Source organism: Chlorogloeopsis sp. ULAP02, from assembly GCF_038404745.2.
Taxonomy (GTDB): Bacteria; Cyanobacteriota; Cyanobacteriia; order Cyanobacteriales; family Nostocaceae; genus Chlorogloeopsis.
The window spans coordinates 57,672-115,342 of the sequence record NZ_JAYKTT020000061.1 but is presented as its reverse complement, the minus strand read 5'-3'; the positions used below and the strand labels follow the sequence as shown (position 1 = coordinate 115,342).

At 40.8% G+C, this 57,671-nt stretch carries 38 protein-coding genes and 4 pseudogenes (1 of these 42 only partly in view); 20 read left to right on the top strand and 22 right to left on the bottom strand.

Annotated elements, in window-relative coordinates:
- The first annotated feature begins 95 nt into the window (after positions 1 to 95).
- From U2718_RS21105 to tilS, 4 genes are all read left to right on the top strand, one after another.
- Positions 96 to 707 carry a chorismate lyase gene (locus tag U2718_RS21105; RefSeq protein WP_342000662.1) on the top strand — a complete coding sequence of 204 codons (612 nt, stop codon included), beginning with the start codon at positions 96 to 98 and terminating at the stop codon, positions 705 to 707.
- Positions 708 to 1,551: 844 nt separating this feature from the next.
- Positions 1,552 to 3,351 carry a DUF3352 domain-containing protein gene (locus U2718_RS21100; protein ID WP_342000664.1) on the top strand — a complete coding sequence of 600 codons (1,800 nt, stop codon included), beginning with the start codon at positions 1,552 to 1,554 and terminating at the stop codon, positions 3,349 to 3,351.
- Between the two features lie 244 nt (positions 3,352 to 3,595).
- Positions 3,596 to 4,645 carry a c-type cytochrome biogenesis protein CcsB gene (gene ccsB / locus U2718_RS21095; RefSeq protein ID WP_342000665.1) on the top strand — a complete coding sequence of 350 codons (1,050 nt, stop codon included), beginning with the start codon at positions 3,596 to 3,598 and terminating at the stop codon, positions 4,643 to 4,645.
- 159 nt (positions 4,646 to 4,804) lie between these two features.
- On the top strand, positions 4,805 to 5,866 hold the full coding sequence (gene tilS, locus U2718_RS21090; RefSeq protein ID WP_342000667.1) for a tRNA lysidine(34) synthetase TilS: 1,062 nt from the start codon (positions 4,805 to 4,807) through the stop codon (positions 5,864 to 5,866).
- Between the two features lie 64 nt (positions 5,867 to 5,930).
- On the opposite strand, the gene U2718_RS21085 is transcribed toward tilS, so the two are convergent.
- The 3 genes from U2718_RS21085 to U2718_RS21075 form a co-directional block, all read right to left on the bottom strand.
- Complete coding sequence (locus tag U2718_RS21085; RefSeq protein ID WP_342000669.1) at positions 5,931 to 8,585, bottom strand: type I secretion system permease/ATPase; 2,655 nt, start codon at positions 8,583 to 8,585, stop codon at positions 5,931 to 5,933.
- Positions 8,534 to 9,292 carry a peptidylprolyl isomerase gene (locus tag U2718_RS21080; protein WP_342000671.1) on the bottom strand — a complete coding sequence of 253 codons (759 nt, stop codon included), beginning with the start codon at positions 9,290 to 9,292 and terminating at the stop codon, positions 8,534 to 8,536. Before U2718_RS21080 ends, U2718_RS21085 begins: the two co-directional genes overlap by 52 nt.
- A 182-nt stretch (positions 9,293 to 9,474) precedes the next feature.
- Positions 9,475 to 10,269, bottom strand: coding sequence for a TIGR00297 family protein (locus tag U2718_RS21075; protein WP_342001284.1), 795 nt, complete (start codon positions 10,267 to 10,269; stop codon positions 9,475 to 9,477).
- 507 nt (positions 10,270 to 10,776) lie between these two features.
- Between U2718_RS21075 and U2718_RS21070 the strand changes: the two genes are divergently transcribed.
- Positions 10,777 to 12,651 carry a S8 family serine peptidase gene (locus tag U2718_RS21070; RefSeq protein ID WP_411813339.1) on the top strand — a complete coding sequence of 625 codons (1,875 nt, stop codon included), beginning with the start codon at positions 10,777 to 10,779 and terminating at the stop codon, positions 12,649 to 12,651.
- A gap of 304 nt (positions 12,652 to 12,955) precedes the next feature.
- Here the strand turns inward: U2718_RS21070 and U2718_RS21065 are convergent, their stop codons facing one another.
- From U2718_RS21065 to xth, 4 genes are all read right to left on the bottom strand, one after another.
- Entirely contained in the window at positions 12,956 to 14,452 is a 1,497-nt protein-coding gene (locus U2718_RS21065; protein WP_342000673.1) for an HlyD family efflux transporter periplasmic adaptor subunit, read from the bottom strand.
- Between the two features lie 337 nt (positions 14,453 to 14,789).
- Positions 14,790 to 15,665 carry an SDR family oxidoreductase gene (locus U2718_RS21060; RefSeq protein ID WP_342000675.1) on the bottom strand — a complete coding sequence of 292 codons (876 nt, stop codon included), beginning with the start codon at positions 15,663 to 15,665 and terminating at the stop codon, positions 14,790 to 14,792.
- 374 nt (positions 15,666 to 16,039) lie between these two features.
- The gene (locus U2718_RS21055; RefSeq protein WP_342000677.1) at positions 16,040 to 16,369 is read right to left on the bottom strand and encodes a hypothetical protein; all 330 of its coding nucleotides are present in this window, start codon (positions 16,367 to 16,369) and stop codon (positions 16,040 to 16,042) included.
- A 359-nt stretch (positions 16,370 to 16,728) separates the two neighbouring features.
- A complete protein-coding gene (xth, locus tag U2718_RS21050; RefSeq protein ID WP_342000679.1) occupies positions 16,729 to 17,511 on the bottom strand; it encodes an exodeoxyribonuclease III in 783 nt (260 codons plus the stop codon).
- A gap of 381 nt (positions 17,512 to 17,892) precedes the next feature.
- Here xth and U2718_RS21045 point away from each other — a divergent pair, with 381 nt between their 5' ends.
- The 4 genes from U2718_RS21045 (at position 17,893) to U2718_RS21030 (ending at position 21,208) form a co-directional block, all read left to right on the top strand.
- Complete coding sequence (locus U2718_RS21045; protein WP_342000680.1) at positions 17,893 to 18,960, top strand: glycosyltransferase family 4 protein; 1,068 nt, start codon at positions 17,893 to 17,895, stop codon at positions 18,958 to 18,960.
- A gap of 51 nt (positions 18,961 to 19,011) precedes the next feature.
- Positions 19,012 to 19,200, top strand: coding sequence for a hypothetical protein (locus U2718_RS21040; RefSeq protein ID WP_342000682.1), 189 nt, complete (start codon positions 19,012 to 19,014; stop codon positions 19,198 to 19,200).
- Between the two features lie 299 nt (positions 19,201 to 19,499).
- Positions 19,500 to 20,528 carry a zinc-dependent alcohol dehydrogenase gene (locus U2718_RS21035; protein ID WP_342000684.1) on the top strand — a complete coding sequence of 343 codons (1,029 nt, stop codon included), beginning with the start codon at positions 19,500 to 19,502 and terminating at the stop codon, positions 20,526 to 20,528.
- Positions 20,529 to 20,593: 65 nt separating this feature from the next.
- Positions 20,594 to 21,208, top strand: coding sequence for a hypothetical protein (locus U2718_RS21030; RefSeq protein ID WP_342000685.1), 615 nt, complete (start codon positions 20,594 to 20,596; stop codon positions 21,206 to 21,208).
- Positions 21,209 to 21,398: 190 nt separating this feature from the next.
- On the opposite strand, the gene U2718_RS21025 is transcribed toward U2718_RS21030, so the two are convergent.
- From U2718_RS21025 to U2718_RS21015, 3 genes and pseudogenes are all read right to left on the bottom strand, one after another.
- Complete coding sequence (locus U2718_RS21025) at positions 21,399 to 21,746, bottom strand: Dethiobiotin synthetase (protein ID WP_342000686.1); 348 nt, start codon at positions 21,744 to 21,746, stop codon at positions 21,399 to 21,401.
- 495 nt (positions 21,747 to 22,241) lie between these two features.
- A pseudogene (locus tag U2718_RS21020) lies at positions 22,242 to 22,502 on the bottom strand (DUF5132 domain-containing protein); the annotation flags it as partial.
- 85 nt (positions 22,503 to 22,587) lie between these two features.
- Positions 22,588 to 22,839: a hypothetical protein gene (locus U2718_RS21015; RefSeq protein ID WP_342000687.1), complete on the bottom strand. Its 252-nt coding sequence runs from the start codon at positions 22,837 to 22,839 to the stop codon at positions 22,588 to 22,590.
- A 554-nt stretch (positions 22,840 to 23,393) separates the two neighbouring features.
- Between U2718_RS21015 and U2718_RS21010 the strand changes: the two genes are divergently transcribed.
- The 6 genes from U2718_RS21010 to U2718_RS20985 all read left to right on the top strand — a co-directional run bounded on the left by U2718_RS21010 (position 23,394) and on the right by U2718_RS20985 (position 32,258).
- Positions 23,394 to 23,966, top strand: coding sequence for a DUF5132 domain-containing protein (locus U2718_RS21010; protein WP_342000688.1), 573 nt, complete (start codon positions 23,394 to 23,396; stop codon positions 23,964 to 23,966).
- Positions 23,967 to 24,074: 108 nt separating this feature from the next.
- Positions 24,075 to 27,116: a cation-translocating P-type ATPase gene (locus tag U2718_RS21005; RefSeq protein WP_342000690.1), complete on the top strand. Its 3,042-nt coding sequence runs from the start codon at positions 24,075 to 24,077 to the stop codon at positions 27,114 to 27,116.
- A gap of 311 nt (positions 27,117 to 27,427) precedes the next feature.
- Positions 27,428 to 28,612, top strand: a complete 1,185-nt coding sequence (gene metK, locus U2718_RS21000; protein WP_342000692.1) for a methionine adenosyltransferase — start codon at positions 27,428 to 27,430, stop codon at positions 28,610 to 28,612.
- A gap of 680 nt (positions 28,613 to 29,292) precedes the next feature.
- Positions 29,293 to 30,057 carry a Coq4 family protein gene (locus tag U2718_RS20995; RefSeq protein ID WP_342000696.1) on the top strand — a complete coding sequence of 255 codons (765 nt, stop codon included), beginning with the start codon at positions 29,293 to 29,295 and terminating at the stop codon, positions 30,055 to 30,057.
- Positions 30,058 to 30,133: 76 nt separating this feature from the next.
- Positions 30,134 to 31,327, top strand: coding sequence for a hypothetical protein (locus U2718_RS20990; protein WP_342000698.1), 1,194 nt, complete (start codon positions 30,134 to 30,136; stop codon positions 31,325 to 31,327).
- A gap of 79 nt (positions 31,328 to 31,406) precedes the next feature.
- Complete coding sequence (locus U2718_RS20985) at positions 31,407 to 32,258, top strand: Na+-dependent transporter (protein ID WP_342000700.1); 852 nt, start codon at positions 31,407 to 31,409, stop codon at positions 32,256 to 32,258.
- A gap of 127 nt (positions 32,259 to 32,385) precedes the next feature.
- Here the strand turns inward: U2718_RS20985 and U2718_RS20980 are convergent.
- From U2718_RS20980 to U2718_RS20965, 4 genes and pseudogenes are all read right to left on the bottom strand, one after another.
- Positions 32,386 to 32,823: pseudogene (locus U2718_RS20980) on the bottom strand (ABC transporter substrate-binding protein); the annotation flags it as partial.
- A gap of 113 nt (positions 32,824 to 32,936) precedes the next feature.
- A pseudogene (locus U2718_RS20975) lies at positions 32,937 to 33,440 on the bottom strand (TonB-dependent siderophore receptor); the annotation flags it as partial.
- Positions 33,437 to 34,093: pseudogene (locus tag U2718_RS20970) on the bottom strand (AMIN domain-containing protein); the annotation flags it as partial. The pseudogenes U2718_RS20970 and U2718_RS20975, both read right to left, overlap by 4 nt.
- Before the next feature lie 141 nt (positions 34,094 to 34,234).
- The gene (locus U2718_RS20965; RefSeq protein ID WP_342000708.1) at positions 34,235 to 34,402 is read right to left on the bottom strand and encodes a hypothetical protein; all 168 of its coding nucleotides are present in this window, start codon (positions 34,400 to 34,402) and stop codon (positions 34,235 to 34,237) included.
- Positions 34,403 to 34,556: 154 nt separating this feature from the next.
- Between U2718_RS20965 and U2718_RS20960 the strand changes: the two genes are divergently transcribed.
- Positions 34,557 to 34,733 carry a DUF6888 family protein gene (locus U2718_RS20960; RefSeq protein WP_411813338.1) on the top strand — a complete coding sequence of 59 codons (177 nt, stop codon included), beginning with the start codon at positions 34,557 to 34,559 and terminating at the stop codon, positions 34,731 to 34,733.
- On the top strand, positions 34,730 to 34,915 hold the full coding sequence (locus U2718_RS20955; protein WP_342000710.1) for a DUF6887 family protein: 186 nt from the start codon (positions 34,730 to 34,732) through the stop codon (positions 34,913 to 34,915). Before U2718_RS20960 ends, U2718_RS20955 begins: the two co-directional genes overlap by 4 nt.
- A 24-nt stretch (positions 34,916 to 34,939) precedes the next feature.
- Here the strand turns inward: U2718_RS20955 and U2718_RS20950 are convergent, their stop codons facing one another.
- Positions 34,940 to 35,944, bottom strand: a complete 1,005-nt coding sequence (locus U2718_RS20950) for an AraC family transcriptional regulator (RefSeq protein ID WP_342000712.1) — start codon at positions 35,942 to 35,944, stop codon at positions 34,940 to 34,942.
- A gap of 272 nt (positions 35,945 to 36,216) precedes the next feature.
- On the opposite strand from U2718_RS20950, the gene U2718_RS20945 reads away from it, so the two are divergent.
- From U2718_RS20945 to U2718_RS20935, 3 genes are all read left to right on the top strand, one after another.
- Positions 36,217 to 39,087 (top strand): NHLP bacteriocin export ABC transporter permease/ATPase subunit, encoded by a 2,871-nt coding sequence (locus U2718_RS20945; protein ID WP_342000714.1) that lies wholly within the window; start codon positions 36,217 to 36,219, stop codon positions 39,085 to 39,087.
- A 272-nt stretch (positions 39,088 to 39,359) separates the two neighbouring features.
- Positions 39,360 to 43,286, top strand: coding sequence for a PAS domain S-box protein (locus U2718_RS20940; RefSeq protein WP_342000716.1), 3,927 nt, complete (start codon positions 39,360 to 39,362; stop codon positions 43,284 to 43,286).
- 173 nt (positions 43,287 to 43,459) lie between these two features.
- The gene (locus U2718_RS20935) at positions 43,460 to 44,656 is read left to right on the top strand and encodes an EAL domain-containing response regulator (protein WP_342000718.1); all 1,197 of its coding nucleotides are present in this window, start codon (positions 43,460 to 43,462) and stop codon (positions 44,654 to 44,656) included.
- A gap of 160 nt (positions 44,657 to 44,816) precedes the next feature.
- On the opposite strand, the gene U2718_RS20930 is transcribed toward U2718_RS20935, so the two are convergent.
- From U2718_RS20930 to U2718_RS20900, 7 genes are all read right to left on the bottom strand, one after another.
- Positions 44,817 to 45,812: an NAD-dependent epimerase/dehydratase family protein gene (locus tag U2718_RS20930; protein WP_342000720.1), complete on the bottom strand. Its 996-nt coding sequence runs from the start codon at positions 45,810 to 45,812 to the stop codon at positions 44,817 to 44,819.
- Positions 45,813 to 46,330: 518 nt separating this feature from the next.
- Positions 46,331 to 47,848: a thioester reductase domain-containing protein gene (locus U2718_RS20925; protein ID WP_342000722.1), complete on the bottom strand. Its 1,518-nt coding sequence runs from the start codon at positions 47,846 to 47,848 to the stop codon at positions 46,331 to 46,333.
- 2 nt (positions 47,849 to 47,850) lie between these two features.
- On the bottom strand, positions 47,851 to 49,521 hold the full coding sequence (locus U2718_RS20920) for a PfaD family polyunsaturated fatty acid/polyketide biosynthesis protein (protein WP_342000724.1): 1,671 nt from the start codon (positions 49,519 to 49,521) through the stop codon (positions 47,851 to 47,853).
- Positions 49,522 to 49,739: 218 nt separating this feature from the next.
- Positions 49,740 to 54,413, bottom strand: coding sequence for a PfaB family protein (locus U2718_RS20915; protein ID WP_342000726.1), 4,674 nt, complete (start codon positions 54,411 to 54,413; stop codon positions 49,740 to 49,742).
- 236 nt (positions 54,414 to 54,649) lie between these two features.
- Positions 54,650 to 56,389, bottom strand: coding sequence for an SDR family NAD(P)-dependent oxidoreductase (locus tag U2718_RS20910; protein ID WP_342000728.1), 1,740 nt, complete (start codon positions 56,387 to 56,389; stop codon positions 54,650 to 54,652).
- Positions 56,390 to 56,816: 427 nt separating this feature from the next.
- Positions 56,817 to 57,269: a carboxypeptidase-like regulatory domain-containing protein gene (locus U2718_RS20905; RefSeq protein WP_342000730.1), complete on the bottom strand. Its 453-nt coding sequence runs from the start codon at positions 57,267 to 57,269 to the stop codon at positions 56,817 to 56,819.
- Positions 57,270 to 57,389: 120 nt separating this feature from the next.
- Positions 57,390 to 57,671 carry the end of a beta-ketoacyl synthase N-terminal-like domain-containing protein gene (locus U2718_RS20900; RefSeq protein ID WP_342000732.1) on the bottom strand. It continues 5,220 nt past the right edge of the window, so 282 of the gene's 5,502 nt are visible here — the last part of the coding sequence; the start codon falls outside the window, past its right edge; the stop codon is at positions 57,390 to 57,392.

The window sequence follows — 57,671 nt, the reverse complement described above, 5'->3', positions numbered from 1 at the left end:
GAATTTTTCCTTATTTGCCTTTATGCACTTATTTATTGTTGGGTGCGTGGGTTTTTTGTGCTTTGATAGAAATAAGTGAAGATTTGTAAAGGACATTGACTGCTACTTTTGCACAGACAAACAACTTAACGTTGCCTACGGGTTGGCACCGCCTATCTCCCATCTGGCAAGGAGGGGAGGAAGTTATTCAACAAGGTTTGCCACACGCTCAACTAGCTCCAGCTTGGCAATTGCTGCTTTTAGGCGATGGTTCTCCAACGAGACACTTACAATTGCTCACAAGTGAGCCAACAGAAGTGGATGTTATTGATATGTCATTAATTGGCATGGATTTGGATGGTGCTCCTGAGTTGATTAAAGCCGTACCAGGGCCACGACTACGGCGACAAGTCTGGCTGCGTACTGCCTCTGGTCAAAGATTGGCTTATGCTACTTCATGGTGGGAGGCTTCCCATGTAGATGAATATTTACAAAATCGTTCATTGCCTATTTGGGCTAGTTTAGCTCGTCTACGTACAGAGTTATACCGGGATATCCAAGGTCTTTATTACGGTTACTCAGATGGATTGGAGTCTGGTTTCGATGAAAAAGGGCCATTTTGGGGACGCCATTATTTGTTTTGGCATCACGGACAGCCTTTGACTTTAATTTATGAAGTTTTTTCGCCTTATTTAACAAAATATTTGGGATCGACACAGTCAGCTTGAATAGTTGACTTCTAATTTCAGTCAAATTAAATCAGAATTTGAGCCGAAAGATAACTAGAATTGAGCGATCGCTATTTTAAAGATTCGCCAATACTACTGTTGACTATCCGTGTTCACTTCTTGTTGCATTTATTAACACAAGTTTGAAGTAAAAATTGCTATTAAATAATCAAGCCTGTATAGCTGTTTAAGCCTGCTTAAACATATGAGTTGTTACGATTAATCATTTCGGCATAATTTAAGTAGCCGTCAAGAAATGCGTACAGAAGAGGACACGGGGAACATGGAGAGCCAGCGCGTTGCAGTGAGTCCGGAGTGGTGGTTCACTACCACATTGGCTCCCCTACACCCCACACCTATTTTTAAGACAGTAAGCTCTTATATAAATAGAGTATTATTGTATTTTTGCTTTTTAAAGATAATCAAGTTTTACCAATAGTAATATTTAATACAATTGAGCAATATTAATATTTTCTAGCTGTACATCAACTTATGGATATTGAATTAATTTAGATCATATTTAATATTGATGGCAGGATTAATAAACTTTCACAAGTTGGAGAAATGATATCGAAAATGCTGACGAGTAAGTATATTTAAAGGATTCCCGACAGAAATTAAAATTTAGTAAGATTTAGCCAAAATTTCGACAGTTAACGACGAGATTAGCTTGCATAAAACGTGTCACGCTTAGAAAACAATGGTAGCTTATTACCGAAGTATTATTAAATTCTAGAGCCAATAAATAATTTAATATAATTCACACCCCAGACAGGGGAAACTTTTTGGTTTGCTTTGGCAACAAAGCAACTAACAAATTCGCGATGATGAGGTATTTGTTTCAATGGCGCTGCCCGTCCTATCTGTTTCGTCGATGAAGAAGAAAAAGAAACCATCTCTGGTACTCACACTTTCATCAGCTGGGTTATTGATTGGTGGTGGTGTGGCAGCATACTGGCTGTTAGTTCAGGGGCAACTATTTTCCAGGAATTTACCAGTGGGTGCAAACATAATCCCCCAAGATGCTTTATTTGCGGTTTCTCTGACTACTGATCCTGCTCAATGGCAGCAATTGCGGGAGTTTGGCACACAAGAAACTCAAGCCGAACTAGATCGATATTTAATGCAGTTGCGCGATCGCTTTATCAATAGTAAAGGTTATGACTTTCAAAAAGATATCAAACCCTGGGTTGGCGAGCAAGTAACGATTGCAATCATGGCTCCACAAGCAACAAAACCTGCTCTCAAACCCATAGCTACAGATGGAAGTATTCCTAATCAGCAGTCGTTAGTGGTAGTGCTGCCAATCAAAAATCAACAAAAAGCTCAGAATATTTTGACACAACCGAAAACACTCAAAGGAGGAAAATGGAGGGAGCGCACCTACGAAGGTATTGCCATTAAAGAAACTAATTCAACATCTGGAGAAAATTTATCAGCAGCAGTAATCAATGGGCGTTTTCTGGTACTTGCGGACAATTCTAAAACTATAGAACAAGCTATTCAAGCTTATAAGAATAAAACATCCCTAGCGACAAGTGCAGGTTTTACGGATAACTTTCCCAAAATTGCTAGCTCTCAACCTTTTGCTCAATATTATGTGAATGTACCCTACTCTGCTAAAATTGCTGCCGCCTCTGGTAACCGTCATTTACCCGCCCAAGTTTTGGCACAACTGCAAAATAACCAAGGTTTAGCAGGAACAGTTAGTCTAGATTCACAAGGAATACGTGTTAAGGGTGTTTCGTGGTTAAATCCTAATAGTCAGCGCGTATTGGCAGTTGAAAACAAAGCTGGGAATATGCAAAATCTTGTGCCATCTGAAACCTTAATGATGCTTTCTGGTGGTAACTTGCAACGTTTTTGGGCAGACTACGTTTCAACATCACAAGGAAATCCGCTCTCGCCCATCGCACCCGAACAGTTACGCAAAGGCGTGAAATCTCTTGTAAATCTCGATTTAGAGCGAGATTTATTGAGTTGGATGAGTGGAGAGTTTTCTCTGTCGGTAATTCCTAATACTCCTAACAGTTCATCAGATGATTTTCGTGCTTCTTTGCTGTTTATGGTACAAGCACGCGATCGCGCTCGTGCAGAAACTTCCCTAAAGCAACTCGATGAAGTTATGAAAACTCAATACCAATTCCAGATTCAACAGACAACGGTTGCTGGTAAACCTATTGTTAACTGGATTGGGCCTTTAGGTACCTTAACTGCTACTCATGGTTGGTTAGATGGAGATATTGCTTTCTTGGCACTAGGTGCTCCTATCAGCGATCGAATCATCCCAAAACCTAACAATGCATTAGCTAGTAACTCCTTATTTCAAGCAACAGTTCCCTTAGAAAAAAATCCTAAAAATAGCCAGTTTTTCTTAGATGTGGAACGTACTGCCAAAAATTTTCCTTTACCAACTCTGTTGCCAAATCAACAAGCATGGTTAAAAGCAACACGCTCGATTGGTATAACAACTACAATCGAGGATAGTCGTACTAATCGTTATGAAATTATTTTAGGACTCAAAAAAACTGGAAAAACAGTCTCCAAGAGTTACCCAATCAATCCCGCCTCTTCTGTTACTCCTTTGTCGACTCTACCTAAGACTTCTGGTATACCCTTACCTGCAACACCATCGTCTCCCTAAAAAGAGGAGGGGGAGAGGGGGAGAGGGGGAGACAAGGGGAGTAATAAACTACTAGCCCTTCTCGTAGAGATCACTACTGTACGGGCGGGTTTAAAAGATAAATTGTCGTTTTTAACCCAAAGAGAATCAACAAAACCCGCCCCTACCAATGACTAATGACTAACCACCAACTTTTAGCCAGAAACAGATAGGATCAAAACTGTCAGAAGAAATACTTTTAGGAATCCACGGGGGAAAACATTTTATGAATCTGGTTGAACTCCAGAGCTTGCTAGACAATGCCTCCTTTGCTGTCCTCTTTATAACAATGCTAGTTTATTGGTTTGGGGCGGCTTTTGGGAACGTGCCATATTTACCGATTTTGGGAACGGCAGGGATGGCGATCGCTAATTTGTGTATCGCGACTTTATTAGGAGCACGATGGTTAGAGGCTGGATATTTTCCTCTCAGCAATTTGTATGAATCTCTATTTTTCTTAGCTTGGGGAATCACAACCATCCATCTAATTGCTGAAAACAACAGCCGCAGTCGTTTAGTAGGAGTTGTGACTGCCCCAGTTGCAATGGGCATTACTGCTTTTGCCACCCTCACACTGCCAGTAGAAATGCAAGTAGCTGAACCATTAGTGCCTGCATTGAAATCAAATTGGTTGATGATGCACGTCAGCGTCATGATGTTGAGTTATGCGGCTTTAATGGTAGGTTCGCTGTTGGCGATCGCTTTCCTCGTCGTCACGCGTGGGCAAGATATCCAACTCCAAGGTAGTTCTGTCGGTACTGGTGGTTATCGCAGTAACGGTTTCCGCTTACAAAAAGCAGGTGAACTAGTTTCTCAATCTTCCACAGTGGCAGTAGAAAACAATGGCTTGGCTCGTTATGAAACTAACACTAATGGTAAAACCGCTGTTTTGGATTTAGTTACTGCTTCTGAGCCGCAAACAGTAATATCTGGCGAACCTCTTTCACCTCAACGCCTCAGCCTTGCTGAAACCCTAGATAATATCAGCTATCGAGTCATCGGACTCGGATTTCCTCTATTGACGATTGGTATTATTGCTGGTGCTGTTTGGGCTAACGAAGCTTGGGGTTCCTACTGGAGTTGGGATCCTAAAGAAACTTGGGCATTAATTACCTGGTTAGTTTTTGCGGCATACCTCCACGCCCGTATTACTCGTGGTTGGCAAGGGCGTCGCCCTGCAATTTTAGCAGCTAGTGGTTTTGTTGTAGTCTGGGTTTGCTATTTAGGGGTAAATCTTTTGGGTAAGGGTTTGCATTCTTATGGGTGGTTCTTTTAGGAACCTTACATTTTCCCCCTTTTCTTTTGGTGGAGAGGGGGAGCACCATCTGTATAAGTACACGTTTTTAAACGCAGAGGAACGCAGAGTAAGCGCGGAGGGGCGCAGAGTTTTTCGATAGAGAATGCGCTACGAATTCATAAGTGGTTCAAATCCAAAATGGTATGGACTCCCCTACATGCAAAAATCCATCGCACTATCCGATCGCGTCACCTATTTGAACGTAATCAGCGCCTATTAGTTGCCGTATCTGGTGGACAAGATTCCCTGTGTTTAATTAAATTACTATTAGATTTACAACCCAAATGGGGATGGCATTTAGGTATGGCTCACTGCGATCATCGCTGGCGTACCGACTCGCAAGCAAATGCCCAACACGTAGAAAGTTTAGCCAAAACTTGGGATATTCCCTTTTATTTAGCAACTGTAGAGACGGAAGAACTTGCATCTTTACAAAGTGAAGCTGCTGCACGTAACTGGCGCTATCAAGCTTTAAGTGCGATCGCCCAACAACACAATTACAACTGCATTATTACAGGACACACAGCAAGCGATCGGGCAGAAACCTTACTTTATAACTTAATTCGCGGTACTGGTGCTGATGGTTTGCAAGCTTTAACTTGGCGACGTTTACTAGTTGATAACATTGTGCTAGTGCGTCCCCTCTTAGAATTGACTCGCACAGAAACGGAAAGATTTTGTCAAGAAAATCAGTTGCCAATATGGGAAGATTCCACGAATCAAGATTTAAAGTACGCCCGTAACCGCATTCGCCAAGAGTTAATACCGTATTTACGCGAGCATTTTAATCCTCAAGCTGAATCAGCTTTAGCTCAAACAGCAGAGCTACTGCAAGCAGAAGTCGAATATTTAGAAGAAGCTGCCCAAAAGTTGAGGGAAGAAGCAATGAGTGAAGAAGAGGAAGACGCAAAGAAGTTATCAGAAATTCTCTCCGTGTCCCCGTGTCCCCTCGTTCCCGCCTCCTCTTCCCCTCTTCCCCTCAAATTAAATCGTCACATCTTACGAAAAGCACCACTTGCATTGCAACGTCGTGTGATACGACAGGTATTGCAACAAATACTTCCAGATGCTCCCAACTTCGAGCAGATAGAAAAACTCACAGCTTTAATTACAGCGCCCAAGCGATCGCAAACCGATCCATTTCCCGGTGGTATGATCGCGCAAGTAGAAGGCGATTGGATCTGGATTAGGAAGTGGTAAAAGTAGAAGTATTTGGGTATCTTCTACTTGAAAATTTTCACCAAATTCGTCATTACCTAATTACCTAAATATTTACTTGCTGCCGTTGATACAATGACCAATACAAACCTTTTTGTTGCAACAATTGAGAGTGAGTACCGCGCTCAACTAGAACACCCTTCTCTAGCACCAAAATTAAATCTGCTCGTTTAAGAGGGGCAAAACGATGGGCAATCAGAAATACAGTCCGCCCTTGAGAAACTTGTTGCAGATTCTGCAAAACTTGTTGTTCTGTTTCGCTGTCCAATGCACTGGTAGCTTCATCTAAAATCAGAATCGGTGCTTGCGAAAGAAATAAGCGTGCCAAAGCAATGCGTTGCCGCTGCCCGCCAGACAAAGCTGTACCGCGTTCACCAACGTTGGTTTCGTAACCGTGGGGTAAATCACTGACAAAGTCGTGAGCAACGGCGAGCCTGGCTGCTTCTACTACTTGTTCAGCGGTAATATCGGGATTCCCAAGGGTGATATTTTCTAATATCGAACCGTTGAATAAAAAGTCTTCTTGCAAAACTACACTAATTTGTTGACGCAGCGAAACTAAATCGGCACTTTTAATATCAAAACCATCAATCAGGATACGTCCTGATTCAATTTGATAGAGGCGCTGCAAAAGTTTAGAAAGAGTACTTTTACCAGAACCACTACGTCCGACAATACCAACAAACTGCCCTGGTTGGACGGAAAAAGAGATACCCCGCAAAACAGGTTCTGTGTTGGCTCGGTAGCTGAAGAAGACTTGCTCAAAGCTGACTTGCCCTTTGAGAGGTGGCAGAACTAAGCCAGTTCCTGGTTCGGCTTCTGGAGCGACGTTGAGAATATCGCCAATCCTGTCCACAGAAAGTAGAACTTGTTGTAAATTTTGCCATAGTTGCACCAAGCGTAGCAATGGCCCTGTTACTCTACCAGAAAGCATTTGAAAAGCAACAAGCTGTCCGATGGTGAGCTTGTTTTCAATCACTAACTTAGCCCCAAGCCAAAGAATCAGTAGGCTAGAAAAATTAGTAAGAAAATCACCGATATTACTACTGATGTTTGAGGTAGTAGAGGCTCTAAAACCTGTACGAATGAAACGGGCAAACAAACCTTCCCAGCGATCCCGTGCGATTGGTTCTGCTGCATGGGCTTTAACAGAATGAATTCCCGTGACTGTCTCGACGAGAAATGATTGACTGTCGGCACTGCGGTTAAAAGTTTCGTTGAGCCAATTGCGGAGAATTGGTGTGGCTACCAATGTCAAGATGGCGAACAAAGGCAATACAGCTAAAGCCGTGAAAGTGAGAGGAATATTGTAGTAAAACATCAGTGCCAGATACACCACAGCAAAGATGCTGTCTAAGATGACAGTTAAAGCTGTACCTGTAAGAAACTGACGAATTTGTTCTAGCTCTTGAACGCGGGCAACTGTGTCTCCTACCCGCCGCGATTCAAAATAGGCTAAAGGCAGACGCATGAGGTGGCGAAATAGCTGCGCCGATAAACTTAAATCTAGACGCCGGGCAGTATGGGTAAAGATAAATAGTCGCAGGATACCAAGTATTGACTCAAACAGTGCCACCAACAGCAGCGCGATCGCCATGACATCAAGAGTCGCCAAACTCTCCTGCACCATGACTTTATCAATGACAACTTGGGTAATTAAAGGTGTTGTTAACCCCAATAGCTGTAATGTAAAAGACGCTAGCAGCACTTCTGTGAGTAATCTGCGGTACTTCCATACTGCTGGTAGGAACCAACCGAGATTAAATCTTTCCTGCTTTTGAATCAGTTCTACTTGCCATAGCTGCCCGTGCCAATACTCCTCCACCACTGACTGCGGCAAAACCTCACACATGCAATCAGGATTGAGAGGATTAGCAATTGTTAGGCGATCGCCTCTTACAGCGTAAGCAACTACCCAACTTGCTTCACTTTCTGTCGCTCCACCCCAAGGTAACAAAGCAGGAAATGATAACTGCTGCAAATTACTCCAACTCACTTGCAACCGCCGCAGTACAAAGCCTAACTTTTCTGCTGTTTCCACCAAATGTTTTGGACGCTGTCCTCTGAGTTGGCGCTGTACCCATTCCAATTTGACGGGATTGTCTAACTGCTGCGCCACCATTGTTAAACAAGCAGCAGCTGTGTTGCGACTAGCAATAAAGGGGTAAATTGGTTGGGTGGAAATAGGAGACACGGAGAGGAAGTCTGTCTCCGCGTCTTCACAAATCTCCCCGCGTCTTATTGTCTTTGCGTCATCTCCAGAGCCTTGCCAAAACTCTTCTATCTCTGGCGTAGAAACTTCTATCCATGCTGCTGCACTCCAACGCACCACGATCGCATCTTTACTGGCAGCTACAGCTTTACATTCAACAGGTAGCTTTTGCAAACTACCAAACCAATCGCCTGCTTGCAGTGTTGCCAAGGGCTTCCCAGTTTCTTCTTCTCGCAAGCGGACTTTTCCAGAAACAATTAAATACTGGTAATCAACTCCATCTTTTGGCCAAATTTTTTCTCCTAAATTAAAGCATTGACTTTCTGACTGCTTTTTCAAAAAGGTTTGTTGTTGGGCATTTAACCAGCATAATGGTGGTTGATTCCAAGGTAGAGAGGCTAGCACCCTTGTATGTGAATATTCTTCGTCTGTAATTTTTATTTCATTTGCAGTTTGACTGTCAGCTTTTGAATTTTCTCTGCTAGCCATTTCTCAAACAACTCATTCTGTAGTGTTTGCTTTAGTTGAGTATCTGTCAGGGAAGCTGGGAGAAATTGTTCTACACGAAACAAACCATAACGTTCTTCCAGCTCAATTGGCCCTATTATCTCTCCAGGGCTAGCTATATCTACCGCTGCCCTGAGTTTATCCGGCATACTACCCCGGCTTACCGGCCCCATTATTCCGTTGACAATTCGGTCATCTGTAAGTGAATATTCTTTTGCTAAATATTCAAAGCTTGCTCCTTCTTCAATTTGAGCTTGTAGTTCTTCAGCTAGTTCTCGATTGTCTACTATAATTCGTGAAATTACTACACGATCCAAGAAGATTTTCCTTTCTATAAAATATTCTTGTAGCTTATTTTCTGTAACTACAGCTTTTAATTTTTCTAACTTGAAGTTGAAAGCAATTGTTGAGTGAAATGTTTCATAATCTGTACCATTATTTTTTAACCATTCTTGAAAAGCTTTAGGCTCGCTCAGTTGATTTTTAAGGCGAAAATCAATTATTGCCTGTTCGGTTATAGCCGGGCTAATGGCAATATCTACCCTGGTTTGTAGTTCTTGATCAATTACATATTGACGCAGAATATCTCCTATAAATTGTCCCAATTTGCCAGAAATTTGCAGATATTTTACTACTTGTTCTAAGGAAATTGGTTGCTCATCTACATTCAAAAATGATGAAGATTCCATAAAGTAATTACCGAGATACACGCAGGCTACTAACTATACAATTTCCCAGCAAAGAAAATACTTGACTAGTTAATATTCTCAAGCGAGGACACTATTGCCATAGTAAGACTTACAAACCGGAGTCGCAACTCTAGCTTGCATAATTAAATTAGTAAGAATACCTACTTAGTATTAAGAGATAATTAGATGATCGCAATTACCCATAACCAGGCAAAGAAAATTGCTACGACTGCGCCAATCAATGTATTTAAAATATTCACTAATTCATTAGTTAACCAGGTATATTTTGATTGCAATGTAGCCCCAATTACACTTTCTAAATTAGTAGCAATAAACGCCGCCAATACACACCACATTACACCTAATATTTCAATTAAACCAACTGCCCAACCAACAAAAGCGATCGCAACTGATGCGATGACGCCTGCTAAGGTTCCTTCCAAGCTTACTGCTCCTTCCGTTCCCCGTGGCACTGGCTGTAAGTTAGTAATTAGAAAAGTTCTTCTACCATAAGCTTTCCCGATTTCACTAGCACAGGTATCAGATAGCTTAGTACTAAAACTCGCCACATAGCCAAGCAGCAGTAGGGACTGGAGATTGAGGACAAGAGACTGGGAAATTGAAATAACTCCTAAGTCTATCATTCCTACTCCTAAAGCGCACAGTGTCCCTATCAATGCAGAACCCCAGACATTTTCTGGGCCTCTTGCTCCAGAACGCTTTTCTGCAATACCTTCAGCTTCCTTTTGTGCCATGCCTACACGTGTGATTAAAGAACCAACAAGGAAATAAAACATTACAACTACATATCCTTGCCAGCCCAATGTTCCCCAAATGAGTACGCCCAATAACCAAGCATGAAATAATCCGGCTGGAGTAAGTAGCTTTTTAGGAGCAATCCAGGCAACAACCAACAAAATGCTATTTAATGCCACCCCTACAAGCCAGGGATTAGGAGGATTAATTAAAGAAAGCATTTGCATTTATTCCTGAGAATTTTGCCAGAATATCAACAGCATAATTTATATCTTGTACCATTCTCAACAACTCTTAAGGTAGGTAGTGTAAATAACGTCAAACTCAGGGTTTGAAAAACAGCTTAAATGTGCTTACCTTACACAATTTCTAATTTTGTGTTCAAAATTAAATTTATATACAAAATTTGTCTTAACAATTTTTGTAGAGTGGGTACTGCTTAACTTTCCTCAAACTCTTATTCTTACGTTGTGAACAGTGCCTACCTTACGCTTATTGAGAAGATTACAAGCTCTCAGTCAAGCTATATACAATTATCTGGTTTATATTTATAAACCTTGAGAAATCACAGTTAATAAAAGTATTTGTAAATAACTTAGCATTTTTTAATCTAAATATGGATTAATTATTTACCAAGGGGAATCATCCATTGCTAAAAACATTTCCGGAGCTAATGTTTTAACAGTTCATGCTGTCAAAAAATATTCGACGAGAACATACTTATGCCCATGAATATTCATCGGAATGATTTGTTTGATACTAAAGGGCTAAATATCACTTCCACTACTTCTGTAAATAATTTGAATGCTAAAGATGATGACCTTTTTCGCATCAATAGCCATAGTAGCTTCAAACTATCTGAAAATTCTCTAGAACAAGAGGTTAATATACAGGGGCGTAAAAATTCTAAATCAAAAAAAGCTAGCTTATCTGCGACGAAAGCAGATTTAGTCATCCAAAATGCTTCAGCTCCTAATGTTGCAGTTGCTGGTAGCACGATCCAACTTACATATCAGGTAAAAAATAAAGGTAAGAGCAGTGCTGGGTTTAACTACACTGATTGTTATCTTTCTAAAGATAAAACCCTTAGTTCAGATGACAATCTGCTGGGTTGGAATTGGATTGGCGGGCTTGAACCTGGGAGTGCGACTTCTCAGTCTTACAATGTCACTTTAGATGAAAATACTGCACCTGGAACATATTATCTAGTCTACAGAGCTGATGCTCTAGATAATATTTTAGAAATCAATAACAGCAACAATATTGCTGCGCGTGAAATTACTATCACTGGTAAAACTAAAGAAACTCAAGGATATAATCCTACTTCTGGCTATGGTTTGGTGAACGCAGCAGCAGCAGTAGCTAGGGCTGCTGGGCAAAATACCTTTGCCGATGTTCCTAACCGTGGTGGCAATGATTGGGGAGCGGATCTAGTCAAAGCACCTGAAGCTTGGGCAAACGGATACACTGGGCAAGGAGTCGTCGTTGCTGTTTTAGATACAGGAGTAGACTACAACCACGCAGATTTGAAGAACAATATCTGGACAAATAGCAAAGAAATTCCTGGTAATGGCAAGGATGATGATGGTAATGGTTTTATAGATGATGTCTACGGTTGGAACTTTGACGGTAATAACAACAATACTCTAGATGGAAATGGTCATGGCACTCATGTCTCCGGTAGCATCGCTGGGGAGAACAATGGTTTTGGTGTGACTGGTGTTGCCCACGGTGCCAAGATTATGCCAGTCAAAGTTTTAAATGATGACGGCTCTGGCTATTATAGTTCTATTGCTGATGGTATCTACTACGCTGTAAATAATGGCGCTAACGTCATTAATTTAAGCCTTGGTGGAGAATATCCCAACGGTACTTTGCAGAAAGCGATTGAATATGCCAGCAGTAAAAACGTAACTGTAGTTATGGCAGCAGGCAATGATGGTAAGTCAGTACCAGGGTATCCCGCTCGTTACGCAGACAACTGGGGACTTGCTGTTGGAGCAGTTGATAAGAATACAAATATGGCTGATTTCTCCAACCGAGCTGGGCAAAATCCCTTGGCTTATGTCACGGCTCCTGGAGTTAAAGTTTACTCTACACTGCCAGGCGATCGCTATGCATCTTACAGCGGCACATCAATGGCTGCGCCTCATGTTGCGGGTGTAGTTGCTTTAATGCTCAGTGCAAACCGCAATTTGACTGATGCCCAAGTACGTCAAATTCTTGCAGAAACCGCAGGCAATAGTACGCAAGCTACAACTTTGAGTGGTGAAAACAACATTACTAGTTTCAGCCACAACAATAGCCTGACTACTGCTGTTTCCAATTTCAACTTCAGTAGCTTTAGCAGCAACAATGCTACAACTTGGAGCCACAGCAATACAAATAGTGGTGATGTGAGTGCGATCGCTTCTCAAATAAGCACCTATTCTCCAAATGGAAATAACAATGGTGTATTTTTGAATTCACCTACATGGTTAGAAGTCTGGAACGACTACAACAATAGCGCGGCAAGTAGCAGTAACATCAGCCCCAGTGGGGAAGAATATACTGAGGTAGAAAATATCGTAGGAAAACGCAAAGCACTACTGGAAGCAGTATAGGCAATAATTAGCCAACACTAATTCTATGAAAAGCTAGAAAAGTTTTGTAAGACTTCTCGCTATGTATGAAATTTCAAGTGACTAGTTTGATAGAAGCGATCGCAGCTGCTTGAATAATCTCACAGTTTCGTTCTAATTTTAGGCTGATTAACTTAGCACTCAATCCTCAAAATTTATTTAAGGGACTTCCAATCAAAAAATCTCCAATTTGTAGTAGGGTGTGTTAGGACGATAGTCCGTAACGCACCATTAAACTAAACAGAGATTGAGTACTTTTGAGGTGTTGGTAATTCCAAAAATTTACCTACCTCACGGAAAAGGCTTCGCTAAATCTGCGAGTCACCGGCTCTAAGATAAAAGTCAAAACCGACTTTTGACGAGTGACGATTTCGCCACTAGCAGCCATACCTGGAGTAAATGCGACTTCTTTACCCCGCACCATCATCGAATGTTTGTTCAGTTTAATTCTGGTGGGAAAAACTAAGCCCAAGTCCTTATCTACAATGGCATTCGGGCTAACTTGTACTACTTCGCCATCCACTGTGCCAAATTCCTGAAAAGGAAAAGTCGCCATTTTGACTTTTGCCTTCATTCCCTCACGAATAAAGCCAATATCACGGTTGAGGACTTTGACTTCCAGGAGTAGTTCTTCCCCATCTGGTAGAATAGACAGCAATTCTTCACCTGCTTGTACAGGGCCTTTTGTGGCTTTGATTCCGTAAATTGTTCCAGATACGGGAGCTTCAATAGTTTCTTTTTGGCGTTGCTTTTGTGCCTGTTCTAACTGCCCTTGAACGTTGGTTAGTTCTTCTTTGCGCTTATTAATTTGGGTTAAAATTTCGCTTTGACGTTCTGATGCTAAACGCTGTGCTTGAGTACGAGCTGCTTGATATGCTGCTTGTGCTTGGAGAATTTCTTGCTTTTGGGCATCAATATCTTTTGCTAGGGATGTAACTTTATCTTGTGTTTCTGTAAGTTTATTTTGGGCATTAGTGACTTCATCGTTTGCTCTGGTGATTTCGGCATTGGCACGGTTGAGTCTATCTTGCGCTTCTAGATAATCTAATCGCGGTACGGCACCAGAACCTGTGAGAGTACGAAGGCTTTGTTCTCTTTGTTGGGCGATCGCTAGATTGTTAACTACTTTTTCTTGGATTTTGCGAGCGTTAGCAAGATTAGTTTTGGCATTAGCGACGCTGGTTCTGGCATTGACTAAGTTATCTTGCAAGCGGGTTAAGCGCACTTTTGCCTGCTCGCTCAGTGCAGCTTGACGATTTGCTTCTGCTTCTGCTGCTGTTTGACGTGCTTTGTAGTCTTGTAAACGTGATGTCAAAAGTTCATCTTGCAGTTGCGTACCAGTATTCGTAACTCCTGTACGTTCTGCATCCAAACGGCGCAAGTCTTGTTGAATCAAATTGGTAGATTTTGCCAAGCGTGCTACATCAGCTTCCTGCAAATCTGGATCGCGTTCAATCAAAATTTGACCTTTGTTGACGCGATCGCCTTCTTTTACTTTTACCGTGACAATTGAGCCATTCCCTAAAGATGTTACTGGTCGTACTTGGGTAGAGGCAATTAAGTCTCCTGATGCTCTTGCTACTTCATCAATTTGAGAGAAATGCGCCCAGCCAATTGCTCCAAATACGATTACACTTATTGTTCCTGCTAAAAATCTTGTATAAAGTGGCGGTAATTCTTGTACCGCTTTACCCAATTCATAAGATAGTTGTTCTTCTGGTTTAGCAAATTGCTGTTTAGTTTGACGTGCTTGTGCAGGGTTCGCAGCAAGGGAATATCTCATAGAAATTCTATTTTGTTAGTAGTTAGTAGTTGGTAGTTAGCAGTTAGTAGGGGAGCCAGTGCGGTGAAGCAGCCCCCGTCTTGGCGGTTTCCGGCGTTCGCGTAGCGTCTCCGAAGGAGTTTGGGGGACTGCTGAACCCGAAGGGTGGACGGGTCTCCCGGCATAAAGCAACTGGCGTGCGGGTTTTATTGATCATCTTTGGGTTCAAAGCGACTATTTATCTTCTCAACCCGCACGGCAGTCGCTACAACGCGGGGAACCCGCGCAACGCGATGCCTCCCGTACAGTAGTTAGTAGTTGGTTGTTCTACTATCCATTAACTACTCACCAAACTCTTTTAAACCGCCAAATAACGCCGCAAGAAGTTTTCCAAATTTTCTAACTTCAAATCAAAAATTGCCTCTAAGTTGGCAATTTCTTCTTTTGTACAGAAAAATTCATTTGCCAGTAATGTGCGAAAAGTTCCCAAGTTTTTTTGGGCTTGCGGATTCATAAAACCTAAGAGATTGCGCAACCCATCAATGACAAACATTGGTGGATTAATGATGACTGGCTCTTTGTTAAAGATACGACCTAAAATTCGGGGAATATCCTCTCGTGATAAAACCTCTGGCCCTCCGACGGGTAAAATTTGATTACGAGCGGCTGGAATCGTTATAGAATCAACTACCATCCTTGCCAAATCATCTGTACTCACAATCGAAGTTCGGTTTTTGGGATCTCCAATGAGCAAATATACTCCTGTTTCCCGAAATCGTTCTGCCAAAGGCAGCAAATTCGATGCTAGTCCAGCTGGTCGTAATATAGTGTAGTTTAGACCACTACTTTCCAAATATCTTTCTACAGCTCTTTTTGCCTTAAATACTGGAGCATCTTCATACCCTCTGTCGGCTCCTAATACAGAAATAAAAACAAAGTGCTGCACTCCATTAGCTTTTGCTTGATCAATCAGTTCTATATTGGCACGATAGTCCAAAGCGAGCGGATTACCATCGGAACCATGAGTACTAATTACATACTGGACATTTTGACAAGCTTTGTGGATATCATTTTCCTGTTGTAAGTCACCAATAAAGATGTCAGCGCCCCGGTGTTCTAATTCTCCGTAGCGTGAAGTCAGGCGCACAAATGCCCGTACTGGCATTGCTCGTTCCCGTAGCAGTCGCACAACACGGCGACCGATTCCTCCCGTTGCTCCTGTGACTAGAAACATAACAATTTTGGATTTTGGATTGGGTATCGGGGATTTGGTATCGGGGATATGGTATTGGGTATTAAGATGTCCTCCTAATCCCTAGTTCCTAGTCCCTAATTACCAATCCCCAGTAGATTTAGGGTGTATGGCTGCGCTCTTGGCGATACTGCAAGTAAACAAATAATAAAAAGTCGCCACGCACTATCTTTGTTCGGTGCGTTACGATTCGCTTTAACACACTCTACTAATTTAATAATTACTTTACAAATACTCCTACATCCCAGGCGATAGCTAGTTGCTACAAATTTACTAAGCTTTGGTAGTACTCCACCACATTGATTTTGACAAGTCGCAGGTGTTCAGAGCCCCGACTTTTTAAAAAAGTCGGGGCTCTATAACCGTAAGGAAAGGCGATCGCCACAACTCGTCGCTTGATCAAAATAATCAATAAAGTCGATCTCAATAAGCAAAATGGCAGATCGCTTTCTCAAATAGCCTAAATGCTTACTCAAAAAGCCTGATCGCTTTCTCATTTCGGTAGATTCAGCAAGTAAAAAGGCATATTGCTTACTCAAAAAGCCTGATCGCTTTCTCATTTCGGTAGATTCAGCAAGTAAAAAGGCATATTGCTTACTCAAAAAGCCTGATCGCTTTCTCATTTCGGTAGATTCAGCAAGTAAAAAGACATATTGCTTACTCAAAAAGCCCGATCGCTTTCTCATTTCAGTAGATTCAGCAAGTAAAAAGGCATATTGCTTTCTCGATATCCTTGAATGCTTTCTGATTTCAGTAATTCACACATTCATAAGGGTGATCGCTACACTTTAGTAATTTAAATAAGGAAAGTATCACACTTCGTCAGCAGTCTTTTTGATGAGAAGAAGCGATGAAATCAGCCTTGGTTAATACCAACATTATTTTTTTAGACAATGCGATCGCCTCGTGCCTTTATTGCTAACATCAATTACTTTTAGTTAAAAGTTTAGCAAGAGTAACCGAATCAAATCCTGATATCGAAGAAAGAACTCAGAACTCAGTAATCAGAATGATAAACACAAAAAGGCTGAAAGCCCCTTCACTTCTAAAATTCCACAATCACTGGTGCATGGTCGCTAGGTTGAGTTAGTTTTCTCGGAGTAATATCAATGGTGCAACTTTTTGCACGTTCATACAAGTTTGGTGTGAGGTAGTGGTGATCTATTCGCCAACCTAAATTACGGCGAAATGAAGCGGCGCGATAATCCCACCAACTATAGTGTCCACCTTCACTTGTAAATTTGCGAAAGGCATCACTAAATCCCAGCGCGAGAACATCGCGTAAGGCTTGGCGCTCTGGTTCGGATGCCATAATGTGATTCTCTGTATTTACTTTTTCGTGAATATCTTTATCTTCTAGAGCAATGTTAAAGTCACCACACATACAAATACTGGGTGTGGACACGAGCAGAGATTGTAAGTATTCTCGCAGCAGATTTAACCAAAGCAGCTTGTACTCATATTTCTCACTTCCTACAGCTGCACCATTAGGTACATAAAGATTAATAATCCTGATGCCATCAATGACGCCTGTAATTACCCGCTTTTGTTCGTTCCATTCAGGCGGTAATTCTGTCAACGTTGAGCTAAAACCAGTACTGACATTTTGTAGAGGTTGCAAACTGAGAATGGCAACACCGTTGTAAGATTTTTGACCAGATAAATAGAGATGATAACCTAGTTCTTCAAAAGGCGATCGCGGGAAATTTTCGTCTACGACTTTAATCTCTTGCATGCACAATACATCGACTGGATTTTGAATTAACCAATCAACAACGTGTGTCAAGCGAGTCCGAATTGAGTTGACATTCCAAGTAGCAATTTTCATTAGTTAGTGGTCATTTGTCATTGGTCATTATTAAAAGGGTTGGGGGAAATGTTTATTACTCTCCTTGTCCCCGTGTCCTCTTTGATCCCGTGGGTTAATTTCGTATTTTTCATTACAAAACCTATCATTTTCTATGATCCCCAAGATAGATGCAAGTAGGATGCCTCAGATAGTAACCTTTAGATCGTAGTTGCTTGACGGCAATGTTGATGGTCTGGAATGGCTGCGGGGCTATTACCAGGTTCGGTTAACCAAAATTGGACTCTCAAGAGTCAGTTCGGTTAATGTAAAATTTAGATGGATGAGTACAAATACTCGACCAGACTATATTGTTAAGTCCGCTTCTTGAGGACTGTATTACTTCCTGAACCTAAACAATTTATGAAAATCGCTCAAGTAGCCCCCTTATGGGAACGAGTTCCACCTCCAACTTATGGAGGAATTGAACTAGTAGTGAGTCACTTGACTGATGAGTTGGTTCGTCGCGGTCATGAGGTCACTTTGTTTGCGTCTGGAGATTCTCAAACTCTGGCTAGATTAGAAGCAGTTTATCCGCGTGCGCTGCGTTTAGACCCTAATGTCAAAGAATACACAGTGTACGAAATGCTTGAACTTAGTCAAGTTTATCATCGGGCGGCGGAATTCGATCTGATACATTCTCATGTAGGGATTTCGGCTTTACCTTTGGCGAGTTTGGTGCCAACACCTACGGTGCATACCCTGCATGGCAATTTCACAGGGGATAACCGTAACATATATAGCCACCACAATCAACAGTTATACGTCAGCATCAGTAACGCGCAGAGACAAATTAACCTTAACTACGTTGGCACAGTCCATAACGGGATTAATACAGAAGATTATCCTTTTGTAGCTCAATCTCAAGAACCACCATATTTGGCATTTCTAGGACGATTTTCACCAGAAAAAGGCCCGCAACATGCGATCGCCATTGCCAAGCAAACAGGTTGGCGCTTAAAAATGGCTGGAAAGGTAGATGTAGTCGATTCTAAATTTTTTGAACGAGAAATTGCCCCTCAAATAGACGGTCAGCAAATTCAATATCTCGGAGAAATTAATCACGCTGAGAAAACTGAACTGCTGGGCAATGCTGCAATTACCCTATTCCCCATCACCTGGCAAGAGCCTTTTGGTTTGGTAATGATTGAATCAATGGCAACTGGTACACCAGTCATCGCCATTAATTTAGGTTCTGTTCCGGAGGTGGTTAGTCAAGGCGTGACAGGCTTTGTCTGCCAGTCCTATGATGAAATGGCGACAATGATTCCTAAAGCTTTGGAATTAAGTCGTTATACTTGCCGAAAATATGTAGAAAATAATTTTAGCGTTACCCAAATGGTTAATGGGTACGAAGCGGTTTACGAAAAAATTATCAAAGACCGTGTTGATTTAAATGGGCGAATTCTTTCTGCAAAAATCCAATTTTAAACAATTTTTTAGTGCATCTTAACCACAAATTTTTGAAAGGAGGACATAAATATGAGCATGAGAAGCAACGCTTGTCCATGTTGCGGTGGTTGCCTCTTGCGTCATGTCCGTCATGGTGAAGTTTACTGGTTTTGTCAGGATTGCCGACAAGAAGTACCACTGTTAACTGTCACTAGCTTATCGAGTGTGATTGAAGGAAGAAACACAGGAGTTCTTTTCCAGCAATCAGCAAAATCTTAGGAGTCTTTATAACTTATAACTTAGAACTCAGGACTCAGAACTCAGAAGGAAAGATACTTTTCTTTCCTCACTGAGTTTTAAGAGCGGACAACTGGGTTCTTTTTTGTGAAATAGCATTACAACGGTTTTTTGTAAGGTGGGCATTGCTCAAATAATATCTCAAATGTTTGTCAGATGGGCTACGGGCAATGCCCACCCTACGATTTGTGGTTTAATCTATTCCCTGTTCCCTGTCCCCTATCCCCTATTACTAACACTCCTGATAAAATCAGGTGGAGCTTATTAATAGGTCACAAGCTGTGTTAGCAGCCTTACTTTACGGTCAAGAAGATTTACGTTTAGAAAATGTCGCCGATCCTACTCCTGATAGAGGAGAAGTAGTGATTCAGGTAGGAGCGGCTACAACTTGTGGTACAGATTTAAAAGTATGGCGTCGTGGCGGTCATGCCAAAATGCTTAAACCTCCTACTCTTTTTGGTCATGAAGCTGCTGGACGTATTGTAGCTGTAGGCAAGGGAGTAAAAGGTTGGCAAGTAGGCGATCGCGTTGTCGCTAATAATTCTGCCCCCTGCATGAATTGTTTTTTTTGTCAACGTCAAGAATATTCTCTGTGTCCGAATTTAACTTGGAATAACGGTACTTTTGCTGAATATCTGAAAATTCCTGCGCCAATAGTAGAACATAATTTATTGCCGATTCCCGACGATTTACCCGATGAGTTGGCAGCAATGACTGAACCTTTGGCTTGTGTGCTGCATGGAGTAGCACGTTCTCATGTTAAGGCTGGCGATCGGGTAGTAGTTTTAGGAGATGGAGCGATCGGGCTAATGTTTGTAGCCAAGTTAGCTTATGATTGCTCAGTGGAAGTATTTTTATTTGGTGGTAATGACCAAAGGTTAGAAATAGGCCAAAAACTTGGCGCTGCACAGACTTTTAATTATCGGCAACTACCAGATATACCCACTGTGGTGAAAGAATTCACAGATGGGTGGGGAGCTGATGTAGTAATTGAAGCAACAGGTGTACCTAGTGTTTGGGAGACAGCGATTGCTTGCGCTCGTCCTGGTGCTACTGTCAACTTATTCGGTGGTTGTCCGCGAGATACAACAATTACCGTTAATACAGAACAGCTACACTACAGTGAATTAACGCTCAAGGGAGTATTTCACAATACTCCTGAATTTGTCAGGGGAGCGCTGGCACTGATCGCTAGTCGAAAGATTCCGTTTGAATTGTTAATTAGCAAGCAGTGTCCGTTGAAAGATTTGGAGACAGTGTTTTTGGAGATGCGATCGCGTAAAGTTATTAAAGTAGCGATGATTCCGTAATATTACTAGTAAAACAGTAGGGGTTGTGGGGGAAAACTAAGATTACCCTTTTACAAAAAGCGAAAATGCTAAGAAAACCTCTACTGAACCTTCTAATTTTGCCTTTTTCTCTCCTGCCTTGGATGTGTTTAGATACATTGTTATTTGCTAATCAAGCTCAAGCATTACCAGGGCAAGGTACAGAACAAGTCGGTGCTTGGATTAAAGCACATCCAACATTGCGCCCCCATCACAACGAGCAATTTTTTGTACAAAAAAGTGATACAGCTGCCCAGCGGTTCACTTTTCAAGCATCTGTGTTACCTCCTGGCAAAGTGGGGTTTATCAGAAACCGTAGCCAGATCCGCAACGAGCGTTTAGCCATGTATGATGCGATTAACGGTATGAATTTTGAGCGCTTACAGGAATCTTTACGGGTAATTTATGGCTTAGATATCTATCAAGACTTTAAAAATGCTCAAGTAGTGTACGAGTATCCAAATCAGGGTGCAGTCAACTCAGCCCGTTTTGCTAAAACTCCTATTCGCGAAGCTTTGCGGGGAGAATTGCGTTTAGGCGATCGCTATGCCTACTGGATGGAAGTTGCCCAACCCAAAACTGGTAAAGCTTTCACTGGGCAAATGACTGTTTTGCTCAAGTCTGATCTTAAAAAGTTGGAAGCAGAACTGCGAACTCGATAATGGTTAGTTAGTAGGGGCGGATTTTAACAATAATCTCTCTAAGATAAGGAAATATCCCAATAAACCCGTCCCTACAGTAGTCATACACAATTTTGTGATTTCCCTTGCTCCCCTATTAACCCATCTTTAGCAGTAATAAAGGAGAAAGCGTGTTTCTCCCACTAATTACTATCGACTATCTACTAACCAATTAATGTAAATTTTGCCAGTTACCAGAAAAGATACTTTCAGTTGCGATCGCTATTCTTAATAGATCTTCTTTGAGCAGGGGCGGCCAATCAACCCCTGCTTTGCGTCCTCCTGCAAATAACATTTGAGTTTTAATTGTGATTTGATACAAAGCGTAAGCCAATTCTCGGTCAATGGTAGTGGCTTTTTTAAGACCTTCAAATACCACTTTTAACGCCAGTAATGTTGAGGTGATCTGTCCGGGAACAGGGGGTTTTCCCTGCTGCATTCGCCTCAGGAGGGTATCAGTGTTTTCCTCAGCAATGAGTGTTTGGTCAATTATAAATTTGCGAGCAGTTTCATAATTCATGCCTCCAGATTAGCGCAAATCACTACTTTTTAATTAAGTAAATTTACTGAATAAAATTATTTTGAATACTTTGATTTTTGAATTAACTTATCTATTGCCAGTAAGAAATAAGACAGGAGGCAATAGGAAAGAGATTTGACTGGTTTATTCCATTGGTAGCGAGTGAGGCACTGCCCGCCAAACTTTATTAATAAACAGTAGATATAGTAGGTGAGAGCATTAGAGTGTGTAATGGAACAGTGTTCACTTGTGCAGTAAATATCACATCCGCACCCTTGAGCGATATGTGTACCAAGGGCGCAGATACTAAACCCATGAAATTCGACTGCTTTTTGCTTGCACGACAAGTCCTAACTAGTATTGCTACTCGCACGTCGGCGCAGATTCAGTTCGAGTTTCTGCTTTTACGGTAGATGTCGATACAGCCTGATTACGAGCTTCTGCTTTTACGGTAGACTTTGATACAGCCTGATTACGAGTTTCTTCTGTAGGGGTAATTGCTAGCGTTGAATCTGAATCTGCTAGTTCTGCCTTGGCTTCAGCTACCCAGTCATTCCAGGTTTCGCCAACTCCTGCCAAAGCACCCCTACTTTTCTCATAGAACAGAATACCTCCTTTAATAACCGACTTGGCGATCGGTCTTCCAATTCCAGTAAATACTGGTAACAATACAGGTGCTATAATAACTGCTCCAATACCTGCAATTACACCAGGAGCACCAGCATCTTCAACAAAATCAACAATTTTTGGTGCCACAGTAGATCACCTCTATTAATGTATGAAATTCTTATTCGTTTTAACCTTAACTTAACCAAGATGTTTGTATAATCTTTCTTTGGAATTATTTACGTAAAGAGTTGGGCGGTGTAAAAGTTTTTGTAGTTCGGCGACGCTCTAAAAACGCTATAACATCAGAAGGACGACAAAAAACCTGAGGGATATCACCAACGTAAAGTAACCACCTTTCCTCCTCAGCTTGTTGCAATTTCCATCGTTCTGTGGGTATTTGAGGGAGAATTTGATATTTTCCTTCCTTGTCAATTTTGCATATAAATCCCCAAATTTTAGCTTGACTCAATATCCTCTCTTGCATGGCTTGTACTTAAGTTCGGGACATATTATGGTTATGCGTTTTAGATACCTGAGCGGCTTCGTTGAATGCAAACAAGTAGGGTGAGATTAGTACTGCACTGGTTCAAGTTGAGAGCCAACACCTTGACTGCATCTAGTTTGTGTCATTAGTATAGAATCCCGTTAATAAACTTTATATCTAGAAAAAGTTAGGCTCGATGGGTAGAGTTTCGGACAGAACTGAGAAAATAGGCGATGGATTTCTCATCAAGCGATCGCTGTCACCCTAATCCTAATCTTGCTTATCTAGCTCGTGCTTTGATTCGCGTTGAATTCCATATAAAAGCACATAAGTATTAGATAAAAGATAAATATCAAGAATATTTGATGAATTTCTTTATTTCCCCACAAATTTCTCATAATTACCATGTAATTTCAATACCATCCAAGTAATTGGGTGATAAAAATTGCCAACATATTAAATCAGCAATGAAATTAAAACCACAGATTGATGGATTTAGTGTTGGCTTTAACTACGCTTCTATTGTCTGCCTGTTTGCGGAGGAAATTTTTTAGATGTCACCTACATTTGACTGGGAACAAATAAATGTACCTGAAATTGTCGAGGGTATTACAGGAGTAATTTTTGCACCTGTGATTCTTCCTCTCGCCTCGGCTGTACATCAACCTACTGTTCAAGCGGCAATCAAAGGGGGGATAGCCATTTCTGAAAGGTGTAAAGAAGCACTTGCGGAAACTACTGAGGTAATTGAAAATTTAGCGGCAGAGGTAAATGCTGAACTAATCGCAGATAAGCAGGCACAATCGAATGGAACTACCCAAGTCTATACTTTCGATGGAAGATCCATAATTGCTAGGGATTTGATCAATGTGGTGTCTGATTTCAATACAGATGTTGAACGCTTAACCCAAGGCGCAATTGATTTACGGTTGTTATTTCCTTTAGGATTAAGCGCACTTGCTATTCGCCAATTGTTGATGAAGGGACTGCAAATAGATGAGATTCCCTGGTACACATTGGCATGGTATGCTTTTGACTCTTTTGTCAAATTAAACAAAACTAATGAATTGCAATTAGAAAGTGCTGAAGACTCTATAGTCAATAGTCCATCTTTTCAAAGTTTTTGAACCAGAAATAATTTAGAGAATAGTATTCAGTAGTTAGTTTTCAGAATATTTGATAATTCTGAATCCTTTTATTTGCTTTTCAAGCATTTTACGGGAGTGGGAATTTCTGTGATTCAAGCAATTCACAATACTGTCAAGGGCAGAGCTAGATATAAAGTTAAAGAACTTTATCGTTCAGAATCTCTCAAACAATATATTGAGCGATCGCTCTCCAATTACTCAGAAATAAATGATGTTTCTGCTAATCCATTAACTAGTAATATTCTTGTCACTTTTGAGCAAGACTTTAACGCTGATAAAATAGCATCTCTAATTGAAAAAAGTATTGCAGAGTATCAAAAAAAAGGAGATATATCTCTTTCTCAAAAATCTGTAAAAAATTTATCTGTAACCAAAAAAGAATCGAGAAAAGAATCTAAAAAAAATATTGCTAATGCTCAAGCACAAAGGGTAGAAAATTGGCATCTGATGGAAGTAGATGTCGTAGTGGATACATTCAATACCTCAGTTAGGACAGGATTAACTACTCAAACTGCTTCTGAAAACCTGAATAAATACGGTCTAAATGTCCTATCAGAAACAGAGACTCGCTCAGATTTAAGTATCATAATTGACCAATTTAAATCTCTCCCAGTTGCTTTGTTGGGCATTGCTGCTGGTGTTTCCGCCTTTACAGGAGGGCTGATCGATGCTTTAGTCATTCTGGGTGTTGTCGGTTTAAATGCGGCGATCGGCTACACCACAGAAAGCCAATCCGAAAGAATCATTCATTCCCTCAAAAGCAATCAGGAAACATCAACTTGGGTAATCAGAGATGGTAAGCAAATAGAAATTCCGACAGAAAATGTTGTCATTGGAGATATTTTAGTTCTTAAAACTGGCGGTTACGTAGCAGCAGATGCCCGGATTATTCAAGCAGAAAATCTAAGTATTGATGAGTCTGCTTTGACGGGGGAAAGCATACCCGTAACTAAATCTACAGTATGCCCAACAGGAGAAGATATACCTCTAGCCGATCGCACGAATATGGCTTACAAGGGAACTTTTGTTACTGGTGGGCAAGGTTTAGCTGTGGTGGTGGCAACGGGTAAATTTACCGAAATGGGTAAGATTCAACAACTAGTTGGGGAAGCAACTGCAAGCGAAACGCCCTTATCAAGACAACTAGACGAAGTGGGCAGTCAACTAGTGACGATTGGTATGGGGCTTTGCGGGCTGGTTTTTGGGATGGGCGTGCTGCGGGGATACGGTTTGCTAGAAATGCTCAAGTCGTCTATATCTCTAGCGGTGGCAGCAGTTCCGGAAGGGTTACCCACAATTGCCACTACCACCTTGGCGTTGGGTATTCAAGATATGCGGCGGCATAATGTCTTAGTTCGCAGTCTCAGCGCTGTAGAAGCTTTGGGTTCCGTACAAACCATTTGTTTGGATAAAACTGGAACCATTACAGAAAACCGGATGTCGGTTGTCGAAGTGCATACAAAGAGCCAATATATTACAGTATCTGACGGTAAATTTATCGCTGAGGGCAAGGATATTAATCCTTATACCTGCGATGAACTGCTGAAGCTGATTCACGTATCGGTTCTTTGTAACGAAAGTCTAATTAACCAAGAGCAAAATGGTGAGTTTAACATTAAAGGTTCAGCAACAGAGAATGCCTTGATCCACATGGGGCTATGTGCGGGTGTAGATGTAAACCAACTTAGACAAAAGTATCCATTGCTGCAAACCAACTTGCGTTCAGAGAACCGTAACATTATGAGTACGGTTCATGCGACTGAGGGTGATTATAAGTTTATTGCTGTCAAAGGTAGCCCCGCAGAGGTAGCGCAGATATGCAAACACTGGATCAAAGACGGGCAAGTGGTGCCTTTAACCGAAGAAGACAGGGAAGCGCTAGAGATAGAAAACGATCGCATGGCAGGGAAAGCATTGAGAGTGTTGGGTATAGCTTATACCCATATAGATGATGCCAAGGGTGGAAATAACTATGAACAAGAGCTAACATGGCTTGGGCTTGTGGGCATGGCAGATCCTGTTCGTAAGGGAGTCAAACAGTTGATGGCAGAATTTCATACAGCTGGCATTGATACGGTGATGATCACTGGGGATCAAACTCCAACTGCCTATGCGATCGCTAAAGAATTAGAACTAAGTAGAAAACAGCAATTAGAAATACTTGACTCTACTAACCTCAACAATCTCACGCCCGAAGCACTAACAGCCCTTAGCGATAAAGTTGATGTATTTGCTCGCATCAGTCCTAGTAATAAACTGCAAATAGTCCAAGCTTTGCAAACTGCCGGAAAAGTTGTTGCGATGACAGGCGATGGTATTAATGATGCGCCAGCACTCAAGGCTGCTCAAGTTGGTGTAGCAATGGGCAAAGGGGGAACAGATGTAGCCCGTGAGGTAGCAGATATTGTTCTCGAAGATGACAGGCTAGAAACTATGATTGTAGCAGTCAGTCGGGGTAGAACAATATACAACAACATCAGAAAATCCGTCCATTTTCTACTTGCCACCAACATGAGCGAAATCATGGTGATGACAGCATCCACCGCAGTTGGCTTAGGTGAACCCTTGAACGCGATCCAACTACTGTGGCTAAATTTGGTTACTGACATTTTCCCAGGTCTTTCCCTTGCTTTGGAAGCACCAGAACCAGATGTACTGAGTCAACCTCCCCGTAACCCAGACGAACCGATTGTTAAAAATTCTGACTTTGGCAGAATTACTTTTGAGGCAGGAACAATATCTGTTAGTACTTTAGCAGCCTACGGGTATGGCATCCTCAAATACGGCATCAGCCCTCAGGCAAGCACGATCGCCTTTATGAGCCTGACATCAGCACAGCTGCTACATACACTCAGTTGCCGTTCCGAACATCACACCATATTTAGTAAAGAAAAATTGCCAAATAATTCTTACTTAAATGCTGCTATTCTAGGTTCCTTTGCCATTCAACTTATGGCTATAGCTATTCCACCCTTGCGAAGTCTGTTGAAAATTACGCCAATAGATATTGTCGATGGTGCAGTTATTGGTAGTAGTGCTTTGCTACCTCTATTAGTAAATGAAAGCACGAAGGATATAAATTTAAAAAATAATTTCGCTCAAAAATCACTCTCCCCTGAAGAACAGTAAGGGAGTGGGAGAATTTCTTTCTTCCTACCTTCGGAAGCCACTACCAACGGATACGCCGTACCTACCCTACCCTGCGGGAACCCCTTTCGGGGAACGGGAACAGCTTCGCTGAACGGAAGCCGCTAGCTAACGCAACGCCTGACGGCGAACGCGTCTACCGCGTCTACGTGTCTACTGCCTCCTGCCTCCTGACTTGAAAGAGGGTGTAGGGGTATAAGGGTTTAGGGGTGTAGGAGAAAAAACCTCTTTCATCTTTGGTGATGAAACAAGTTTCATCGAAACTGCCTTCTTATAACCACAGGTAAAAGTATATGAAAAAAGATTTCATGTTTACATCTGAATCTGTCACAGAAGGGCATCCTGATAAATTATGTGACCAAATCAGTGATGCGATCGTAGACAGATTTCTTCAGCAAGATCCTTATGCAAGGGTAATTACAGAATGTGCTGTTGCTACAGGAATTGTTTTTTTAGCAGCGAGATTTGAACCTAGCGCCAACGTAGATTTTACTAATGTAGCTAGACAAGTAATTGACAAAGTTGGCTACGAGCATACTGAATTTAATGGTAGAACCTGTAGCATTTTAACAAGTCTTTCTGAGTTACCACCGGAAAAAGAACTTGCTTTTGATGAAAGTAAATTATCTGACGCTGAAATAGAGAGAATTCCGGTTAAAAATCAAGCTACAGTTTTTGGTTTTGCCTGCAATCAAACTGATGTTCTGATGCCTCTACCAATCTGGTTGGCACACAAACTAGCAAAGCGAATTAGTGAAGTCAGACGCGAAAATATACTTTCTTATCTGACTCCTGACGGTAAAACTCAAGTGGGAGTTGAGTATAGAAATCGTCGTCCTCATAGAATTCATAGTCTCACAGTCATTGCCAGTCAAAATAAAGCAAAATACCCTGATTTAGAACAACTACGACAGGATATTTACGAGACTGTAGTTAAACCTGTATTTGAAAGTGAAGAAATTAAACCAGATGAACAAACTAGAATTTTTATTAATCCTGATGGACAATTTATTAGAGGTGGGCCTGCTTCTCACTCTGGTTTAACAGGTAGAAAAAATGCTATAGATACTTATGGTGAATATGCACAACATAGCGGTTCAGCCCTAAGTGGAAAAGATCCAATCAGGATAGATAGAGTTGGAGCTTATGCCGCCCGTTATGCGGCTAAAAACATTGTGGCAGCAGGCATAGCAGATGAATGTGAAGTGCAATTAAGTTATTCAATCGGTATCGCTAGACCTGTTAGTATTCAAGCAGAATCATTTGGTACAGGTAAAATTTCTGATGAGGAAATTACAAAATTGCTAGAAAAGCATTTTGATTTTCGTTTAGCGGGAATCATCAAGCAATTTAATCTCAGAAATTTACCTTCACTACAAAAAGGTGGATTTTACCGCAAATTAGCTGCTTATGGGCAGGTAGGCAGAATAGATATGGATCTTCCTTGGGAAAAGACAGATAAAGTTGGTGTGTTTTGAGTGAGATACCCGTCATTGAAGGGCGCACTGGCTCCGCAGTACAATATTTCACCAGATCCAACACAACAGCTTGGAGGCAAAGCCTCGAAACTTTCGTTACCAGGTTCAACCTGGTAACGAGAAACGAGAACTAGAGCCTCGAAGGGTGCAGCGTATTTATCAGTAGTCAAACCCAATTATATGTCGAAAAATTAATTTTTCGATATTTTTATGACGGGTATTTTAAAAGAAATTTATATGGAAAAAATATCTTTTTCAAATATCCATCACTTCTCCCTTGTCAGAGGAAGTTTATTTAAAAAGAGAAAACAAAAGTAAGAAGTTTATAAGAACAGATAAGAATTAGAAGGAGACAAGTTTCTCATAAATTTCTTATTTAGTTGCACTACTTTTTTAGATGGAGTATTGCTTAAAGCAATAAGCTAATAATCATTCAAATTGCATCCCCGCATCTCCTGTTCTCCGCGTCTTTGCGTCTTTCTAAGGCTAAAGATTATGCAACTCAAAGGCGGATTAGCTTATTCTTCGTTGAGTGTGTATCCTATCTTGATTCGGCACTATTCTACGACAAATAAGACAGAGACAAAGTTGAAGCGATCGCCCAAAAAAACTACAACACTATTGTTGCGAAGTAAGCAAAACCTGAACTTTTGTAAACAATTACATACAGGACAAAAGCAATGAGCTATAGATATATCAATAGTTTAGCATCCCCTGAAAATTTAAATAAGTTTTTGGAGTTAGTTGATTTAGCTGGTGGTGCGGGGAAAGATCCTAAGAATGTTTTTCAATTAGGTGACAAACTGAGTACTGGGCTTCAGATGCAACTATGTACTCAAGCTATTCAAAAAGACCCCGCTTCAGCGAAAATGTTAGAGGAACGATATGTTGGCCCACCCCATGATTTGAAGACTCTGTTGGCAATGCCGAAAGGCTCTTTGGGATGGACTTATGCCAGAGTTTTATCAGCAATCGGCTATGAGCCGTTTAATCTAACTGTTCCTACTCGTTTTGAAACAGACGGAGCCTATATTAACTTTAGGGTTTTTAAAACTCACGATATTCATCATGTCATGACTGGATATTCGCTGGATACTTTAGGAGAATTAGGTGTCATTTCAGTCTTTGTAGGACAGATCCGCTATCCTGCTTTTCTGTTTTTGGATCTCGTCTCTTTGTTACTAGGCTTTTTTACAAGTGACAAACTTTATGACGAAAACATGGAGGTAACTGATTTAAATACAACACTGGGGTATAAATTCCGATTAATTTCAGATGGTATTGAAATAGCACAAGCAGCAAAACCTTTATTTCCCGTAAAGTGGGAAGAAGGCTTTGAACGTCCTTTAGAGGAATGGCGACAGGAGTTAAATGTTAAGCCCGTGATGGAAGGGCCTTACAGTTGGTATACTAATCCCAAAATCAAAGCTGCATTAGAGACATAAAGCAGGTGTAAACTTCTCTTTGAGAAAGCCGAGCCGATTTGATTCATACTTGCGATCGCTCTTTTGATTCTAGGCTATGGAAAAAGCACCTTCTTTGGATATTGATAACTTCTCCCTTGTCCGAGGTGGGTTAATATATCAGCTCCTAGTACGTGTCGGTTTAATTAAACCAGGCTCTTTCAACGTCATCCAGCGTAGCCTTTTTTTTGTATTCATAACTTGGCTACCACTCTTGCTGCTTTCATCTGTTGAGGGTTTAGCGCTTGGTACTGCTTTACAAGTGCCTTTTCTCAAAGATATTGTAGCCTACAGTCGTTTCCTAGTAGCAGTTCCAGTCTTGATCATGGCCGAAGTTTGGATTGACATAAGTGTCAAGTCTGCTGTCAAGCATTTTATCTATTCTGGTTTGGTTGATACAGCAGAACTGCCAGATTTCAAGGCGGCAATCAGAGAGGTTACAAAGCTGAGGGATTGGCTGTTGATCGACGGATGCCTGCTTGTAATTGCTTACCTTCTCACGTGGATAGTTTTCAGTGAGGAATTAAGCAGTGTGACTTCTGCATGGAGTGCATACGGTGCTGGAGTTAACAAGCAGTTAACGTTGGCAGGCTGGTGGTATGCCCTACTGAGTCTACCCATTTATCAGTTCTTACTATACCGTTGGCTGTGGAGATTTTTGCTCTGGTTTAGGTTCCTTTGGCGTATATCTCGGCTACATCTGCAATTAGTTCCAACTCATGCTGACTTAGCAGGGGGACTAGGCTTTTTGGGAATCACTCAGATTCTATTTGGGAGTATCCCTTTTGTTGCCAGTGCCGTTTTGTCTGCGAATTTCTGCCGAAAAGTTATCACTCAGGGAGTTTCTATCACTACGTTTCAGATTCAAATCATCGTGTTCTTAACTTTGTCCGTCATAATTACACTAGCACCGCTATTGGTGTTTAGTAGCAAAATGCTCAAAGTCAAAATTTGGGGTTTGCGGCAGTATGGTTCTCTAGTTAGTCACCATAACCTTTTGTTTGAGCAAAAGTGGATAAGGCAGGAACAACACAAAGAAGAATCTCCTTTAGGAAGCCCCGATATATCATCTCTTGCCGATTTGGGTGCCAGCTTTGAGGCAATCAAAAAAATGAGAATCGTGCCATTTAGTTTGAGTGCAGTGATTGGACTAGGAAGCACTATTTTCGCACCTTTGTTACCCCTATTCTTCATTACTATTCCTTTGGAGCAAATCTTCGATTTGGCAAAGAAAATACTATTTGGCAATTAGGGAGTAAAGCGATCGCTTCACTTTTGTGCCGACAAGCGCGAACTCTATACCCACATCCATAAAGCCCCAATTTAACGCCATGAATCTAACACAATTAATTTTGCTGGCGCTGAAGGTGAGTATCGTACTCGCTGTTTTTGCGCTTGGGCTGGGGGCAAGACTCAAAGACATAACCTATTTGTTTCGCCATCCCAGACAACTTGTGCGATCGCTCCTCTCCATGTACATCATTATGCCACTGGTAGCGGGGGCAATTGTAGCTGCTTTCAATCTGTATCCGGCTGTAGAAATCGCTCTGATCGCGCTATCGTTGTCTCCAATTCCGCCCATCTTACCGAAGAAGCAACTTAAGGCAGGCGGAGAAGAGGACTACACGTTTGGATTACTGGTGGCAATGTCGCTGCTGGCGATCGTGTTTGCTCCCCTCATGATTGAGCTGCTCGATAGAGCCTTCGGCAGAACCGACAAAATTCCGCCCATCGTCGTTGCTCAGATTGTTCTATCTACCGTACTGGTGTGGCTGGCGATCGGTATCGCAGTCCGATATCTGTCACCTGCATTTGCCCAACGGATTGCCAAGCCCATATCTGTGGTAGCATCTGTAGTGATGCTTGTCAGTCTTTTGCCCATCTTGTTTACTGCAAGATCTGCGCTCGCCTCTCTGATTGGCAATGGAACGATCATTGTGATTGTAGTTTTTGTCCTGATTGGGCTAGCAGCAGGTCATTTGCTGGGTGGGCCAAATCCCCATCACCGCACAGTTCTAGCACTATCTACCGCTACTCGGCACCCTGGCGTCGCGATTGCGATCGCTTATACTAACTTTTCAGAGCAAAAGCTTGCCCTCGCTGCCATCCTGCTCTATTTGCTAATTAGCGGGGTTGTCACCATTCCGTACTTGAAAAGTCGTAAACGTGCCGATGCGATTTAAATACGTGTTTAGATCCCTGGCTTTCTGAAAAAGTCGGGGAGCTATAATCTTTTATAGTTTGGTTAATAAATAGGCATCATGAGCGTTGCCGAATCAAAATATGAATCATGCGATCGCACTACGGGGATTACGGCACTAAATACTTAAATAAATCATCAATTATGGCATTAGCACCTATCATATCGCCCGACAACCAAGTGGAGATATCTACTAAATAAACATGATTTTGTTGAACGGCCTTTAACTGTTTCCAAAGAGGTTTACGCTTGAGTTTGTCGATTGAGTGTTCATGACTATTATTAGAAACTCCTACAAACAAAACATCCCCATCCACTTTTTCTAATTCTTCTTCAGAGAAATCGATATTTCCTGCTGGTGCAATGATATCTTGCGCTTCTGGGCGTTGTAAACCAGCATCACTAATAATTGAGCCTAAAAATGAGTTTTTTACATCAGTTACTATCAATGTATCTAAATAAGTAAAGATAAAAGAAACTTTCTTATTCTTGTAGCGATCGCCCATTGCAGTCTTTAACGCTTGCATTCTGTTTTGATAATGCTGCCAAACCGCTTGGGCAGTTTCTTATTTTCCTAAAACCTCAGCTATTACTTTGTGTTAGCCTAGCGTGATGCACCATTAAAAAATTGTAGGTTCTTAAATTTCCGTTCCTTAACCACCTAAAACTGCCATGAAATTGTTCCTTGAATAGTGAAAGGTTCGCCTGGAGTAACAAGTTCACTAGATCCAGCAGCCTTATAATAATCTACATTGAAGAGATTACGGAAATTTACGGCAGCACGGAATTGATCGCGTTCATAAAAAATTGACGCATCGGTACGGAAGTAGCCGGGAACCTTGAAAGTATTTGCCAAATCTGCTTCTGTATCTCCAGCATAGTAGAAGCCTAAACCAAACCCCAGCCCTCGCAAATCACCTTCTTGGATTCTGTAGGTTGTCCACAGGTTGAATGCGTGTTCGGGAGCACCATATAATCGATTACCCTCTGGAATTGTGTTCTCTTTCGTGACTCTGGCATCGTTGTAGGCATAGCCTGCAATAATATTCCATCCCGGTAAAATTTCGCCACTAATATCTAACTCAATTCCTCGACTTCTTTGTTCTCCCGTTTGAACCGAAAATCCAGGATTATCAGGCTCGTCTGTTGTCACATTGGTGCGGGTTCTTCTGACGCCTCCTCTTCCTCTTCGCTTGGCAAGGGAAGGGGTGCCGCAGGCGGGGCGGGGTTCTGTGCTGCTGTGGCTGTAGATGCTACTGCGAAAATCAACCCGACATTATCATCAAATAACTCAACCCCAGGTAACGCTTTCTCTACCTATCACAGTCACTCGCACAGTATTTGCGTTAATATTCGTCACCGTTATTTCCGTAATTCCCTCAACTGGTTTTTCTGAACGAAATACAAACGCATCGCCACTAGGTAAACGCAGTTGGGCATTAGGAATATCAGCAATAAAATTATTACCAGCACTACGATTGGTAACTTGCAGTTGTTCCCCAAGAGTAGTCTCTAAAATTACCTCCACACCCTTATCTGTGGGATTTGCTTTCACTCCTGTAATTAGAACAATACTTTCCTGAACGGTAGGAGGATTACTTAGTGTTGGTGACTGCACTAGCATTTGAGCGTTAGTAACGGGAAGTTCGATTTCGCCCAGTTGGGAATTTGAGAACTAGTTTCATACTTAGTCCCGATATCTTGGCGATCAGGCTTTTCCTGTGCCGATACCGATGAAACCGCAACAATACTCAAACATCCCGAAAGACTGATTAAAAACGATAGACAAGCACGAGCGGATAAGCACCAACCCCTCATAGTTCCTCACACAGCAATCAAAGCTTTTGTTGCTAATTATTTTTGATAGCAATGAAGTGTAGTGTAGAGAAGTTGACTGAGGTGTGTCTATCCGAAAAATACTTTTTGCTAGCCGAAAACTACTTTTTTACCTGCCAAACATTAGCTAGGTGTGATGCCAAATTGCTGCTTGAATGCTACTGCAAAGCGACTATACTCCACTAACAAGTTTGCTACCTCTTTGGCGCAGAGCGATCGCGATCTTAGAAGGGCAAAAAAATTGTCAATCTCATTGAGAGAGAAATTTTTGAGCAGTTGTGATGGAAGCATGACCATTTCGACGAAGTATATTAAGAGCGATGTCTTCTCTTTCAGAGATGCTACCGCGTAGCTTGCTTCCCGATAGGGGTATGGGTAAAGCTTTACCAACGCCCTCACAATAGAGAGATTTGAAGGAATAGATTGATAATAAATAAAGGATAATATGGAACCCACACCAGAGCAATTCAGAGAATGCTACAGAGTGTGTAGCGAATTGACAAATATGTTTCTCTCAGTACATCTAGTGCGATTAGATAAAAGAACAGGAGAGGTTTACATTTTGGCTGGCAATGGGCTAGAAGTTCTTATACGCCCTAATGGCAAGGTAAGGTATCCATGAACAAGCCGAACTTTTCAGCAATGACACAGCAAGAACTGCAACAGTACATACTGTTACATCGAGATGATGAAGATGCAGTACATGAAGCAGTGCTACGCATTCAACGACAAGGGACTACGGTTAGCTCCGAAGAGTTTATCGAAATTGTCAAACAAAGAACTGGCAAACCGTCGCAATCATAGTGTCTATCTAAAAAAAGCCATTTATTAGCCAAAAACTACTTTTTTACCTGCCAAACATTGGCTAGGTGTGATGCCATATTGACGCTTGAACGCTGCGGCAAAGCGTCCGAGGTGACCGTAGCCTACTAAATTTGCCACTTCTGCGACTTTGCGATCGCCTTGACGCAATAACATTTCTGCCTTCTGCAACCGTTGCTGTGTCAAATAACCCAGCACAGTTGTGTTGAAGAGTATAGGAAAACCTCTATGGAGAGTGCTAACGCTGACTCCTACCTGCCGTGCTAGTTCTAACAGCGATGGCGGATGCTCAAGTTGTGTAGTCAAAATTTCCTTGGCGTGATGGATACGAGTGATTGTCTCAGGTTTGAGCTTAGGTACGTCATATATTGACTGTTGATCTGCCGAAATCAAATCTAGGTAAATCGCTACTAGTTCAAACACCTTCGCTTGAAGATACATCCGCTTTACAGCACCACGATAGGGTACATTCCACATTTGTTGAGCGAGCGATCGCATTGCTGGTGTCAGTGTGGGATAAAATGAGAGCTTCCAGTCTTGTTCTTTATACAGTTGTTTCTGAAACTCGTGACTATAATGCCCATCCTCTAGAAAAAACGATTCTAGCAGTAGCGGTTCAATATCCACATCTACAATAGTTAAACGATCTCCAGCGCGATGTTTCCCAGAACAGGCAGGCGAAATCCCGCTACCTGAAAAATAGCTATGTGTCCCTCCCATAACACGAGGGTGAACATCGTCAAAATAAGTCACGCCTGATAGGAAAATCATGAACTGAATCGGATGGTTGTGAGCAGGCATTTTCACGATTAAATCCTGGTGAAATTCCCAATCATAAAAACCCAACCACACCCCAGGCGATAGATTCATAATGCGATTGTAGCCCCGTCCTATTATTTCCGGCACTCCTTCGAGCATCTCAAAACCATCAAGCACGAGATTTTCAACCTGGGGTTTAGGAGCCTGCTGGTACAGTTCGTCAAAGTCCGAGATGCTAAGGATGAGTGTCATGGTGGAGCTAGCTAAGTGCGACTAATTGTCAATAAACTTACCACTAAATGATGATGGACTTCAACTCAGCGAGAGCGCTCTATTACTCTGTCAATCACAAATTGACGGGTTGAGGTAGACATGAAGACATAAAGACGCGGTGACGCGGAGAATTTTTAACCCCGCAAAATTATTTTGATAGAGGGGGCAAAGTTTGCAGCATTGCATATCATCTCAACAATAAGCACTTGATGTTGTACACTCAGGTGCGTAGTTGCGTTGGACTACACTGAATGAAAATAAATGAATCAGTGCTGCTGCACGATCCAGAAACTTTGTGGATAGTAGAGTCTGGAAGGCTGGCGTTGTTTGCAACTCAAATCAGGAATGGCTCATCTCAAAATCAGCGTCGTTATTTGTTTAGTGTCAGTACTGGCGAAGCTTTATTTGGTGCAGCATTAGCACCGGAAGCGATCGCAATCCAACAATGGGCATTTGTGGCGGTAGCAGTAGAACCGACACAATTATCTCAACTGCCGCTCAGTGAGTTAGTCGAGCAAATTGCAGCAGGTAAACCAGAAGCAACTGCACTCTTAGAAAATTGGCTATATAACCTAGATCGGGTTCTTAATCAGCAGCAAACCAAACTAACGATGCCATTAAATCTCCTCCCCAGAGATTTTGAGGGCAAGTTTTCGTTATCAGTTGGTGAAACACTACAACTATGGCAAAAAAAAGTCTTTTGGGTGAAATTACAACAAGGTAGTGTTCGCTGGCTGGGAATTGATGACTTAACTTTGAATTCTACCTCTCCAGCTTTTCCACTCACAACAGGTATGTGGTTGGAGGCAGGAAATTCGACTAACGGAGTGATGCTAGCAGGTGCAGAGTTAGAACAGGCAGAACTGCGAGCAGGTTTAGCGAGTTTACATACTTATTTCTTTGACTACTTGAGTTTATTAATTAATCAACAGACAGAAGCAGAATATCGTAGATTTCAGGAACGAGAACAACGCAATCGCCAAGTAGTAGCAGGAGCCTTAGGAGAGCTCGCGGCTGTATTACAACCACAGCAAGAAGCTGTCTTTTTCCAAGAAGGGCCAGCTCTTCTGGTGGCAATGGGAGCAATTGGAAGGTTTTTAGGGATTGCAATTCATCCTCCGATTGTAGAAGATTTTGAAAGTGCGAAAGATCCTGTAGCTGCTATTGCTAGAGCATCGCAAATACGTATTCGGCGTGTAACTTTAACAGAGGGATGGTGGCATAAAGAACATGGCCCTCTCCTGGCTTTTACTGAGTGGAAAAAACGCCCAGTCGCATTATTACCAGTTGGTACTAAGGGTTATGTACTATTTGATTCAGTAGCACAGACTCATACACCCCTAAATGAAGCTGTTGCTAAAACACTGTCACAGCAAGCTTATGTTCTTTATCGACCTTTACCCCAGGTTGTAAACAATGCTATTGATGTATTGTTGTTTGCAACTAGAGGTAGTAAAAAAGACATTATTAGTATTTTCCTGTTGGGCATAATTGGCACGCTGTTAGGAATGATTACGCCACAGGCAACAGCGATTTTAGTAAATTATGCTATTCCTGAGAGCGATCGCGTCTTGGTTTGGCAAATTGGATTGGTGCTGTTTGTAGTAGCTTTTGCCCAGTTATTCTTTGGAATTGCTCAAAGCATTATTACCCTTAGAGTTGAAAGCCTCAGCGATAACGTCTTGCAACCTGCTATTTGGGATCGGGTACTCAAATTAAGTCCAGCGTTTTTTCGTCAGTATGCATCTGGAGATTTAGTCAATCGTGTTATGTCTGTGAGTCGGATTCAGCAAAAACTCAGCGGTGCTACTCAACGGACTTTATTAAGTGGAGTGTTTGCTTTACTCAATTTGGTACTGATGTTTATTTATAGCTGGCGACTTGCTTTTGTCGGAGTGGGTTTAGGATTGCTAGCTAGTGTGATCACCAGCGTTTCTAGCTTTTTTTTAGTGAAGAAATCACGGCAGTTGCAGGAAATAGACGGCGCAATTTATGGGCTTACCATTCAACTGATTAATGGTGTCGCTAAACTGCGGGTTGCAATGGCAGAAGAAAGAGCATTTGCAGCTTGGGCGAAAAAGTACAGCCAAAGAATTAGGCTCAAGGCAAGTGGGCAAGAGATTAACGACTATGTTTCTGTGTTTAACGAAGCACTACCACTAGTAAGTTCTACACTCTTGTTTGGTTTTGCGATGTCAACCAGGCAGTCAAGTCTGACACTTGGCACATTTATTGCTTTTAACTATGCTTTAAATATTTTTATCAAAGGAGTTACTGATCTGAGCAACACCATTACAGACATTTGGAGTATTATTCCTTTGTGGGAACGAACACAACCAATTTTGCGAACTCCTCTAGAAACGAGCGATTGCAAGGAAAATCCCGGACAGTTAATCGGCCGCATTGTCTTAGATCGTGTCAGCTTTCGTTATTCTGAAGATGGGCCTTTAGTCCTCAAAGATGTGAGTTTGTATGCAGATCCGGGAGAATTTATCGCTATAGTTGGGCCTTCCGGAAGTGGAAAATCAACAATATTGCGATTATTGTTGGGGTTTGAAAAGACCACAAGAGGAAGTATATTTTACGATGGTAAAGACTTAGCTAAATTGGATCTTCAGGCGTTACGCAGATCCTTAGGGGTAGTGTTGCAAAATGGCAAGATTGGTTCAGGCTCGATTTTTGAGAACATCACTGGCGGAGCGTTAGTCACACTAGAGCAAGCCTGGGAAGCAGCCCGGATGGCAGGTTTGGCAGAAGACATAGAGCAAATGCCAATGGGTATGCACACTGTGATTAGTGAGGGAGGAAGTAATCTTTCTGGCGGACAACGACAGCGATTATTGATTACCCGCGCCCTTGTCTCTCAGCCGAGAGTTGTCTTAATGGATGAGGCAACTAGCGCTTTGGATAATCGCACCCAGGCAATTGTAACTGAAAGTTTGGAGCGGTTAAAAGTAACGCGAGTCGCGATCGCCCATCGTCTTAGCACTATTCGGAATGCCGATCGCATTTATGTGATTGAAGCTGGTTGTGTGGTGCAAGTGGGAACTTTCACGCAATTGATGGCTCAACAAGGTTTGTTTACTCGATTGGTTGCCCGACAGTTAGAAGACGATCTTTAAAAATAAACTAAAAACACAGATTCCTGACTTCTTTTAGAAGTCGGGAATCTAAGTTGTGTAACTATATGAATAATTAACATTTATATCAGTAATTTTACTGAAGCAAATTTATCTTTTAAGATATTACAAATTTATTGTAGCTGCTATGCAATTGTTACATTGCCTCACTAATAATTGCGGACAAATAAAATAAAGTATAAATAATAACATTAAAATATTTTCAGACAATGCAGATTTTTCTTAGCTTATTCGAGTAACGGGAGGCAAGCACAGTGGCACTTACTACCGATTTGGGCTGCCATCAGTTGGGTGGCTCGCAATTAGTAGCAGCAGACACAGAAGAACAACTGCGTTTATTAGAGTCAGTAGTTGTTCATGCTAACGATGCCATTGTTATTACTACAGCCGATAGGCTAGATGCACCTTTCGGCCCGCAAATAGTTTATATTAACGAAGCTTTTACTCGGATGAGTGGCTATTGCGCTACTGAAGCAATTGGTAAAACGCCACGACTTTTACAGGGTGAATTAACTGATCGCACCCAACTCAACAGAATTCGCATTGCCCTTCAAAATCAATTACCAGTGACAGCAGAGTTAATCAATTACCATAAAAACGGCTCTGCGTACTGGGTAGAGATAAATATTGTACCGATCGCAGATTGTGAGGGCAAAGTCACTCATTTTGTTTCTGTGCAGCGGGATATTACTGAACGCAAACATACTGAAGAGGAACTGCAAAACAGCAACAGAAAATTCCGTGGGATTTTCAATGGCACCTTCCAATTTATGGTGCTGCTAACACCAGAAGGAATTGTATTAGAAGCCAACCAAACAGCACTTGATTTTGGAGGTTTGCAACCACAAGAGGTGATTGGGCATCCGTTTTGGGAGACACGTTGGTGGGCAATTTCCAGCCAAATTCAAAACCAAATAAAAGCAGCGATCGCTGTCAAAAATGAATTTGTACGTTACGAGGTTGATCTACTTGGTGTAGGCGATACCATCGCTAGCTTTGACTTTTCTGTGAGAACTCTAAAAGATGACTCAGGCAAAGTAGTAATGCTGCTCGCCGAAGGGCGAAATATTAACCAGTTTAAACAAGCACAAGCAGAACTAGAAAGGCGGGTGGAGGAACAAACACAAGCTTTACAACAAATCATTCGCCAGCAGATGCAGGAAACATTACAAAAACAGGATTACGCTGAAATTGCCTTGCAAGAAAGTGAACGACGCTATCAAACCATAGCAGCTGTCTTACCAGTAGGTATTTTTAGAACAGATTTTATGGGAAATTGTCTTTACGTCAATAATCGCTGGTGTGAAATTACTGGGCTTACTCCTGAAGAAGCCACAGGGCATGGTTGGGAGCGGGCGCTTCATCCAGACGATAGAGAGCGAATTATTCAAGATTGGTATCAAGCCGCTGCCCACAATCTGCCATTTTCCTCTGAGTACAGGTTTCAGCGTCCTGATGGTAGTATTAGTTGGGTTGTTGGTCAGTCGGTTGCAGAGCGAACAGATACAGGTGAAATCATTGCTTACATTGGCACCATTACTGAGATTAGCGATCGCAAACATACCGAAGCGGCTCTCAAACAGAGCGAGGAGCGTTTCCGCAACTTAATTGAAACCAGCAGCGATTTAATTTGGGAAGTTGATGAAAATGCTGCTTATACATATGTGAGTCCGAAAGTAAGTGACATATTGGGTTATCAACCCGAAGAAATCTTAGGCAAAGTACCCTTAGAGTTGATGCCACAGTACAAGCGAGACAGTATCGCCCAGCTTTTTTTTGAAATTGTTAGTAAACAAAAAGCATTTGAATGTCTTGAAAATATCAACCTGCATAAAAATGGGCATCCAGTTGTTCTAGAAACTAATGGAGTTCCAATCTTTGATCGAGAAGGTAAATTCCGTGGTTATCGTGGCATTAGTAGAGATGTTACAGAACGCAATCAGGCACAGGTTGCATTACAAGCGACTCAACAACAGCTACAAGCGATTTTAGATAACTCACCAGCAGTTATTTATTTAATGGATACTCAAAACAGATTTTTACTGATTAATCGTCAATATGAACAGCTATTTCACATTACTAAAGCGGAGATTATAGGTAAAAGTGTATATGATATTTTTCCTAATGAATTTGCTGGTAAGTTTGCAGCAAACAATCACAACGTATTTACGACTGGGGAACACCTAGAAGTAGAAGAAGTTGCTCCTCAAACAGATGGAGAACATATTTACCTGTCTGTCAAATTTCCTTTAAAAGATGGTAATGGTGTTCCCTATGCTATTTGTGGCATTTCTACAGACATTACTGATCGCAAACGCGTCGAGGAGTCTTTAGTAAGTTTTCGCAAAGCGATAGAAAGTAGCAGTGACGCTATTGGCTTGATTGACAATGGTGGTGAGCAATTTTACGTCAATCCAGCATTTGTTGAACTTTTTGAGTATACACTAGCACAATTGCAAGCTGCTGGAGGAATATTAGCCCTTTACCCCCATCCAGCAGAGTATCAAAAAATCTTTGCAGCTGTCGAGAGTGATCATTCTTGGCGTGGTGAAGTCAAAATGAAAACTCGTAGAGGTGAAATTTTAGATATTTACCTTCGTGCTGACGCAATTGACGCAATTAAAGATGTAACAGGTAAGATTATCGGTACAGTTAGCATCCATACTGATATTACTGAGCGCAAGCAAGCAGAAGCTAGCTTACGCCTGCGCGATCGCGTTATTGCCGCCAGTACTAATGGTATTGTAATTGCTGATGTCAGACTGCCACAGTTACCAATTATCTATGTTAACTCTGCCTTTGAGAACATCACTGGTTACTCTATAGAAGAAATTATCGGTCAAAGCAGCTGTTTGATCCAAAGTGCAGATCTTAATCAAATAGAGGCGCAAGAAATCAATACTGCGATCAAACAAGCAAAAAACTGCACTGTAATTTTACGTAACTTCCGTAAAGATGGCAGTCTATTTTGGAATGAATTAAGTATTTTTCCTGTCTTTGATGCTGACGGCAATTACACGCACTACGTCGGCATTCAAAATGATATTACCAATCGCAAGCAAGCAGAGACAGCATTGTTATTATCACAAACCCGTTTGCAATACTTACTTTCTTCTACTCCAGCAATTATTTATAGCTGTAAACCTGATGGTGATTACGGGATTAGCTTTATTAGCGACAATATTACAGCTGTTATGGGCTACGAAGCGCGAGAATTTGTTGAAGATTCTAGCTTTTGGATAAATCATATTCATCCAGACGATTTAGCACGTGTTTTAACAGAATTATCAAAAATTTTTGACCAAGGAGAAAATAGTTATGAATATCGTTTTTTACATAGTGATGGTGAATATCGTTGGATATACGACCAAGCCAAGTTAGTGTTGTGGGATGATGCGGGTAATCCAGTAGAAATAGTTGGTTATCGAGCCGACATTACAAAATACAAACAGTTGGAACAAGAACTAAGAACAGCATTAGAAAAAGAAAAAGAACTGAATGAACTTAAGTCCCGATTTATTACTATGACTTCCCATGAATTTCGTACTCCATTGAGTACTATTCTTTCCTCTTCGGAACTATTGGAACATTATCGTCACAAATGGACAGAAGAAAAACTGCTCATGCACATACATCGCATTCAAACTGCTGTCAAACATATGACTGATATGTTAAATGATGTATTGGTAATTGGTAAAGCAGAAGTAGGAAAATTAGAATTTAGACCAGTACCTCTAGATTTAGTCGAATACTGCTGTAACTTATTAGAAGAATTGCAAGTTGATATTGCTCCTCAATGTGCGATCGCTTTTAACTGTGAATATAAATTCATACCCTGTTGTATGGATGAAAGATTACTGGGATATATTCTTAGAAATTTACTCTCAAATGCCAGGAAATATTCGCCAAATCACAGTACTGTCAAATTTGCTCTTACTTGTCAAGAAGGACGAGCAGTATTTGAAATAAAAGACCGAGGAATTGGTATTCCGCTAGAAGACTTACCTCATCTATTTGAATCTTTTCATCGTGCCGCTAATGTCGGTAATATTCAAGGTACAGGTTTGGGATTAGCAATCGTAAAAAAGTGCGTAGATGTTCATAGAGGTGAAATTACAGTCAATAGTGAACTTAATGCAGGAACAACATTTACTGTAGCTTTGCCATTAAAGAATGTGTAATGGCTAGTGATTAGTAGGGGCGGATTTTGTTGATAATTTTGCCGTTCAAATGGATAATTTTTCTCTTAACCAGCCTCTATAGTGATTAGTAGTTATATCCAAAATAAATTACCAATCAACCACTACCCACTACCTACTAACTAATTCCTATTTTTTAAAATATTGCGGAGATTATGACTAAAATTTTAGTGATTGAAGATGAACAAACAGTTCGGGAAAATCTTTTGGATTTACTAGGATCTGAAAATTTTGATACGATTGGTGCTGCTAATGGCAAAATAGGAGTTAAGTTAGCTCACAGTGAGGCTCCTGATTTAATTTTATGTGATCTAATGATGCCAGAACTTGATGGTTTTGGTGTACTAACAGCATTACGTCAAGAACAGTTAACTGCTACAATTCCATTTATTTTTATTACAGCAAAAGCAACCAAGACAGACTTTCGCCAAGGTATGGATCTAGGTGCTGATGACTATATTACTAAGCCATTTACTCGTGCAGAATTATTAAGTGCTATAGATAGTCGTCTACAAAAACAAGCAATTTTGAAACAGCAATTTTCTGCTAGTACATCAGTAAATACTTCAAATTCAGAAATGCTGATTGTAAAAAATATTTTACGCAGATCAATAGAACAAGTACAATTTCGAGAATTTTATATTGAATATCAACCACAAGTAGATCTTCAATCAGGCTATATTTGTGGTGCAGAAGCTTTACTACGTTGGCAGAGTCCTGAATTAGGAATTGTTGCTACTTCAGAATTAATTTCTTTAGCAGAGTCTACAGGTTTAATTATCCCTATTGGTGAGTGGGTATTACAAAGTGTATGTGAACAAAATAAAGCTTGGCGTGATGCAGGCTATTCTCCGTTACGGATCGCTGTTAATTTGTCTGCCCGTCAATTTACTCATCCAGATTTGAGTAAAAAAATAGTGGCATTTTTAGCACAAAACAATTTGGAGCCAGACTATTTAGAATTAGAACTCACTGAAAGTCTAATTGTACAAGATATGAACATGGCGATCGCAACGATGAGTGAGTTACGAGCTTTAGGAGTAAAAATTGCTATTGATGATTTTGGTACTGGTCAATCTTCATTAATGTATCTGAAAAAATTACCGATTAATAAATTAAAGCTTGACCGCTACTTTATCCACAATGTTAATAATGACTATCAGAAAGCAGCGATAACAACTGCGTTGATTCAGATGGGACATAATCTCAAGTTCCAGGTGATTGCTGAGGGTGTAGAAACTGAAGAAGAACTAGATTTTTTGCGTCAAAATCGTTGTGATGCTATGCAAGGTTTTCTTTTCAGCCGACCAATACCAGCGGTAGAATTTGAAAAGTTTCTGTCTGATGACTAGTGGTCTATCGCATAAGTTTTTATAGGTTTGTAGTAAGCACTTTAGTGCTCTAAAAGCTTAGGACTAAAGTCCTTACTACGAACTTATATAACCATCATAATTAATGCGATGAACAAAGGATACCTATCCTACAAGAATCATCCCTTGATTCAGAAAAGCTTTATGTCTGAATATCTGTGTTTTTCAGCCATTGCCGTATATATTCCATTCCTTCTTCTAGAGTTACTTTTGGCTTGTAACCTAGCTGGCTTTGTGCTTTTTCGAGTGAATAAGCATGAGGACTAGTGGAGAAATCTACAGCTGCTGGAAAAATAACAGGTTCTTGACCTAGAAATTTCATTCTTAACCACTCCAAGCGAATCAAAATCTTGACTATCGGTGCTGGTAGAGAGGAGGGTGGAGGAACATTTCCAACTTCAGCTAAACGTGTATAGTATTCTTTCCAAGAAGTTTCTTGCCCATCAGAGATATTGAAAGCTTCTCCATATGCTTCCTTTTCTATAGCAAGAAAGATTCCATCTATTAAATTGTCTATATATACATGGTTCATTACTCCCCGTCCATCATCAGGCATCACAAATCGTTTTTGGCGCATCAGTGTAAGAGGACGGATTACCCAAGGGCTACTTCTTGGCCCGTAAACAGCAGTTGGTCTAATAATAATTACACCAAAATTTGGTGGTGCGTTTAGCTTCAAGATTTCTTGTTCACTTTCTATTTTTGTTAGAGAGTAAGGATTATCCTCACTCCGGAATGGCCCTTCTTCTGTAATTTTATTGGCGTAGGTAAAGCCATAGACGATAACACTTGAGAGGTGAATAAAAGTTTTGACACCAGCATTTATCGCTGCTCTTGCTATGTTGAGGGTGCCACCAACATTAACCTTACGAAACTCCTCTAGCGAGCCTCCTTCTTTGACAAGAGCAGCTGTGTGCAGAATTATATCTACTCCTTGACAAGCCTGTTGTGCCACAACCGGATCGCAGACGCTACCAACAATTACTTCTGCTCCCAGATTCTGTGCTATTTTTGCGTTAGTAGGGTCATATTCTATTCCTTTAACATGCATTCCCTGGGCGATCGCTAATTCTGTAGTACGCAAGCCAATAAATCCACCTATTCCTGTAATTAGGATAGTTTTATCTTTAAGGTTCATAAATCTAGATACTCTTCGTGACAACAGAGAGTATTTGTTCTTAATCTTACGAACAAATATTCCAGAAATTACCAGAAATTAATTTACAAATAGTCTAATTGTTTTAGTTTGAGCAGCTGAGATAAGCAAGCTCTAATCCGAAGTGAAAATCTCAATGCCCCCAAGCCTATGTTAAAGAGGGTCTATCATTTCCGAAATCTGTCAATTGGCATATGTTTGAGATAAGTTTTTATCAAACATATCTACAGAGAAATTGAGTTCGCATTGATAAATATTTGAACAAATCTAAATTTCTAATTCAGCAGGCAATATTTTTTAATAGGATATTTACCTATCAAAAAAGTTTTCATCTAATTAAATATGTATAAACACTTGAGTATGAATATACAAATTATCTATGTTGTTGCTAAAAATTAGATCCCCCAGCAATCCTACCTGACAAAGATACATAGGGGGATCGTAAGATAGAAAAACAGCTATGACACTTTTTAGCTTGAGACTAAATTGTGTAATCCGTACTAAGCAACACTCAGAAAACCATTCTGAATGAGGTAAGCAGAATATGTCATAAACAATTGATTGTCCATTGCGGGGCAAACGATACCACTACCTGCAAGTGCATTTAGGGTAGCTTGACAATTAATTATCGGTCTTCTACTTTGTAGGTACAAATCGGGAATAGTGATTTGTTCTTCTGACCAGCGTTCTAGTAAGAAAGGTCGTAGAGTATATAGAGGATTTTCGGCAGAAGAGATCTCGTTAATTAACTTTGTTTGCCATTGTTCGTAAGGAATTACTTCAATAGGAAAACCCAAAGAGTTCATCCACTCAAGTAAATTAGTTAAAGGAACAGGTTCGGGATGCTGCAAGTGAAAAGCTTGACCTAGAGATTCTTTTTGTCTTGATAGATAAACAACAGCTTTACTGACATAATCTACAGGCGATGCATCCAACATATAATCAACATTTGGAAAACATCCCATTTGGATACAGCCTTTAATTACCAAATTGATAAAGTCATCTGTGTTGCAGACACCTGTTTTGCTATCTCCTGCAATTAAAGGTGGTCTATGAATCGTCACAGGCAATCCGCGATCGCTTGCAATTTTAACTAGCTTTTCTGCTACCCATTTGGTTTGTGAGTAACCGAGAAAAATACCTTGCCAATGCTTAAAGCTGTCATCTTCTTTGACTACTTTACCAGCATAAAACGGTGATTCAAAAACCGCAACACTAGAAACGTAATGTACAGGCTTAACTTTAAATAAACACGCCAAACGCAAAACTTCTTGTGTTCCCAAAACATTGGGAGCTTTCATTGCTGAATATGGATAGACATAATTCAGCGTGGCAGCACTATGATAAATGCTATCAAGATTCATCGCTAGCATATCAAATCCTTGAGGACTAATTCCTAGCAAAGGTTTTGATAAATCTCCCAAAATGGGGATAATTCTAGGACTGAATTGTTCATTCCAAAGAGCATAATTTTGGAGATTTTTCTTCAGTTTTTGCTTGCCTTCTTCGGAATTAGCGGCACGTACTAAGCAGTAAATATCTGCATTTGTCTGCTCTAGTAATTCGTGGATTAAAAAAGCTCCTAAAAATCCGGTACCACCAGTTAAAAAGACGTTTTCTGGTTGAGATGTAAAGTGAAAAGATGTAGATGTAGGACGGATACTTGGATCGAGAACAGCTTCAGCACTTAAATCTAAGACAGGCTTAATTACAGAGACAGAGGCACTTTTGGCAGTGGGAGTATCTTTTACCTCTGATTCTTCTGATTCTTCACCTAAACGCTGGGAGAGAGTAGCAACTGTTGGATAATGCCACAGCAATGTGGGAGACACTTTAAATCCCAGCATTTTTTCTAATTTGCCGACAATCAGCATTGCCTGAGTAGAATCTAAACCATAGCTATCTAATGGTTGCTCGATATCAATTTCCTCAGGTTCAACATTTAATGCTTCCGCTAGCTGAGATATCAACCAAGCTTGAATTTCTGCTGCTGTTAAAACTTTTTTTGATGCCATCATATTTACGCTTCCAAGGTAGAACGAACTGGGGAATATTGACTGTAGTAGTCAGGAATTTGTATTCCTTGAATTTTTAAGCTTTGAATGCGATATAAAAATGCGGCTCCAGTCATGATGTGATGAGCTACATCCACAACTCGACGATTATTTGGTTCTGCTAGATAAGAACCTTTTACCCAATTATTAAAACTGCCGATCGCCGGGCCGCACCAAATTTGATAATCGACTTCCCTGCCCTTTTCTCCAGAGTTTGACCAACGTGAAGATAATCCTAAATACCAGCGGAAAATCAACGCCATTTTCATTTTAGGATTATTAACTGCCTTACCCAATTTTTCTGGATTTTTCTGAGACAAATAAGTAACAGTTTCTTCCCAAACCTGAGCAAGAGTTTTACGGAAAATTTGTTTCTCTAATTTCTCTCGCTCCGGAGCAGGAATTTCTTCAATAGAATTATAGTTTCTATATATTTCGTACAACTTTTGAGCGCGGAGAGGGAACATAGTACCACGTTTGAGAACTTGGAGTTTTACTCCCATTTCAAACATATCTGCTGCTGGTGCCATCATCACATCAGCCATATCTGCTTGTGCTAACAATTGCTTAGTATGTTGACAAGAACCAGATTCAATACATGACTGATTTATTGAACCAGTGACAATATAAGCAGCACCCATCATAAAGCCTGCTAAAGCAGATTGTGGAGAGGCAATTCCACCCGCTACTCCAACTCTAATGGGTTTTTCGTAACAATATTGAGCTTGAATTTCATCCCGCAGAGCCACCATTGAAGGTAACAAACAAACTAGGGGACGATTATCTGTATGACCACCAGAATCTGCTTCAACAGTAATATCATCAGCTAGAGGAATTTTTGCTGCCAAATTCGCCTGTAACTCACTAATTAAACCTTGTGCAACCAATTCTCGCAGCATTTTTTCTGGTGCTGGTTGCATAAACTTAGTAGCAACTTCTCGCCGCGAAATTTTAGCAATGACTTTATTTTTAATTTCAATTTCGTTAGCAGAATTTACACTCAATCCCGCCGCACGATAGTAAACAATATTAGGAGTCAAATCTAAAAATGCCGAAGCTTCTATTGTTCTCACCCCATATCTGAGGTATAAATCTACTGCACCGCGCTCAATTGCAGGTTCATTGGGACTGTGAATTAAATTGAAAGCATAAGGCCCTTGAGGTAAAGCTTCTTGAATACGGTGAATAGCTGCTTCTAAGCGATTGGGAGTTAAACCACCTGCACCAAAAGAAGCTAAAATTCTCTCCTTTCCTAGAGCAATGACCATTTCTTCGGAAGCGATCGCCCCAGCCATTGCGCCAGTAGTATAGGCATATTTGACATTATGAAAAGAGAGAAAATTGGGGTCTCCTAATTGTTGCAAACTGATTGGTGGGACAGCCATTAATAGTTCGGCTTGTCCTATTTTGCCATTTTCCGCAGGAGACAAATAACCATCATGACTAATACCAATTTTTCCATCAATTCTAACAATATAACAAGGTTTATCTAATGCTAAGAGTTTATCTTTGATGAGATTAGGGTCAAAACTTACACAATCTAAAGAACCTTTCCAGACTTGATTGAAATTGCAGGGAGAGCCAAAAAAGGTAAGACCATTATCCTGTTTATTTAGCACTGCATCTACAGTTGTCACGGAAGTTATCCCTCGATTTGATGATTAGCAGATTAAAGAATAAACCACAAATAACACGAAGAACACGAAGAAAAGATATGAAGAGAGAATTAATTTTTGGGCGCTGCTGAATGTAAGAAAATTTGATATCTCAAACTCTTATTCTTAGCGCTCTTTGCGTCCTTTGTGGTTCGTTAAATACATACTCTTAATGCTACAAAATAGCTCTCAACAAACCTTTACTCACTCAGCAAATTTTCAGCACAAACTAATTGTAATTGAATCAACTCACTCATTTGCTTGCTAAACTCTTGACGGGATTTTAAGAATGCTGCATGAGTTTTATGAACCTTGAAGTTATTAGCATTCAACTTTTGATAGTGAGAGGTGCTTACATTTGACAAGCTGAAACTATAAGTAGGATGGGGATGATTAGCAACCAACTCCCGAAATTGTACTTCTTTTTTTGGCTCTAAGCTGTTATCCATGATATTTTGCATTGATATTTCCTCTGCCTTAGTCTCGGATGGAGGGATGAATTTTTCATTACTACCGCTGTTGAGGATTTTGCTATGAGACTTTTGAGCTAGGTTTTGGAAGAGTTTTTTATTCTCTTCAGTCAAGATTTTGTCAGTAAAACTTTTACCACCCAAGGTAACTTTTCTCAGGGTAGGTTTTTTAAGAGTTTCTGCTACTTGAGTATAAAGTGGCGATAAATCTACAGAAACTTGATGGCTGACAAGTTTTGCTAGTGCTTTGACAATACCACTATGATCGTCTAAACCTCTTCTATTTAGAGATATGGTGATGTGTTCTTTGTCGCTGAGAATTTTATCAATCCATCGCGAACAAACATTACCAGCACCAGTTTCAATAAATATCTTGGCTCCATCTTCGTAAACTCGATTGACTAAGCGCGGGAAGTCAAGGGGTTGTGACAAACCTTTGGCAATACTGTGAGCGATCGCTTGACTTTCTAATTTCACTGGGCCATACTCAGCTGCACAGTAAAGCACAACGTCTGGTAAGGTTTTACAGATGGGTAAGGTGTTAACTCTGGCTATTTCTCCGTACTCGGAAGCCATCGCTTCACAGTGAATGACGTGGTCGAAGGGAGCGCGGAAAGCGTTGCAGCCTAAAATTTGAATAATTCTTTCACAAGCTGCTGGTTCACCGGCGATGACGACTTCTTCGGGTGTATTGATTTGAGTTAAAAAGACGCGCGGCTCATGTTGGAGGTATTCTCTCAACTGAGATGGGGTAGTCATGAGTACATAGTTAGCCCAGAAGTCATTGTTCGGTGATTGCTGAGATGTTGGCATTTGCCAATACTCGCGCACAGTATTTTTGGCACCGGATAACCTGTCAGCAAATAGTGGTGAGGCGTGTAGGGCAATTATTCCTTCGGTAAAGTTATCCCATACCCCAGCCGCAGACATCATGCTAGTCTCACCCAAGCTGTAACCAAAGAGCATTTTTGGCTTAACTTGGAATTCATCTCGCATAATTTGCGTGATAAATCTGGTAAACAACATATCTACGTCGAAGATGGCTAGAGGATCGTCTAAGAATTGTTGCTCAAGAGTTTCTAATTGCCGAGATGAAAGCTTGTTCAGGCTTCTAGGAAATACGATGCGGGAAATGTCGGCAACAAGATTTTGTAGTTTGGTAACAGCAATATCATCGAGGGTTTCGGGAAATAAACGGAAGAGATTGCGGGCAATACCTAGATATGAATTGACTGCTGCTGGATAGACGTAAGCGACTTCTCCTTTTTTACCTAATGGCTTGGTTGTGAAGTAGCTACCTAGTGGTGTTTGCCAATCTACCCCACGTTCAAAAGCTTTGTTTATACCTTTACGGGCAGCTTCGATTTCTTTGGTTAATTCTTTTTGGTTGTGTGCCAGAATTGCTAGAACGTAATTAGGATCGGAACACAATTTAAAGTTAGCAAAGGCTAGGTTAGCAGCGTGTGCTAGAGAAGTACCGTTGCTGACAGACTTTTCGAGGGCGTCAATTTGTTCAAATAAATCAGCGCGATCGCGTCCGGCAATAGGGAACAAGTAAAATGGAGTTTGCTGTAAAAATCTGCTGTTGCGTTCCTTTTGATCTGGTTCTTCTGATAAGATCACATGGGCATAAGTACCATCCATGCCGATGCTATTGATGGCAGCAATTCTTTTAGTCGCTTGTTTATCCAGAAACCAAGGTCTTGATTCGGTGGCAACATAAAAAGGACTATTCTGCCATACTTCTTTCTCTTTAACTTCAGACCACTTGGGTGTCCCTGGAACATATCTATAATAAAGGCACAGAGCTGTCTTAATTAAACTGGCAATTCCCGATGCAACATAGGTGTGTCCGATGTTTGCTTTGACGCTGCCAATCGCGCAGCTTAAATCATTGGCACTGCCAGGATAAGCTTGCAGTAAACCTGTGATTTCTGCTTCGTCTTCTTTGTCAACGCCACTGCCATAAACTTCCAGATAGTTGACTTCTGAAGGTTTGACACCCGCCATCAATAAAGCTTGCTGACAAGCTTGAGTTACGGCTTTGGCATCCGGGGTTCCCAAACCAGTATTTTGCTGTTGTGCGAAACTGATGGCATCGACGACTGCGTAAATGCGATCGCTTGTTTTTTTCGCAGTTTCATGTAGCTTCAATACTACTGCGCCTGCCCCTTCCCCTACCATCCAGCCATTCACTTTTTGATCGTAGGAAAGGGTATTTGCGCCTGTATTAATTACAGCTAGTTGGTTGCGCAATAAAACATTTTCTAGAGTGCCAGCTAAATCAACGGCACCTACAAGTACGGCTTCTGCTTCTCCAGTCGCAAGTAAGTGCTGTGCTATTTCCAAAACTTTGAAAGTAGAATTTTCTCCGGCGGTGATGGTAAATACAGGAGCGGTAAAATCCCATAGCGAAGAAATGCGACTCGCCATAATGTTGGCGATGTAACTCACATATTCACTGCTTTCGACTGGATTGTGAATGCCATCTTTAACAATTGTTTCTAATTGGCTGACTTTATCGGGTGGTAGAGAAATTTCTCCAGCAATTAAGCCTTCTTTTACCTGCCAGGATAAATTCCATCTTTGCTGCAATTGATGCACAGATAATTGTGTTTCTGTCGCCATCACAACTGCGACATTTGCACCTTCTTTTATACCCGCATCTCTCAAAGCACGTTCGGCAACTTTTAACATTAACAGCTGTTGCTGATTGAGCTTTTCTAGTTCATTTGGGGGAATTTTGCTAGAAACAGTATCAATTTCAAAATCTGTGATGTATGCTCCTTGTGGCGGCTTCCCATCTGTCAAACCGTATTTTTTTAGTAACTCTGCTTGCTTTTCTACACCGTGCCATCTTTGGGGTGGTAGAGGAATAAAATGTTGCGTGCCTTCGTAAATACTGCGCTCAAAAGCTTCTAAACCATCGCAAGCACCAAAAAAGGCATCCATACCAACAATGGCAAGTTTGGCAGGATGGAGAGGTTCGGAAGAGGACGCGGTTTCAAAAGACGCGGAGAAACTTTTATTTATATTCCCCGTGTCCTCTACGTTACCTTGTTCTAAAATCATGTGGGCATTAGTTCCGCCCAAACCAAAAGCGCTGATTGAAGCGCGTTTTATTGGTGTATTGTTAGGCCAATTCGTGGTACTAGTAACAATGCGTTGTGGGGAAATGACATTTTCTTCACTTCCCATCGGTTCTGTTATATTTATTGTCGCTGGAATAACGCCTTTGGACATACTCGTTAGCACTTTAATTAAGCTAACGCTGCCAGCGGCAGTAAGTAAATGACCGACATTAGATTTTACAGAACCAAGTAAAGGAGTTGCTTGATACTTACCAAAGAAAGTTTCTACAGATTGAAATTCTGTGGAATCTCCCAACAAAGTACCGGTGGCGTGGCACTCCATGTAATCAATATTTTGAGGACTAATTTCAGCTTCTTGGTAGGCGCGTTCAAAAGCAAGAGTTTGTCCTTTAGAATTGGGGCTAAGTAAATGCTTACCTCGTCCATCATTAGATAAACCGTTACCGGAGATAGTAGCGTAAATGTGATCGCCATCTCGAACTGCATCGCTATATCGTTTCAATACCACCATCCCGACACCTTCAGCAGTCAGCATTCCCCGCGACATTTTATCTAAAGGACGACTAATATCATCTTCAGGATATCCTTGGATACCAGAAAACAGCATTCGTAAGAACAGTGGATCTGCACAGCTGATGCCTCCGGCTAACATCAAATCAGCTTTGTGCGTCCATAAATAATGGGATGCTAGCTTGGTAGCATATTGAGGTGAAGAACAAGCAGCATCGATACAAAAATGAATATTTGATAGAGAAAAAGCTTGAGCAATGATAGCTGCTGGTAAGCCCGATATCATCGCATTGTAGGATGAGGCTTCCTTAGATGTCTCCAAAGCAGCTAAATCGAATTCTGGTTGCTGTAAAAGTTCTTGAACAGCAGGTGCTAAAATTTGCTGATAAATCGGTGCCAATAATTGGTTGGAGGCTTTGGTGGGGAGAGAAAGATTACCTAATATGACTCCGCATCTTGAGAGAATAGATTCTTGCTCTAAATAACCGCTATGTTGTAAAGCTTGTTTGGCAACGTACAATGACCATTGAAAGGTTTTATCTAAGGATTCCAGAAATTTTGGTGGTAGCTTGTATCCTGTGGAGTCAAATTTAAAATCACGGATAAATGCTCCCTTTAAAGAATAGACTTTATCTGGTTTACCTTTCGCTGGATCGAAAAATATTTGTGGCTCTACTCCAATTTCATTAACACTTAAAGATGATGTAGAATCTTTTTTTTGAATGAGATTATGCCAAAATTCATCAGGATTTTTAGCATCAGGAAATAGACATCCAAATCCGATAATTGCAATTTTTTCCATAGTCATTTGTTCCTTGTTATTTATCATTTTTTATGGAGAAGTAGTTAGTGGATAGTGGTTAGTGGTTATTTCTTCTCGTTACTAGGTTGAACCTAGTAACGAGAGATACGAGGCTCTGCCTCCTAATTATTAAAGGAAACGAACCACAAAGTACACAAAGTACACAAAGAAAAGAAAATAAACTGCAATAAACACAGAGTGAACAAAGAGAACAAGTATCTACTAACTACTAACTACTAAGCTTTTGGCTGCATTAATTTAGCTGGAAAAATAATTCCTCTACCTCCTAAAAGTTGGGAGTAAATTTTTCCTTGTTTATCGTGTATAAAGAAATCGGCAACCACACTTGTTTGTGTTTTAATTTTGACTTCACAAGATACATAAAATGGTTCGTTATAAGGAGTTTTGGCAAACTGTTCGTATCTTTCTTGTTGTCCTGGTAAGCAAATTTCTTGATGGTAATGATGCAGCCAAATCCATAAAGGATGAGTACTCAAATCAGTTGTAAAAGCGTTAACCCAGTAGGCTGGAAATTGTCCTTGTTGTACTTTGTTGATTGCTTGCCAAAAACATTCAGTGGTGATTTTTTCGGAATTAATATTTATTACTCTTCTCAATTGTTGAAATGCGGAGCCATGAAATAGTGCTGCTTCTCCTGTTTGATAAAAATCTTTACCTATGGTGGTAATGATGTTATCTTCTGTGAGGTTCAATCTTTCGTAGATAGGAGCGGCAGGAACATCACGCAGAAGTTTGATGTTAGTGCTGAAGTGATATATGGTTTTGCCTTCTGGAGTTTGACTCGAAATTTTGCAGGAGAAATTTACTTCATGAGCATCAATATTCTTGGATGTTTCTTGTAAGTCAAGAATATATTCTTCCGCTAGAGTTTCATTGAAGGTAATTCCTTTGAATACTCGAAAATCTGTGCTACTAAAAGCTTTGTATCCTGGATAAAGTTTTTCACAGGCATCCGACATCCACGATACTGCACAAGTAGCAGGTAAAACAGGATTACCAGCAATGACATGATCCAGTAAAAAGGGATTTCCTTCTAGTGTTAATTTACGACGGATGCGATAGCTACGCAGATCTGGATCTAAAAGTGCAGCAGGTGGAACCATTGGGCTGCCAATCACAACTTGGGTAGTATTGTGATAAGCGGGGTGTAGTTCGTTAACTAACATTTGTGTTCCAGCTTCTACCGGAATAATGTCAATACCTCGTTTGGCAAATTCTTTTTTCAATTGCGGTGTTACCATGCCGCTATCCCAACCACCCCAATTAATTGCAACTACGTGACATTGGGGATATTTTTGCTTGAAGGAGTGGGCAGATTTGTTGAGAATTTCGTTGGCGATCGCGTAATCAGATTGTCCGATATTACCGTAAAAGCCTGTGACTGAAGAAAATAAGACTAAATGCTCAAGTTGATTTGGTTTTACGCACGCTAGGAGATTTTCTAATCCCTGTACTTTGGCGGTGTAAACTTTTTCAAAATCCTGTTCTGTTTTCTTTTCAATTAACTTGTCAGCTAAATTACCAGCACCATGAATAATACCTGTAATCTCTCCCATTTGGGTAACAGCACTAGTAATTTTTTGATTTAGAGCTTGAGTATCTGTGACATCAACGTTAATGTATTTTGCTTGTCCTCCTGCCTGTTGAATTTCTGCTAATGTTTGCTTGATTTCTCGATTGGAGGAAATTTGATTAAATATTTTTTGTACGCTCATGGGTGTGGGTTTTTCTCCTTTGGCAAGAAGATATTCCATGATGCGTTTTTTTAATGTTGCTTCATCAAAACAATCTTGAGCAAATTCAGGTTCTGTTTCTAGAAGTTCTGAACGTCCAAGTAGAATAAATTTACAGGGGTACTGCTGTGCTAATTTGATAGTACATTTAGCTGTAATGCCTTTGGCACCACCACTCACTAGAAAAACTGAGGAAGGACGAATTTGGGTTGCTGTAGTCATAATTTTTGCGCTCGCAGAGACTAGAGAATGAAGTTAATTGAAAAAACTTGATTATGAGGAGATAAGAAGGCAAATGGCAGAGGGCAGAAGGGAAAAGATTATCCTAGTTTAAGAATGATTATTTCTTTGGTATTATTTACTTACATTTAACCAACATAGCTGTTATGATTTGTGTTCATCTGTGGTAAGAAATACTAAATAATAATTGAGTTTCATTTTTTAATAATAGAAGTTAAGCGTAAGTCACTGAAAAATAAAACCACAGAGGCACAGAGAGCACGGAGAAATAAGAAACAGAGAGTTATGGTGTGTAAGTTATAAATAACTAGATTCAGATTAAATTAGTGAATAAAATTTTGAATTTACTTGAATGAGCTATTAATGATATCAGAATTTGAAGTTGAAATTTTACTTGTAGATAATGGTTTTATGGTTGATAGATATTGATTGAATCATTACGTTTGTTGACAGGGGTTTTGGAATTTGAAGTTTGAAGTGCAAGAATTGTAATCATGAATAATCCTGCTAGGATAGTTGCTATGATTGGAATGGGTATAAAGGTATCAGTTTCGGGGTAAGAATTTATAACTTTAATTTCATGATGTTCTAAAAGTTTAATATCACCAAGGTCTTTCTGCTTAGGTGAAACTTTAATAGAAGAGTAATAGGTTTTATATCCGTTAGCTTCTATTGTTAATTTTGCGTGTATGCTATCACTTTTATTTGTGTTAATTTCTAATTGATAAATTCCTTCTATATCTGTATAGCAAACAATTGAATTACCTTGAGAAACAAACGTAACTTTAGCTCCTAAAATAGGAGCTTGTTTTTTGTTATCAACTATGCGACCAGTATAAGTAATTGTTTGAGGCTTGGGCATATCTTCTGGTGTACGCAGTTCAGCAAGGACTACTTAGATTGGGGAATGGAGAGACAGAGACGAATTGTTTTTACTCTGTCTCCCCGAATGTCTTTGTCTTCTGTTACGTCTACGTCTTTGCTATCTGTCGGGGGTGCTGATAAGAGTTACTCTTCCTTGCGAACCATATGCTACTTCGGTAAGATATCGATTCGGATCGTGAAGTTCGGCAATAATGTGATGTGCAGAGGACTCAATATCAATTTTAGGACTGAGGTCGATCGCCCGACAAAATACTTTTGGCCATTCCCAAATTAAAGTTTTAGTTAATCCAAATAAACCTGCGCCGATCGCTCCATAATTTACTTCATGTTCTAACCCAAAAGTGCCGTCCAGTCGTGCTACGGTACAGAAACAACTGCG

Excerpts from the sequence above, each read along its gene's own strand:
- U2718_RS21100 (WP_342000664.1), top strand. The coding sequence starts at position 1,552 with ATGGCGCTGCCCGTCCTATCTGTTTCGTCGATGAAGAAGAAAAAGAAA.
- ccsB (WP_342000665.1), top strand. The coding sequence starts at position 3,596 with ATGAATCTGGTTGAACTCCAGAGCTTGCTAGACAATGCCTCCTTTGCT.
- tilS (WP_342000667.1), top strand. The coding sequence starts at position 4,805 with ATGGTATGGACTCCCCTACATGCAAAAATCCATCGCACTATCCGATCG.
- U2718_RS21085 (WP_342000669.1), bottom strand. The coding sequence starts at position 8,585 with ATGGCTAGCAGAGAAAATTCAAAAGCTGACAGTCAAACTGCAAATGAA.
- U2718_RS21080 (WP_342000671.1), bottom strand. The coding sequence starts at position 9,292 with ATGGAATCTTCATCATTTTTGAATGTAGATGAGCAACCAATTTCCTTA.
- U2718_RS21075 (WP_342001284.1), bottom strand. The coding sequence starts at position 10,269 with ATGCTTTCTTTAATTAATCCTCCTAATCCCTGGCTTGTAGGGGTGGCA.
- U2718_RS21070 (WP_411813339.1), top strand. The coding sequence starts at position 10,777 with ATGAATATTCATCGGAATGATTTGTTTGATACTAAAGGGCTAAATATC.
- U2718_RS21065 (WP_342000673.1), bottom strand. The coding sequence starts at position 14,452 with ATGAGATATTCCCTTGCTGCGAACCCTGCACAAGCACGTCAAACTAAA.
- U2718_RS21060 (WP_342000675.1), bottom strand. The coding sequence starts at position 15,665 with ATGTTTCTAGTCACAGGAGCAACGGGAGGAATCGGTCGCCGTGTTGTG.
- U2718_RS21055 (WP_342000677.1), bottom strand. The coding sequence starts at position 16,369 with ATGAGAAAGCGATCGGGCTTTTTGAGTAAGCAATATGTCTTTTTACTT.
- xth (WP_342000679.1), bottom strand. The coding sequence starts at position 17,511 with ATGAAAATTGCTACTTGGAATGTCAACTCAATTCGGACTCGCTTGACA.
- U2718_RS21045 (WP_342000680.1), top strand. The coding sequence starts at position 17,893 with ATGAAAATCGCTCAAGTAGCCCCCTTATGGGAACGAGTTCCACCTCCA.
- U2718_RS21040 (WP_342000682.1), top strand. The coding sequence starts at position 19,012 with ATGAGCATGAGAAGCAACGCTTGTCCATGTTGCGGTGGTTGCCTCTTG.
- U2718_RS21030 (WP_342000685.1), top strand. The coding sequence starts at position 20,594 with ATGCTAAGAAAACCTCTACTGAACCTTCTAATTTTGCCTTTTTCTCTC.
- U2718_RS21025 (WP_342000686.1), bottom strand. The coding sequence starts at position 21,746 with ATGAATTATGAAACTGCTCGCAAATTTATAATTGACCAAACACTCATT.
- U2718_RS21015 (WP_342000687.1), bottom strand. The coding sequence starts at position 22,839 with ATGCAAGAGAGGATATTGAGTCAAGCTAAAATTTGGGGATTTATATGC.
- U2718_RS21010 (WP_342000688.1), top strand. The coding sequence starts at position 23,394 with ATGTCACCTACATTTGACTGGGAACAAATAAATGTACCTGAAATTGTC.
- metK (WP_342000692.1), top strand. The coding sequence starts at position 27,428 with ATGAAAAAAGATTTCATGTTTACATCTGAATCTGTCACAGAAGGGCAT.
- U2718_RS20995 (WP_342000696.1), top strand. The coding sequence starts at position 29,293 with ATGAGCTATAGATATATCAATAGTTTAGCATCCCCTGAAAATTTAAAT.
- U2718_RS20990 (WP_342000698.1), top strand. The coding sequence starts at position 30,134 with ATGGAAAAAGCACCTTCTTTGGATATTGATAACTTCTCCCTTGTCCGA.
- U2718_RS20985 (WP_342000700.1), top strand. The coding sequence starts at position 31,407 with ATGAATCTAACACAATTAATTTTGCTGGCGCTGAAGGTGAGTATCGTA.
- U2718_RS20965 (WP_342000708.1), bottom strand. The coding sequence starts at position 34,402 with ATGCTTCCATCACAACTGCTCAAAAATTTCTCTCTCAATGAGATTGAC.
- U2718_RS20960 (WP_411813338.1), top strand. The coding sequence starts at position 34,557 with ATGGAACCCACACCAGAGCAATTCAGAGAATGCTACAGAGTGTGTAGC.
- U2718_RS20955 (WP_342000710.1), top strand. The coding sequence starts at position 34,730 with ATGAACAAGCCGAACTTTTCAGCAATGACACAGCAAGAACTGCAACAG.
- U2718_RS20950 (WP_342000712.1), bottom strand. The coding sequence starts at position 35,944 with ATGACACTCATCCTTAGCATCTCGGACTTTGACGAACTGTACCAGCAG.
- U2718_RS20945 (WP_342000714.1), top strand. The coding sequence starts at position 36,217 with ATGAAAATAAATGAATCAGTGCTGCTGCACGATCCAGAAACTTTGTGG.
- U2718_RS20935 (WP_342000718.1), top strand. The coding sequence starts at position 43,460 with ATGACTAAAATTTTAGTGATTGAAGATGAACAAACAGTTCGGGAAAAT.
- U2718_RS20930 (WP_342000720.1), bottom strand. The coding sequence starts at position 45,812 with ATGAACCTTAAAGATAAAACTATCCTAATTACAGGAATAGGTGGATTT.
- U2718_RS20925 (WP_342000722.1), bottom strand. The coding sequence starts at position 47,848 with ATGATGGCATCAAAAAAAGTTTTAACAGCAGCAGAAATTCAAGCTTGG.
- U2718_RS20915 (WP_342000726.1), bottom strand. The coding sequence starts at position 54,413 with ATGGAAAAAATTGCAATTATCGGATTTGGATGTCTATTTCCTGATGCT.
- U2718_RS20910 (WP_342000728.1), bottom strand. The coding sequence starts at position 56,389 with ATGACTACAGCAACCCAAATTCGTCCTTCCTCAGTTTTTCTAGTGAGT.
- U2718_RS20905 (WP_342000730.1), bottom strand. The coding sequence starts at position 57,269 with ATGCCCAAGCCTCAAACAATTACTTATACTGGTCGCATAGTTGATAAC.